The organism is Haloechinothrix sp. LS1_15 (assembly GCF_033042135.1).
Taxonomy (GTDB): Bacteria; Actinomycetota; Actinomycetes; order Mycobacteriales; family Pseudonocardiaceae; genus Haloechinothrix.
The window spans coordinates 60330-118000 of the sequence record NZ_WBXM01000012.1 but is presented as its reverse complement, the minus strand read 5'-3'; the positions used below and the strand labels follow the sequence as shown (position 1 = coordinate 118000).

At 68.8% G+C, this 57671-nt stretch carries 51 protein-coding genes (2 of these 51 cut by a window edge); 29 read left to right on the top strand and 22 right to left on the bottom strand.

Features of this window, described 5'->3' with window-relative positions; translation table 11 throughout:
• Positions 1-385: the 5' portion of a Rieske 2Fe-2S domain-containing protein gene (locus F8178_RS17145; RefSeq protein ID WP_317495846.1), read on the bottom strand. Its footprint begins 761 nt before the window's first position; only the first 385 of its 1146 coding nucleotides appear in the window; it begins with the start codon at positions 383-385; its stop codon lies off the left edge, out of view.
• Entirely contained in the window at positions 382-2100 is a 1719-nt protein-coding gene (kstD, locus tag F8178_RS17140; RefSeq protein WP_317495845.1) for a 3-oxosteroid 1-dehydrogenase, read from the bottom strand. The genes F8178_RS17145 and kstD overlap by 4 nt, the downstream gene beginning before the upstream one ends.
• A gap of 294 nt (positions 2101-2394) precedes the next feature.
• Between kstD and hsaA the strand changes: the two genes are divergently transcribed.
• The 7 genes from hsaA (at position 2395) to F8178_RS17105 (ending at position 9509) form a co-directional block, all read left to right on the top strand.
• Positions 2395-3573, top strand: a complete 1179-nt coding sequence (hsaA, locus tag F8178_RS17135; protein WP_317495844.1) for a 3-hydroxy-9,10-secoandrosta-1,3,5(10)-triene-9,17-dione monooxygenase oxygenase subunit — start codon at positions 2395-2397, stop codon at positions 3571-3573.
• Positions 3574-3610: 37 nt separating this feature from the next.
• Positions 3611-4459 carry a 4,5:9,10-diseco-3-hydroxy-5,9,17-trioxoandrosta-1(10),2-diene-4-oate hydrolase gene (hsaD, locus tag F8178_RS17130; protein WP_317495843.1) on the top strand — a complete coding sequence of 283 codons (849 nt, stop codon included), beginning with the start codon at positions 3611-3613 and terminating at the stop codon, positions 4457-4459.
• A gap of 39 nt (positions 4460-4498) precedes the next feature.
• Complete coding sequence (gene hsaC / locus F8178_RS17125; protein WP_317495842.1) at positions 4499-5404, top strand: iron-dependent extradiol dioxygenase HsaC; 906 nt, start codon at positions 4499-4501, stop codon at positions 5402-5404.
• 33 nt (positions 5405-5437) lie between these two features.
• The gene (hsaB, locus tag F8178_RS17120; RefSeq protein ID WP_317495841.1) at positions 5438-6019 is read left to right on the top strand and encodes a 3-hydroxy-9,10-secoandrosta-1,3,5(10)-triene-9,17-dione monooxygenase reductase subunit; all 582 of its coding nucleotides are present in this window, start codon (positions 5438-5440) and stop codon (positions 6017-6019) included.
• 391 nt (positions 6020-6410) lie between these two features.
• The gene (locus F8178_RS17115; RefSeq protein WP_317495840.1) at positions 6411-7706 is read left to right on the top strand and encodes a glycosyltransferase family 4 protein; all 1296 of its coding nucleotides are present in this window, start codon (positions 6411-6413) and stop codon (positions 7704-7706) included.
• On the top strand, positions 7700-8431 hold the full coding sequence (locus F8178_RS17110; protein ID WP_317495839.1) for a methyltransferase domain-containing protein: 732 nt from the start codon (positions 7700-7702) through the stop codon (positions 8429-8431). The genes F8178_RS17115 and F8178_RS17110 overlap by 7 nt, the downstream gene beginning before the upstream one ends.
• Before the next feature lie 37 nt (positions 8432-8468).
• The gene (locus F8178_RS17105; protein WP_317495838.1) at positions 8469-9509 is read left to right on the top strand and encodes a prenyltransferase; all 1041 of its coding nucleotides are present in this window, start codon (positions 8469-8471) and stop codon (positions 9507-9509) included.
• Here the strand turns inward: F8178_RS17105 and F8178_RS17100 are convergent.
• Positions 9485-10135 (bottom strand): class I SAM-dependent methyltransferase, encoded by a 651-nt coding sequence (locus F8178_RS17100; protein WP_317495837.1) that lies wholly within the window; start codon positions 10133-10135, stop codon positions 9485-9487. The genes F8178_RS17105 and F8178_RS17100 overlap by 25 nt on opposite strands.
• Positions 10136-10379: 244 nt before the next feature.
• Here F8178_RS17100 and F8178_RS17095 point away from each other — a divergent pair, with 244 nt between their 5' ends.
• Positions 10380-11108, top strand: coding sequence for a trypsin-like serine protease (locus tag F8178_RS17095; protein WP_317495836.1), 729 nt, complete (start codon positions 10380-10382; stop codon positions 11106-11108).
• A 27-nt stretch (positions 11109-11135) separates the two neighbouring features.
• Here the strand turns inward: F8178_RS17095 and F8178_RS17090 are convergent, their stop codons facing one another.
• Genes F8178_RS17090 through F8178_RS17070 form a run of 5 tightly spaced genes read right to left on the bottom strand, consistent with a single transcriptional unit; the run spans position 11136 to position 16990 of the window.
• Positions 11136-12266 (bottom strand): acyl-CoA dehydrogenase family protein, encoded by a 1131-nt coding sequence (locus F8178_RS17090; RefSeq protein ID WP_317495835.1) that lies wholly within the window; start codon positions 12264-12266, stop codon positions 11136-11138.
• A 2-nt stretch (positions 12267-12268) separates the two neighbouring features.
• Positions 12269-13276, bottom strand: coding sequence for an acyl-CoA dehydrogenase family protein (locus tag F8178_RS17085; protein ID WP_317495834.1), 1008 nt, complete (start codon positions 13274-13276; stop codon positions 12269-12271).
• Positions 13273-14457, bottom strand: coding sequence for an acyl-CoA dehydrogenase family protein (locus F8178_RS17080; protein WP_317495833.1), 1185 nt, complete (start codon positions 14455-14457; stop codon positions 13273-13275). Before F8178_RS17080 ends, F8178_RS17085 begins: the two co-directional genes overlap by 4 nt.
• A gap of 11 nt (positions 14458-14468) precedes the next feature.
• A complete protein-coding gene (locus F8178_RS17075) occupies positions 14469-15323 on the bottom strand; it encodes an enoyl-CoA hydratase (RefSeq protein ID WP_317495832.1) in 855 nt (284 codons plus the stop codon).
• Complete coding sequence (locus F8178_RS17070; RefSeq protein WP_317495831.1) at positions 15320-16990, bottom strand: FadD3 family acyl-CoA ligase; 1671 nt, start codon at positions 16988-16990, stop codon at positions 15320-15322. The genes F8178_RS17075 and F8178_RS17070 overlap by 4 nt, the downstream gene beginning before the upstream one ends.
• A gap of 137 nt (positions 16991-17127) precedes the next feature.
• On the opposite strand from F8178_RS17070, the gene F8178_RS17065 reads away from it, so the two are divergent.
• From F8178_RS17065 to F8178_RS17050, 4 genes are read left to right on the top strand one after another with little or no spacing between them, the layout of a single operon-like run.
• Positions 17128-18330: an acyl-CoA dehydrogenase family protein gene (locus F8178_RS17065; RefSeq protein ID WP_317495830.1), complete on the top strand. Its 1203-nt coding sequence runs from the start codon at positions 17128-17130 to the stop codon at positions 18328-18330.
• A complete protein-coding gene (locus F8178_RS17060; RefSeq protein WP_317495829.1) occupies positions 18327-19109 on the top strand; it encodes an SDR family oxidoreductase in 783 nt (260 codons plus the stop codon). Before F8178_RS17065 ends, F8178_RS17060 begins: the two co-directional genes overlap by 4 nt.
• Positions 19110-19126: 17 nt before the next feature.
• A complete protein-coding gene (locus tag F8178_RS17055; RefSeq protein ID WP_317495828.1) occupies positions 19127-19783 on the top strand; it encodes a TetR/AcrR family transcriptional regulator in 657 nt (218 codons plus the stop codon).
• A gap of 13 nt (positions 19784-19796) precedes the next feature.
• Positions 19797-20948, top strand: coding sequence for an acetyl-CoA C-acetyltransferase (locus tag F8178_RS17050; protein ID WP_317495827.1), 1152 nt, complete (start codon positions 19797-19799; stop codon positions 20946-20948).
• 173 nt (positions 20949-21121) lie between these two features.
• Here F8178_RS17050 and F8178_RS17045 read toward each other — a convergent pair whose 3' ends face one another.
• From F8178_RS17045 to F8178_RS17030, 4 genes are read right to left on the bottom strand one after another with little or no spacing between them, the layout of a single operon-like run.
• Positions 21122-22189 carry an NAD(P)H-dependent flavin oxidoreductase gene (locus tag F8178_RS17045; protein WP_396345701.1) on the bottom strand — a complete coding sequence of 356 codons (1068 nt, stop codon included), beginning with the start codon at positions 22187-22189 and terminating at the stop codon, positions 21122-21124.
• Entirely contained in the window at positions 22186-22929 is a 744-nt protein-coding gene (locus tag F8178_RS17040) for a CoA-transferase (protein ID WP_317495826.1), read from the bottom strand. Before F8178_RS17040 ends, F8178_RS17045 begins: the two co-directional genes overlap by 4 nt.
• Positions 22926-23795, bottom strand: coding sequence for a CoA-transferase (locus F8178_RS17035; RefSeq protein WP_317495825.1), 870 nt, complete (start codon positions 23793-23795; stop codon positions 22926-22928). The genes F8178_RS17040 and F8178_RS17035 overlap by 4 nt, the downstream gene beginning before the upstream one ends.
• Complete coding sequence (locus F8178_RS17030) at positions 23792-24559, bottom strand: enoyl-CoA hydratase family protein (protein WP_317495869.1); 768 nt, start codon at positions 24557-24559, stop codon at positions 23792-23794. The genes F8178_RS17035 and F8178_RS17030 overlap by 4 nt, the downstream gene beginning before the upstream one ends.
• Positions 24560-24676: 117 nt before the next feature.
• On the opposite strand from F8178_RS17030, the gene F8178_RS17025 reads away from it, so the two are divergent.
• Together F8178_RS17025 and F8178_RS17020 are read left to right on the top strand one after the other, a co-directional pair.
• On the top strand, positions 24677-25474 hold the full coding sequence (locus F8178_RS17025; protein WP_317495824.1) for an SDR family oxidoreductase: 798 nt from the start codon (positions 24677-24679) through the stop codon (positions 25472-25474).
• Positions 25475-25476: 2 nt separating this feature from the next.
• Positions 25477-26382, top strand: a complete 906-nt coding sequence (locus tag F8178_RS17020; protein WP_317495823.1) for an SDR family oxidoreductase — start codon at positions 25477-25479, stop codon at positions 26380-26382.
• Positions 26383-26477: 95 nt separating this feature from the next.
• Here F8178_RS17020 and F8178_RS17015 read toward each other — a convergent pair whose 3' ends face one another.
• Positions 26478-27638 carry a steroid 3-ketoacyl-CoA thiolase gene (locus F8178_RS17015; RefSeq protein WP_317495822.1) on the bottom strand — a complete coding sequence of 387 codons (1161 nt, stop codon included), beginning with the start codon at positions 27636-27638 and terminating at the stop codon, positions 26478-26480.
• 265 nt (positions 27639-27903) lie between these two features.
• On the opposite strand from F8178_RS17015, the gene F8178_RS17010 reads away from it, so the two are divergent.
• Positions 27904-29130 (top strand): cytochrome P450, encoded by a 1227-nt coding sequence (locus F8178_RS17010; protein WP_317495821.1) that lies wholly within the window; start codon positions 27904-27906, stop codon positions 29128-29130.
• 115 nt (positions 29131-29245) lie between these two features.
• Here the strand turns inward: F8178_RS17010 and F8178_RS17005 are convergent, their stop codons facing one another.
• Genes F8178_RS17005 through F8178_RS16995 form a run of 3 tightly spaced genes read right to left on the bottom strand, consistent with a single transcriptional unit; the run spans position 29246 to position 32470 of the window.
• Positions 29246-30406, bottom strand: coding sequence for a thiolase domain-containing protein (locus tag F8178_RS17005; RefSeq protein WP_317495820.1), 1161 nt, complete (start codon positions 30404-30406; stop codon positions 29246-29248).
• Positions 30406-31458: a thiolase domain-containing protein gene (locus tag F8178_RS17000; RefSeq protein WP_317495819.1), complete on the bottom strand. Its 1053-nt coding sequence runs from the start codon at positions 31456-31458 to the stop codon at positions 30406-30408. Before F8178_RS17000 ends, F8178_RS17005 begins: the two co-directional genes overlap by 1 nt.
• A 19-nt stretch (positions 31459-31477) precedes the next feature.
• Positions 31478-32470, bottom strand: coding sequence for an OB-fold domain-containing protein (locus tag F8178_RS16995; RefSeq protein ID WP_317495818.1), 993 nt, complete (start codon positions 32468-32470; stop codon positions 31478-31480).
• A gap of 176 nt (positions 32471-32646) precedes the next feature.
• On the opposite strand from F8178_RS16995, the gene F8178_RS16990 reads away from it, so the two are divergent.
• Positions 32647-34221, top strand: coding sequence for an acyl-CoA synthetase (locus F8178_RS16990; RefSeq protein WP_317495817.1), 1575 nt, complete (start codon positions 32647-32649; stop codon positions 34219-34221).
• 75 nt (positions 34222-34296) lie between these two features.
• On the opposite strand, the gene F8178_RS16985 is transcribed toward F8178_RS16990, so the two are convergent.
• A complete protein-coding gene (locus tag F8178_RS16985) occupies positions 34297-35115 on the bottom strand; it encodes a crotonase/enoyl-CoA hydratase family protein (RefSeq protein ID WP_317495816.1) in 819 nt (272 codons plus the stop codon).
• A gap of 93 nt (positions 35116-35208) precedes the next feature.
• Here F8178_RS16985 and F8178_RS16980 point away from each other — a divergent pair, with 93 nt between their 5' ends.
• Both F8178_RS16980 and F8178_RS16975 read left to right on the top strand, forming a co-directional pair.
• A complete protein-coding gene (locus F8178_RS16980) occupies positions 35209-36822 on the top strand; it encodes an acyl-CoA synthetase (protein ID WP_317495815.1) in 1614 nt (537 codons plus the stop codon).
• Entirely contained in the window at positions 36803-37906 is a 1104-nt protein-coding gene (locus F8178_RS16975) for a nitronate monooxygenase family protein (RefSeq protein WP_317495814.1), read from the top strand. Before F8178_RS16980 ends, F8178_RS16975 begins: the two co-directional genes overlap by 20 nt.
• A gap of 81 nt (positions 37907-37987) precedes the next feature.
• On the opposite strand, the gene F8178_RS16970 is transcribed toward F8178_RS16975, so the two are convergent.
• Entirely contained in the window at positions 37988-40471 is a 2484-nt protein-coding gene (locus F8178_RS16970) for an alkaline phosphatase family protein (protein WP_317495813.1), read from the bottom strand.
• Between the two features lie 236 nt (positions 40472-40707).
• Between F8178_RS16970 and F8178_RS16965 the strand changes: the two genes are divergently transcribed.
• Genes F8178_RS16965 through F8178_RS16955 form a run of 3 tightly spaced genes read left to right on the top strand, consistent with a single transcriptional unit; the run spans position 40708 to position 44370 of the window.
• Positions 40708-41802, top strand: coding sequence for a hypothetical protein (locus F8178_RS16965; protein ID WP_317495812.1), 1095 nt, complete (start codon positions 40708-40710; stop codon positions 41800-41802).
• Positions 41799-43259 (top strand): aldehyde dehydrogenase, encoded by a 1461-nt coding sequence (locus F8178_RS16960; protein ID WP_317495811.1) that lies wholly within the window; start codon positions 41799-41801, stop codon positions 43257-43259. Before F8178_RS16965 ends, F8178_RS16960 begins: the two co-directional genes overlap by 4 nt.
• Positions 43260-43269: 10 nt before the next feature.
• Positions 43270-44370: a phosphotransferase family protein gene (locus tag F8178_RS16955; RefSeq protein ID WP_317495810.1), complete on the top strand. Its 1101-nt coding sequence runs from the start codon at positions 43270-43272 to the stop codon at positions 44368-44370.
• Positions 44371-44446: 76 nt separating this feature from the next.
• Here F8178_RS16955 and F8178_RS16950 read toward each other — a convergent pair whose 3' ends face one another.
• The 4 genes from F8178_RS16950 to F8178_RS16935 all read right to left on the bottom strand — a co-directional run bounded on the left by F8178_RS16950 (position 44447) and on the right by F8178_RS16935 (position 49147).
• On the bottom strand, positions 44447-45127 hold the full coding sequence (locus F8178_RS16950) for a TetR/AcrR family transcriptional regulator (protein ID WP_317495809.1): 681 nt from the start codon (positions 45125-45127) through the stop codon (positions 44447-44449).
• A gap of 85 nt (positions 45128-45212) precedes the next feature.
• The gene (locus F8178_RS16945) at positions 45213-46805 is read right to left on the bottom strand and encodes a long-chain-fatty-acid--CoA ligase (RefSeq protein WP_317495808.1); all 1593 of its coding nucleotides are present in this window, start codon (positions 46803-46805) and stop codon (positions 45213-45215) included.
• The gene (locus tag F8178_RS16940; RefSeq protein WP_317495807.1) at positions 46802-47905 is read right to left on the bottom strand and encodes an acyl-CoA dehydrogenase family protein; all 1104 of its coding nucleotides are present in this window, start codon (positions 47903-47905) and stop codon (positions 46802-46804) included. Before F8178_RS16940 ends, F8178_RS16945 begins: the two co-directional genes overlap by 4 nt.
• 48 nt (positions 47906-47953) lie before the next feature.
• Positions 47954-49147: an acyl-CoA dehydrogenase family protein gene (locus tag F8178_RS16935; protein ID WP_317495806.1), complete on the bottom strand. Its 1194-nt coding sequence runs from the start codon at positions 49145-49147 to the stop codon at positions 47954-47956.
• A gap of 115 nt (positions 49148-49262) precedes the next feature.
• Between F8178_RS16935 and F8178_RS16930 the strand changes: the two genes are divergently transcribed.
• The 8 genes from F8178_RS16930 to F8178_RS16895 form a co-directional block, all read left to right on the top strand.
• Positions 49263-50498 (top strand): NADH:flavin oxidoreductase, encoded by a 1236-nt coding sequence (locus F8178_RS16930; RefSeq protein WP_317495805.1) that lies wholly within the window; start codon positions 49263-49265, stop codon positions 50496-50498.
• 102 nt (positions 50499-50600) lie between these two features.
• A complete protein-coding gene (locus F8178_RS16925; protein ID WP_317495804.1) occupies positions 50601-51689 on the top strand; it encodes a Zn-dependent alcohol dehydrogenase in 1089 nt (362 codons plus the stop codon).
• Positions 51686-52606 carry a 3-oxoacyl-ACP reductase gene (locus tag F8178_RS16920; protein ID WP_317495803.1) on the top strand — a complete coding sequence of 307 codons (921 nt, stop codon included), beginning with the start codon at positions 51686-51688 and terminating at the stop codon, positions 52604-52606. Before F8178_RS16925 ends, F8178_RS16920 begins: the two co-directional genes overlap by 4 nt.
• A gap of 106 nt (positions 52607-52712) precedes the next feature.
• On the top strand, positions 52713-54224 hold the full coding sequence (locus F8178_RS16915) for an aldehyde dehydrogenase family protein (protein ID WP_317495802.1): 1512 nt from the start codon (positions 52713-52715) through the stop codon (positions 54222-54224).
• Between the two features lie 78 nt (positions 54225-54302).
• A complete protein-coding gene (locus F8178_RS16910) occupies positions 54303-55064 on the top strand; it encodes a glucose 1-dehydrogenase (RefSeq protein WP_317495801.1) in 762 nt (253 codons plus the stop codon).
• 63 nt (positions 55065-55127) lie between these two features.
• The gene (locus F8178_RS16905) at positions 55128-55922 is read left to right on the top strand and encodes an ABC transporter permease (RefSeq protein ID WP_317495800.1); all 795 of its coding nucleotides are present in this window, start codon (positions 55128-55130) and stop codon (positions 55920-55922) included.
• A 4-nt stretch (positions 55923-55926) separates the two neighbouring features.
• Positions 55927-56841 (top strand): ABC transporter permease, encoded by a 915-nt coding sequence (locus F8178_RS16900; RefSeq protein ID WP_317495799.1) that lies wholly within the window; start codon positions 55927-55929, stop codon positions 56839-56841.
• Positions 56842-56869: 28 nt separating this feature from the next.
• A protein-coding gene (locus F8178_RS16895; RefSeq protein WP_317495798.1) for an MCE family protein crosses the window boundary here: on the top strand, positions 56870-57671 show its 5' portion. It continues 554 nt past the right edge of the window; the window shows 802 of its 1356 coding nt (coding positions 1-802); its start codon is at positions 56870-56872; the stop codon falls past the right edge of the window.

The window sequence follows — 57671 nt, the reverse complement described above, 5'->3', positions numbered from 1 at the left end:
TCCAGACGAACAGCTGCTTGTTCCGCTCCATGGTCAGCCACGAGCGAGTACGGGCACGCAGCGGCACGCGGCGGGCATACGGGATCGACTTGCACTTGCCGTCGCCGCCCCAGCGCCAGTCGTGGAACGGGCATGCGATTTCGTTGCCCTTGACCTCACCCTGGGTGAGGTCACCACCCAGGTGGCGGCAGTAACCGTCGAGCACGTTCAGCTGGCCGTCCTGCCCCTGGAACACCACGAGCTTGGTGCCAAAGGCGTGGATCGCGTGCGGCTTGCCGTCCTTGAAGTCGTCGGCCAGCCCCAAGCAGTGCCAGCCCCTGGCGAACCGCTTCGGAAGCTCGCCGGCATCGATGGTGCGCACAGGCGTTTCGACAGCCGAACTCATGACATCCCTCCGTCGTGATGCTGTGCGAGCGCGGTGTCATCCGCACCCGCGATGTCGTGTGCCGCAAGGTAGCCGAAGACCATGGCGGGGCCGATCGTGGCACCGGGGCCAGCGTAGGTGTGCCCCATGACCGGCGCGCTGGCGTTACCGGCCGCGTACAGGCCGGGTATCGCGGTGCCATCCTCGGCCAGCACCCTGCCGTGCGCGTCGGTGCGCAGCCCTCCCTTGGTGCCGAGGTCGCCCGGCACCATCCGCGCCGCGTAGAACGGCGGCTCCGCCAGCGAGGCCAGGCTCGGGTTGGGCCGGTTGCGGGGATCGCCGTAGTAGTGGTCGTAGGCGCTGGTGCCGCGCCCGAAATCGTGGTCGGTGCCCTCAGCGGCGAAGCCGTTGAACCGCTCCACCGTGGCCCGCAACGCGTCGGCGGGCACCTCGATACTCTCGGCCAGCTCCTCGATGCTGCCCGCGCGCTGCACCACGCCCGCCTTGTACCAGCGGCCAGGTAGTTTCTGCCGCGGGGGGATCCCGGCGAAAACGTACCGGTTGCGGTAGCGCTGGTCGAAGATGATCCAGGTGGGGATGTTCTCGGCGGGGCCATCGCCCTGCCCGCGAGGCCCGCCGTACATGGCGTGCACCGCATCGACGTACGGGGCCGATTCGTTGACGAACCGCTCCCCTCGATCGTTGATCATGATGCTGCCTGGCAGCGACCGCTCCGCGAGGCAGAACCACGGGCCGCCGGTCAGCGGGATCGACGGACCCCACCACGCATCGGACATGAACTCCACCGCGGCACCGAGTTCCTGGCCAGCACGGATACCGTCGCCGGTGTTGGCCTTGGCCCCGACGGTCCAGTCGGTGGCGATGGGCTCACGCTGGTACTGCTTGCGCATGGCCTCGTTGTGTTCGAACCCGCCCGAGGTGAGCACCACACCCCGGCGCGCGGTCAGCGTCACCTCACCGGCCTCGGCCCCGTCGCCATCCGGGCGCTGCACCACGACCCCGGTGACACGGCCGTCGTCGGTGCGCAGCTCCACCAGCGGCGTGTTCAACCAGACCGGTACGCCCGCCTGCTGTAGCCCGGCGCGTAGCGCGGCCGCGAGTGCCTGGCCCCTGCCGAGCAGGTGCTTGCGGGTCAGCTGGGCGGCGATGCGGCGCGCTCCCACCCGCAGCGCACGCAGCGGGCCGCGCGGGTGGCGGGCGATGAGGTTGAGCCACCGAAAGTCCGCCTGGGTGACGACCATGTTCAGCGGCGCCTTGCCGTAGTCCGGTTCCAGGTTGGCCAGTTCCTCGCCGAGCCGCTTGCCGTTGAAGGGGCGCGGCTCGACCGAGCGGCCGTGCGCCCGGCCACCGGGCGCTTCCGGGTAGTAGTCCGAGTAGTGCGGCACCCAGCGCATCCGCAGCGGGCTGTGCCGTTGCAGGAACGACAGCACCTCGGGGCCGCGCTCCAGGTAGGTGTGGATGCGCTCGGCGTCGACGTCACCGCCGATGATGTGCTCCAGGTAGCTACGGGCCGCGTCCACGCTGTCGTCGATGCCCGCCTTGCGGAGGACCTCGTTGTTCGGGATCCACACTCCGCCACCGGATCGGGCCGTCGACCCCCCGAACGTGGCCGCCTTCTCCACCACGACCACCGACAGCCCCTGGTGGGCCGCGGCGAGCGCCGCTGTCATGCCGGCGGCGCCGCTGCCCACCACGATGACGTCGAACTCCTGCATGCCGCTCCTTCGCCCGTGCCGTGCGCCCACCGCGCTTTCTGAAACAGGTTACAGGAATGGGCCCGGCGGGATCCATCCCTCGCAGCCCGGCGGGGGTTGGTGTACCGATCTCGCTGTACGAGAACGTGTTTCAGTTTAAGGGATAGTCCTGCTGGCCGGGAGGGTGACGCATCGCACCATTGTCGCGGGTGGGTCCGCCCTGGGTGCCCCTTCTTGTTCCCCGCTATCGACAGAAACGAGAACATGTTCTAGTGTGGGAGCGAAGGCTGCAACGGTTGAGGAACAGGGGCATTCATGGCTGACAACACTGCCGGCGAGGTGCTCGCCAGCATCGAGGACCTGCTCCCGGTCCTCCGGGAAAGAGCGCAGGACACAGAGGATGCCCGGCGGGTCCCGGACGAGTCGATCAAGGCGCTGCAGGAGACCGGCTTCTTCAAGCTGCTCCAGCCCGCGCGCTGCGGTGGCTACGAGGCCGACCCGGTGACCTTCTTCACCGCGGTAAAACGTGTTGCAAGCGCGTGCGGCTCGACGGGATGGGTCGCGTCGATCCTCGGCGTGCACCCCTGGCACGTGGGTCTGTTCGACGCCAGGGCGCAGGACGAGGTGTGGGGTGGTGACGTCGACACCCGGATCTCCTCCTCCTACGCCCCGATGGGCAAGGCGCAGGTCGTCGACGGCGGGTACCGGCTGTCGGGTAGGTGGAACTTCTCCTCCGGCTGCGACCACTGCAGCTGGGTGCTGCTTGGCGGTCCCGCCTACGACAGCGACGGCAACGCGGTGGATTTCTGCACCTACCTGGTGCCGGACTCCGACTACAGCATCATCGACGTGTGGGACACCGTCGGGCTGCGCGGCACCGGGAGCAACGACATCGTCGTGGAGGACGTCTTCGTCCCGCAACACCGCGCGCTGAGCTTCATACCGATGTCCAAGTGCGTGGTTCCTGGGCAAGACGTCAACCCCGGGCCGCTGTACCAGCTGCCGTTCGGGTCGGTGCACCCCAGCACCATCACCGCGCCGATCATCGGCATGGCTCAAGGCGCCTACGACGCCCACGTCGAGCACCAGCGCAGCCGCGTGCGGGCCGCCTACGCGGGCGAGGAATCCAAGGACGACCCGTTCGCCAAGGTGCGCATCGCCGAGGCAGCCAGCGAGATCGACGCCGCATGGCTGCAACTGACCAGCAATATCGACGAGCTCTACCGCTACGCCTGCGCAGGGGAGAAGATCCCGTTCGCCTCGCGGGTGCGGGTGCGGCGCGATCAGGTGCGGGGCACCGAGCGCGCGATCGCGGCGATCGACCGGCTCTTCGAGAACTCCGGGGGACGGGCGCTGCAGAGCGGCACCCCGATCCAGCGGTTCTGGCGGGACGCCCACGCAGGCCGGGTCCACGCGGCCAACGATCCCGAGCGGGCCTACACGATGTTCGGCACCGCCGAGTTCGGCCAGCGCGTCAAGGACTCGATGGTCTGACCGAGGCCGAGGCGACACGCGAGAAGGGGACCGGGAGATGACCGAAGGCACCTACGCGACCACGGCGGACGGGCTGCGGCTGCACTACCACGAAGCGGGCACCGAGCACGAGGAGACGGTGGTGCTGCTGCACGGCGGCGGGCCGGGAGCTTCGGCCTGGAGCAACTTCGGCCGTAATATCGGCGTGCTGGCCAAGAAGTTCCACGTGCTGGCGGTCGACCAGCCGGGTTTCGGCCGCTCCGACAAGCCGACCGAGCACCCCCAGTACTTCACCCACAGCGCGAGCGCGCTGCTCGGACTGCTGGACGCGCTCGGTGTGCAGCGGGCCCATCTGATCGGCAACTCGCTCGGCGGCGGCACCGCCGTGCGATTCGCGCTGGACAACCCGGACCGGGCGGGCAGGCTGGTGCTGATGGGGCCAGGGGGATTGAGCGTCAACGTGTTCACCCCCGACCCGACCGAAGGTGTGCAGCGGTTGGCCTCCTTCGCAGCGCCGCCGGGGCCGAGCAAGGAGAAGCTGGAGCAGTTCCTCCGGGTGATGGTCTACGACCAGTCGCTGATCACGCCGGAACTGGTGGAGGAGCGCTACGCCACCGCCAGCACCCCCGAGTCGCTGGCCGCGATGAAGGCGATGGGCGAGTCGTTCATGCGGCCGGAGGAAGCCGAGCGCGGCATGCTGTGGCGGGAGGCCTACCGCCTGCGGCAGCGGGTGCTGCTGATCTGGGGACGCGAGGACCGGGTGAACCCGCTGGACGGGGCGCTGGTCGCGCTCAAGACCATCCCGCGCGCCCAGCTGCACGTGTTCGGCCGCTGCGGCCACTGGGCCCAGGTGGAGAAGTTCGACGAGTTCAACCGACTCGCGCTGGACTTCCTCACCGATTCCTGACCGTCCCCGTCTTCACCCGACTCGAAGGAGTGGTGCGCAATGGGTATCCGTTCACTCGGCTACCTGCGAATCGAAGCCACCGATATGGACGCGTGGCGCGTGTACGGGCTTGAGGTGCTCGGCATGGTCGAGGGCTCCGGCACCGACCCGGACGCGCTGTACCTGCGAATGGACGAGTTCCCCGCGCGGCTGGTGATCGTGCCGGGGGAGACCGACCGGCTCGCGCAGGCGGGCTGGGAGGTGGCCAACGCGGGCGAGCTGCAGGAGATCCGGGAGCGCCTGGAAGCCAGCGGCATCGGCTACAAGGAGGGCACCGCCGAGGTGCTCGCCGAACGACGGGTCGACGAGCTGATCAGCTTCAACGACCCGAGCGGGACTACGCTCGAGGTCTTCCACGGCATCGCGCTGAAGCACGACCGGGTGGTCAGCCCGTATGGGCACCGGTTCGTCACCGGCGAGCAGGGCCTCGGTCACGTGGTGCTGTCCACCCACGATGACGAGTCGGCCCTGCACTTCTACCGGGACGTACTCGGCTTCCGGCTGCGGGATTCGATGCGGCTACCCCCGCAGGCCGTCGGTAGGCAGGAGGGCGATCCGCCCGCCTGGCTGCGCTTCTTCGGCTGCAACCCGCGCCACCACAGCCTCGCGTTCCTGCCGATGCCGACGCCAAGCGGCATCGTGCACATCATGGTCGAGGTGGAAAACACCGACGACGTCGGGCTGTGCCTCGACAGGGCCGAGAAGCACAAGGTGCCGATGTCGGCCACGCTGGGCAGGCACGTCAATGACCTGATGCTGTCGTTCTACATGAAGACCCCCGGCGGCTTCGACGTGGAGTTCGGCTGTGAGGGGCGGCAGGTCGCCGACGAAACATGGATCGCACGGGAGAGCACGGCGGTCAGCCTCTGGGGTCACGACTTCAGCGTCGGCTGGCGCAACCAGTAGGGCCCGGTAGGTACGAAGCAGCGAGGAGAGGCGATGACGGCACAGGTGGCACCGGCGGGCAACGGGGTCGTGGACGCATCCCGGTTCCGCACCGTGCTGGGACACTTCTGCACCGGCGTGACGGTGATCACCGGATACGGGCCGGACGGGCCCGTCGGGTTCGCCTGCCAGTCGTTCGCCGCGCTGTCGCTGGACCCGCCGCTGGTGCTGTTTTGTCCAGGCAAGTCGTCGCGGGCGTGGCCGGTGATCGAATCGGCCGGATCGTTCGCGGTGAACGTGCTCGGCGAGTCGCAGCGCGAGGTCAGCACGGTGTTCGGCTCGCCGCGCGCCGACCGGTTCGCCCACGTCGACTGGCACCGGGCCGGCTCCGGCGCCCCGTTGCTCGACGGTTCGCTGACCTGGATCGACTGCGCGGTGGAGACCGTGCACGACGCCGGTGACCACTACATCGTGGTCGGCCGCGTGATCGAGCTCGGCGAGATCTCCGACGACCGCCCGCTGCTGTTCTACCGGGGGCGTTACGCCGCGATCGGCCTGGAGCGCGGTGAGGCGGCGCCCGCTCCGGAACACCTCACGGCGTTTCTCACCTGGCCCGGCCCGGACGACTGGGTGTAGGGCACGGTTAGCCCGCTAAACGTGCCGGGCGGACGACGGTTAGCCCGCTAAACGTGTCCGGGGGTCCACGGTTAGCCCGCTAAACGTGCCCAACGACGCCGAGGGGTGCGCGTCACTGGACGCCGCGCGGCCGGTGTAGTCATGATCACAGATACCTATCGGTATAGAGAACATGTTCTAAACCCGTCGGTAGGTTAGAGTGACCGGTGGTGTACCCGCCGCGCGCGGGTGTGTTCGTGTCGATGACGACAACGATGAGGAGATGCCCGTGACAGCGGCGGTACTCGTGTGGCCGGTCGCACCGGAGATGCCCGCGCTCACCTGCCGCGTGCCGGGCACCGTGCGCGGGGGCAAGGCAGCGTGGCCTGCTGGCAGGCGTGTGAGGTGAATCGTGCGTGTTGCACTGCTGTCCTACCGGAGCAAGCCGCACTGCGGTGGCCAGGGCGTCTACGTCCGCTACCTGAGCCGGGGGCTCGCTGAACTCGGCCACGAGGTCGAGGTGTTCTCCGGTCAGCCGTATCCCGAACTCGACGAGGGCGTACGGCTCACCCCGGTGCCCAGCCTCGACCTGTACCGGGAGTCCGATCCGTTCCGCACCCCGCAGCCGAGCGAGATCCGTGACGGGATCGACCTGCTGGAACTTGGCGCCATGTGGACAGCGGGCTTCCCCGAGCCGTTGACATTCAGCCTGCGCATCGCGCGGCTACTACGCGAGCGTGCGGGCGAGTTCGACGTGGTGCACGATAACCAATCCCTCGGCTACGGTCTGCTGTCGCTACGGCGGCAGGGCATCCCGTTGCTGGCCACCGTGCACCACCCGATCACCCAGGACCGCACCGCCGACCTGGCCGCCGCCTCGCTGCGCAGGCAGCTGACGCTACGCCGCTGGTACGGCTTCGTACGGATGCAGGCCAGGGTGGCGCGCCGGATCGGTGACGTGATCACCGTCTCGCGCAGCGCCGCCACGGACATCGCGAACGACTTCGGGGTCGAACCGCAGCGCATCCACACCGTTCCCCTCGGCGTGGACACGGAGGTCTTCCAGCCACGGCAGCGCCCCCGCGCTCCCGGCAGGATCGTCGCTGTGGCCAGTGCGGACGTCCCCTTGAAGGGGGTGCGGCACCTGCTGGAGGCGGTGGCCAAGCTGCGGACCGAACGCCCCGTGGAGCTGACCCTGGTCTCGCAGCTGATCAAGGGCGGGCCGACCGAGCGGCTGATCGAGGAGCTGGCCATCGGTGACGTGGTCCGCACCGTCAGCGGCATCGACGACACCGAGCTGGCCGAGCTGCTGGCCTCCGCGGAGGTGGCGTGCGTGCCCTCGCTGTACGAGGGCTTCTCCCTGCCCGCGGTGGAGGCCATGGCGTGCGCCACACCGCTGGTGGTCAGCGAGGCTGGATCGCTGCCCGAGGTCGTCGGCGGCAACGGCGAATGCGCCCTCCTCGCGCCACCGGGCGACACCGAGGCACTCGCGCAGCGGTTGTCCTCAGTGTTGGATAATCCCACCCGTGCGCGGCAGCTCGGCGAGGCTGGCAGGCAACGCGCCCTCCGGCGGTACAGCTGGACCTCGGTGGCCGCGGCGACCGTGGAGCGCTACGCCGCCGTGATCGAGCGTACGGAGCGGGCCGGGCAGCAGCGCGCGGACCGGACCCGCCGCGGCGGACGACGAAGGGGAACGACAACGTGCTGACAGTGGATTTCGACCGCGTCCACGCCGGGCCGGGCGACAAGGTCCTCGACCTCGGATGCGGGGCGGGCAGGCACGCCTTCGAGGCCTACCGGCGCGGCGCGGAGGTCGTGGCGTTCGATCAGGACACCGCCGAGCTCGACGGCGTCGAGGAGATGTTCCGTGCGATGGCCGAGGCAGGCGAGGTGCCCGAGGGTGCCTCGGCGAGGACGGTGACAGGCAACGCCCTCGAGCTACCGTTCGACGATGCCACGTTCGACTGCGTGATCGCTTCCGAAATCCTCGAGCACATACCCGAAGACGACAAGGCCATCTGGGAGCTGGCCAGGGTCACCCGGCCCGGCGGGACGGTGGCCGTCACCGTCCCGAAGTGGCTCCCGGAACGGGTCTGCTGGTCGCTTTCGGAGGCCTATCACCAGGTCGAAGGCGGCCACGTGCGGATCTATCGTGCCGACGAGCTGGTCGGCAAGCTGCGCGAGGCCGGCTTGCGGCCCGTGCACCGGCACCACGCCCACGCGCTGCACGCGCCGTACTGGTGGCTCAAGTGCGCCGTCGGGGTCGATCGCGAGAACCACCCGCTGGTGGCGGCCTACCACCGCCTGCTGGTGTGGGACATGATGGACCGTCCGCTGCTGACCCGCGCGGCCGAACGGCTACTCGATCCGGTCATCGGTAAGAGCGTGGCCCTCTACTTCGTCCGGCAGGAGGTCGCGGTTGGCCCCCGCTGAGCTGCCGAGCGTACCGGGGGTCCTCACAGGTTCCGATGTGGCGCGCACCGCGCGCTCCATCGCCGACGCTCAGGAGCACTCTGGGGCCATCCCGTGGTTTCCCGGCGGGCACGTCGACCCGTGGGACCACGTCGAGTCCGCGATGGCGCTGAGCGCGGGCGGGCTGCTCGGTGAGGCCGAGGCCGCCTACGAGTGGTTGCGTCGTACCCAGCGGCAGGACGGCTCCTGGCCGATGCAGGTCCGCGAGGGGGTCGTGGAGGATTCGGGATCGGACAGCAACTTCTGCGCCTACATCGCCGTCGGTGTCTGGCACCACCTGCTGGTCACCGGCGACGAGGCGTTCGCAGACCGGATGTGGCCCGCGGTGCGTGACGCCGTCGATTTCGTGATCGGACTGCAGGGCGAGCGCGGCGAGATCTTCTGGGCCAGCGACGAGCTCGGGGTGCCGTTCCCCGAGGCCCTGCTGTCCGGTAACTCCAGCGTGCACCACAGCCTGCGGTGCGCGCTGGCACTGGCTGGGTACCTGGACCAACCGCAACCCGAGTGGGAGGTCGCCCTCGGCAGGCTGGCGCACGCGTTGCGCGAGCACCCCGAGGCCTTCACCGACAAACACCGCTACTCGATGGACTGGTACTACCCGGTGCTCGGCGGGGTGTTGCGTGGCGGGCAGGGTGAGCAGCGGCTGTGGCAGCGGTGGCGGCACTTCGTCGTCGACGGGCTCGGCGCCCGCTGCGTCGACGACCACCCCTGGGTCACCGGCGCGGAGACCTGCGAGCTGGTGCTCAGCCTCGACGCGCTTGGCTGGACGGACACCGCGCGCGAGCTGCTCGCCGCGATGCAGCACCTGCGCGAGACCGACGGCTCCTACTGGACAGGTCTGGTCTACGCCGACGACAAGCGATGGCCGGAGGAGCGCACCACCTGGACGGCCGCGTCCGTGGTGCTGGCCGCGGACGCGCTGTCGCGGACCACCCCGGGCAACGGGATCTTCCGCGCCGAGACGCTACCGACCGGGCTGGCCATCGACGGCGCCCGTTGCGGTTGCCGCAGCCTCTACGCCACCGGCGCGCCCAGCTGACCGCCGTCGCGGCGGAGCACCCGCAGCGAGCCGGTCGCGGCGACTTCGTGGAACTGGCCACCGTCGATCGCGCGGCGGTAGATGTGGTACGGCGGGCGCCCGCCGTCGGCCGGGTCGGGGAAGACGTCGTGGATGGCCAGGATCCCGCCGGGCACTACCCACGGCGCCCAGCCCGAGTAGTCGGCCTGGGCCGCCTCCTCCGTGTGGCCGCCGTCGATGAACAGCAGCGCGATCGGGCTGCGCCAGAACCCCGCCACGGTGACCGAGCTGCCAACCACGCCCACGACGTGGTCCTCCACCCCGGCGTCGGTGATGGTGCGGCGGAACGTCGCCAGCGTGTCCAGCTTGCCGGAACGCGGGTCCACCAGGTCGGGGTCGTGGTACTCCCAGCCCGGCTGGTGCTCCTCGGAACCCCGGTGGTGGTCGATGGTGACCACGGTGCCGCCGGTCCGGCGTGCCGCCGCCGCCAGGAAGACCGTGGACTTGCCGCAGTAGCTGCCGATCTCCACGGCCAGCCCTGCGCCGAGGTGTTCGGCGGCCACCTCGTACAGCGCCAGCCCTTCTTCGGTGGGCATGAAGCCCGGTGCGCGTACGGCATGGTCGAGCAGGTTGTCGGGTAACGGCACCGGATCTCCGCCTTTCGGTGCGTACATGATGATCGGCCGGTCGCACGTCATGGTAGTGCCACGTGGAAACCGGCCAGGACACGGAGTGCATCTCCGCTTGGGTCGAGCCAGCGAGAATGGTTACCACTTTCGTTCCCTACGGGCCCGACGAATGTCGGTAGTGTTCCTTCACTCTAGCGAGTGACGCTAGGACGGTACGTGTCCACCGATCGTGGCGTACCGCCACAAGAGCGAGGGATAGACGATGAGAAGGCTATGGCTGATGCTCGTTGCCACCGCGATGAGCCTCGCCCTGCTGGGAGTCGCCCCGGCCACCGCCGCGGCGACGGAACCCGAGGACGACACCCCCGACTCGGTGCCGTTGATCATCGACGGCAACTATGCCGACGAAACGCGCGGAGCAGCGCGGATGTTCGTCGACGGCAACGAGCGGTGCAGCGCGAGCATCATCGCTCCGGAATGGATCCTGACCGCCGACCATTGCGTCGGTCAAGGCCAGCACACCTTCCGCATCGGCAGCACCAACCAGCACTCAGGCGGGACGATCGCCACCGGGGTGAACATCCACAGTCACGGGTGGGCCGACATCGCGCTGGTCGAGCTGGATCGGCCCGTGCAAACCGAGTACGCCCAGCTCGCCGACTCGCCTGCCGACGTCAACGTCGGGGACACCGTGCAGACGTACGGTTGGGGAGCGACCTGCACCGACCGTCCCGAGGCGCAGTGCCAGTCCCAACACCTGAAGTACGCCAACGTGAACGTGACCTCCACGTCGTGCCGTGACGCCTACTGGGGCACGGCCATCTGCGCCCAGCGCGGGGACGGGATCCCCGCGGGCGGGGACTCCGGTGGCCCCATGTTCAACGACGATGTCCAGGTGGGCGTGGCATCCACCAGCGACCGCAGCACCAGGACCGCCTACACCAGCGTGATCGCCTATCACGACTGGATCAGCTCGGTCGCCGGTATCTGAGCAGTCGCACTGCCAGTGCCGTGGTGGCTACCGCTGGTGCGGTGGCCACCACGCACGCAGGCGCCGGTCCAGGTGCGTGTGTGGCTGGCCGAACAACTGCGTCGAAGAATGTGCCCGCTTGAAGTACAGGTGCGCGTCGTGTTCGGCGGTGATGGCGATGCCACCGTGCATCTGGATCATCTCACCGGCTACACGGGACAATGTGTCCGAGCAGTACACCCTGGCAGCGAGCGTGGTGTCCTCGGCCTCGGGTACGCCGGCATCGATGTCCGCCCCTGCTGCCGCGCTGATGGAGCGCGCGCTTTCCACGAGCACGTGCATATCGGCCATCCGGTGCTTCAGCGCCTGGAAGCTCCCGATCGGCCTGCCGAACTGGACGCGCTCGGAGGTGTAGGACACCGTGGCCTCCAGCGCGCGGGCGGCCGCTCCGACCTGCTCGGCGGCGAGGACCGCGCAGGCGGCGTCGCGTACCCCGCGCAGCGCTTGCCCGAAATCACCGTTGCCGAGCCGCGTCGCGGCGGCACGGTCGAGCGCTACCGTGGCGAGCCTGCGGCCGGGATCCATGCCGGGGGTGTGCTCCCGCCGCACCCCGCTGTCCAAGCCTCCTGGGTGCTCCACTTCGAACAACCCGATACCGTCGTCGCAGATGGCGATTGCGAGTAGCGTGCCCGCGGTGTCGCCGTCGAGCACGTAGTGCGCGGTACCTGTCACCCGGTGGTGCCGCCCGTCGGGCGCTGCTACCAGCGCCGGTTCCGCCGGATCCCACCGGCCGTCCTCGCCGGTCCAGGCCAGCGTCGCCAGCGCACCGCCGCTTGCCAGCGGGGGGAGCAGCCGCTCGCAGGCCTCGTCGTCGCCCGAAGCCAGCAGCGCCAGAGTGGCCAGCGTGGCCGAACCAAGCAGCGGACCGGGCGCCAGCTGCCTGCCCAGCTCCTCCGCGACGACCTGCAACTCCCGCACCCCGGCGCCGAATCCGTCGAATCGCTCGGGCACCGCCAGCGCAGCCACGCCGACCTGCTCGCACAACACCGACCACAGCTTCTCGTCGTAGCCGCGCGGCCCGGCCATGGCCTCGCGCACTCGCTCCGGGGACGACTCGCGCTCCAGTACACTGCGGACGGTTCGGCCCAGCTCAGTCTGTTCCTCGGTGGTTCCCGGCATAGTCACCTCCCCGTCCCGGCCAGTTCCCCGAGCACGCGGGCGCGGTGCCACGCCTGGGTACCCCACGCCCCGTGCAGCGCGCGCACCCTGGTCAACCACAGGCCGGTCGCGTGCTCGGCGGTGTAACCGATCGCACCGTGCACCTGGAGCGCGGTTCTGGCGGCGCGGTAGGCAGCATCGGCCGCGCTGACCTTGGCGGCGGAGACGTCCCGCCGCACGGTGTCCGTGCCGGAGTCGACCGCGACCGCGGCGCCGTGCAGCAGTGGCCTTGCCAGCTCCAGCTCGGTGGCGACGTCGGCGAGCATGTGCTTGACGGCCTGGTACTGGCCGATCGGCTTGCCGTACTGCACCCGGTTCTTGGCGTAGTCCACGCTGGAATCCAGGAGCCACTGACCGGCACCGACCAGCTGCGCGGCGCAAGCCAGGGTGCCGAGGAGCAGCGCACGTTCGGTGGCCGCGGCCGCGGTAGCCAGCCGGGTGGTGTTGCCCCCCGGAACGTCGAACAGCCTGCGGGCCGGGTCTATCGAGGTCAGCGGCGCGCCGTCTGGCCTGGGGAACTCGAGTACCGCATCGCCGTCCAGGCACAGCCGGAGCTCGGCGATGTCGGCATCCAGCGCGTGCGGCACGGCGGGCGGCGTCTTGAGGGTGGCGATGCTCGTCCCGGAAGCCAACGCCGGGAGCCTGCTGGCCGCTAGGTCCGTCTCGCCCAGCTCGGCGAGCAGTGCGGGCACCGCGGCGAGCGATTCCGCGATCGGCCCGGGAACCGCGTGGTAGCCGATTTGCTCGAGCGCCACCACGAGATCCACCGTGCCTGCGCCGATCCCGTCGTAGCGCTCCGGGACGGCCAGCGCGGTCACGCCGAGCTCGGCCAGCTGCCGCCACAGCGCGAGACCTGGTTCGTGCTTGCCGCCCGCCCACGCCCGGATCGCGGCCGGGGTGTCGGAGTCGGCGAGCATGGCGGCGATGCTGCTGGAGAAGTCACGTTGCTCGCGGGAAAGGGCGAATCTCATGAGCCACTCCGGTTCCTGTTCGCGCTGCTCTCTCTGGGGAGCCCGAGCAGGCGTTCGGCGACGATGTTGCGCTGGATCTGGTCGGTCCCGCCGTAGATCGGCCCGGCGAGCGCGAACAGGTAGCCCGCGCTCCAGTGGCCCCCGTCCGATGCGGCCTCGCCGGTCAGCTCGGCCGCTGGGCCGAGAAGGTCGAGTGCGGTCTCGTGCAGTTCCACGTCCAGATGGGACCAGTACAGCTTGTTCACGCTTGACTCGGGACCGAGATCGCCACCCTCGGACAGCCGGGTCACGGTGTTGCAGGTGTACAGCTGGTACGCCCGCGCGCGGATCCAGGCGTCGGCGACCCGTTCGGCGAGTGCGGTATCGGACGTATCGCCCTGCCGGTGCCACAGGCCAACCAGCTTGTCCGCGGACGCGAGGAACCGGCCGGGGCTGCGCAGCGACAGGCCGCGCTCGTTGTTCGCCGTCGTCATGGCAACACGCCACCCGTCGCCCGGCTCGCCGATGACATCGGCGTCGGGCACGAATACACCGTCCAGGAATATCTCCGCGAACCCGTACTCCCCGTCGAGCTGGGCGATCGGCCGCACCTGCACGCCCTCTGCCCGCAGGTCGAACATCACGTAGATCAGGCCGCGGTGTCGCTCACTGCCGGGCTCGCTGCGGAACAGCCCGAAGGCCGCGTCGGCGAAGGCCGCACGGGAGCTCCACGTCTTCTGGCCGGATAGCAACCACCCGCCTTCGGTGCGGGTCGCGGTGCTTCGCAGCGACGCGATGTCGCTGCCAGCGTCCGGTTCCGACCACGCCTGCGCCCACACCACGTCCGACCGTGCCATCGCGGGCAGCACGCGTTCCCGCTGCTCCGGGGTGCCGTGGGAGAACAGCGTCGGCGCGAGCATGAAGATACCGTTCTGGTTCACCCGGCCCGGCGCTCCCGCGGCGTAGTACTCCTCCTCGAACACCAGCCACTCCAGCATCGAGGCCTCGCGCCCGCCGTACTCGGCAGGCCAGGCCACGGCCGCGTACCCGGCGTCGGCGAGCTTTGCCTCCCATGCGCGATGCTGCTCGAAGCCCTTGGCTGTGTTGAACGACTCCAGCGGCCGCTCCGGGACGTTCGCGGCGAGCCACTGCCGCACCTCGCTGCGGAACTCCAGCGTCCGCTCGTCGAGATCGAGATCCACGGTCCTTCCTTTCACCCCTGCTTGCGCGAGGCCATCGACTTGGCGTCCTGCCCGCCGAGCGAATCGCCGCCGTGCACCTCCGCGTTGTGGGCATGCGCGAAGTGGTGCAGCCCGAAAACCGAATCCATTCCGCTTCGCATCCCCATTAGGTCCTCAGCCTGGTTGACGGCCTTCTTGGCCAGTGCGAGCCCGAAGCCCGGCATCTCGGCCACCTGCTCTGCGAGCTCCAATGTGGAGGATTCTAGTTCCTCGCGGGGCACGACCCGGTTGACCATGCCCCATTCCTTGGCCTGCGCGGCGCTGAACCGTTCCCCGGTGAACAGGACCTCCTTGGCGGCCCTCGGCCCGAGTACCCAGGGATGGGCGAAGTACTCCACGCCGGGAATGCCCATCCGCACGACCGGGTCGGAGAAGAAGGCGTCTTCGGAAGCCACGATCATGTCGCAGGACCACGCCAGCATCAATGCCCCCGCGATGCAGGCTCCCTGCACGCTGGCGATCGTGGGCTTCGGGATTTCCCGCCAGCGCCTACACATGCCCAGGTACACTTCCGCTTCGCGGGCGAACCGCTTGTCGCCACCTTCCCGTCCCACGTGGTCCCACCACAGCACCGCCTTGCGGTCGAACGAGATGTCCACGTCCCTGCCCGGCGTGCCGATGTCGTGCCCCGCGGAGAAGTGCTTGCCCTCCCCAGCGAGCACGATGACGCCCACCTCGTCGTCGTCCACCGCGGCGCGGAACGCGTCGTCGAGCGCGTAGGTCATCGCGGAGTTCTGAGCGTTGCGGTACTCCGGGCGGTTCATGGTGACCAGCGCTACCCTGCCGCGCCGCTCGTAGCGGACCACCTCGTCGGCTGCTGCGTTCATGCGCGCTCCTTCGTGCTCGTCGTGCCGTCCCGCAGGACTCGCTTGAGGACCTTCCCGGTCGCGTTGCGGGGGAACTCGCTGACGAACTCGACCTGGCGGGGCACCTTGTAGTTGGCCAGCCGTTCCTTGCAGTGATCGATGACGTCGGTTTCGGACAGATCCGCTCCCGGTGTGGGCAGGATGTAGGCCTTGCCGACCTCGCCGAGACGATCGTCGGCGACGCCGACGACGGCCGCCTCGGACACGCCGTCCAGCCGCGCCAGGGTCTGCTCCACCTCGGCCGGGTAGACGTTGAACCCACCGGAGACGTACATGTCCTTGATCCGGTCGGTGATCGTCAGGTAACCGTGCTTGTCGAGCACCCCCACGTCCCCGGTGTGCAACCAGCCCTCGCTGTCGATCGCGCGGGCCGTTTCCTCCGGGTCGTCGAGGTAACCGAGCATCACGTTCGGCCCCCGCAGCAGGATCTCGCCCGGCTCGCCGGGCGGGGTGCGGGCACCGGAACCGTCCGTGGCCACGGTGATGACCTCGAAACCCGCCGCCGCCTTGCCGCAGGTGGTCGCCACGGTCCTCGGCCGGTCGGTGGGCCGGCACATGGTGGCCACGGCCGCCTCGGTCAGCCCGTAGGCGGTGAGCACGCAGTCGAAGCCGAGCTGTTCGCGCATCCGCTCCACGAGCACGACCGGCACGGTGGCCGCGCCGGTCACGGCCAGGCGCAGGCTCGAGATGTCGAACTCCTCGCGCCGGGGGTGGTCGAGCATCACCTGGTAGATCGTCGGGGCGCCGGGAAGCACCGTCACCCGCTCCGATTCGATGGTGGCGAACGCGGCCTCTGCGTCGAACGTCACCTGCGGGATGATCGTGGCCCCGCGCAGGATCGCGGCGAGGATACCCGCCTTGTAGCCGAAGCTGTGGAAGAAGGGGTTGATCACCAGGTAGCGGTCCCGCTCGGTGAGCCCGCCGAGCTCGGCCCACGCTTCGGCGACGCCGAGCGACTGCGTGTGCGCGCTCATCGCGCCCTTGCTGCGCCCCGTGGTCCCCGAGGTGAACAGGATATCGCTCGGCTCATGCGGGTCGGCATGGGCCAGCCGGGTATCGAGTTCGCCGCTGCCGATGCCCCTGGCGCGCTCGGGGATGTCGGTCCAGTCCAGTACCGCCTCGCCCGGCTCGGTGGCCGACGGCTCGGACTCCACCGGGACGCGAAGCACGGTACGCAGCGTGGGGATACCGGGTACCGGCTCGCCGTCGCGCCCGTGGCCCTGGTCACCGGAGCGCGCGGCGGCCTCGCGTAGCGAGGCCAGCCGGTCGGTGCCGAGGAACTCCCCGGCGATCACCAGTGCGGTCGCGGCGCTGCGCCGCACGATGTCGAGGATCTCCTCACCGGTGTACCGGGTGTTGATCGGCACCAGCGTCGCCCCGGCGTACAGCGCGCCGAGCGCGGCCTCCACCCAGTGATGCGTGTTGGGCGAGCAGATGGCCACCCTGTCGCCCTCGCGGATGCCTTCGGCGATGAACAACCGGGCGCAGTCGCGTACTCGCTGGTGCAGGTCGTTGTAGCTCAACCGCACCGAGCCGTCGACGACGGCCTCGCGGTCGCCGAATCGTTGCGCGGCCGCGACCAGTGCCTGCGGGATCGTGTCGGGTCTCGTGCCGCCGGGGGAACCCACCTCTTCACCTCCCTAGCAAGTGCTTGGTAGCCTAGCGTACGTAGTCACAGCCAGTTTGGCCAGGCCTGGACGGCTGAGCCAGCCGCAGCGACCCGGATGTGGTCGTCGCGGGCTCGCAGCACCGAGGAGGACGCACCGTGGCCGAGCAGGGAGCCGAGCACGGGACGGAGTCGAACGAGCGGTTCCGCTCCCGGGTGCGCGACTGGCTGGAGAGCAATCTGACCGGGGAATTCGCCGGGCTGCGTGGCCTCGGCGGGCCGGGGAGGGAGCACGAGGCGTTCGACGAGCGGCTGGCATGGGAGCGGCATATGGCCGAGGCGGGTTGGACCTGCCTCGGTTGGCCTGCCGAGCACGGCGGCGCGGGCCTGCCGCTGGACAAGCAAGTGATCTTCCACGAGGAGTACGCACGAGCCGAGGCACCCGCCACGGTGAGCCACCTCGGGCAGGAATTGCTGGGACCGACGCTGATCGCGTTCGGTAGTAGGGAGCAGCAGGAGCGCTTCCTGCCGCCGATCCGCGCGGTGGAGGAGTTGTGGTGCCAGGGTTACTCGGAGCCGAACGCGGGGTCCGATCTGGCGGCGGTGTCCACCTCGGCCGTCCGAGAAGGCGACGAGTGGGTGATCACCGGCCAGAAGGTGTGGACCTCGTTGGCGCATGTGGCGGACTGGTGTTTCGTGCTGGCCAGGACGGAGCCGCGATCGCCGGGATCACGCAAGCACGCCGGGTTGAGCTACCTGCTGGTGCCGATGGACCAGCCCGGCGTCGAGGTTCGCCCCATCAACCAGCTCACCGGGACGTCGGAGTTCAACGAGGTCTTCTTCGACGGTGCCCGCACCGCAGCCGACATGGTGGTCGGCGAGCCGGGGGACGGGTGGCGGGTGGCCATGGGCACGCTCGCCTTCGAGCGCGGGGTCGCCACCCTCGGGCAGCAGATCGGCTTCCGGCGTGAACTGGAGGACCTGACGCGGCTCGCGCGGGAGAACGGCGCGCTGGACGATCCGACCATCCGATCCGAACTGGCGCGGGCCTGGGTGGAGCTGGACGTGATGCGGGCGCACGCACTGCGCACCTTGGGCAGCACCGAGCGGGGCGCCGCCGAGGTCGCCAAGCTGCTGTGGGCGAACTGGCATCGCGACCTCGGCGAGTTGGCCATGCGGGTGCGTGGCGCGGCGTCGCTGGTCACCGGCGGCGGAGCCGAGGACTTCGACCAGTGGCAGCGGTTGTTCCTGTTCACCAGGGCCGACACCATCTACGGCGGATCGAACGAGATCCAACGGAACGTGATCGCGGAACGCGTGCTGGGGTTACCCAGGGAGCGGAGAGGGGAGGTACGCCAGTGACGACGATACCGCCGTACCCGCAGGGCAAGGACTTGCTGGCGGGCAAGATCGTGGTGGTGACGGCCGCTGCGGGAACCGGGATCGGTTCCGCTGTCGCAGCCCGGTGCCTCGAGGAGGGTGCCAGCGTCGTGATTAGCGACTGGCACGAGCGAAGGCTGGGGGAGAAGCTCGACGAGCTGGCGACCGAGCACGGCGACCGGGTGCATGCCATCCCGTGCGACGTCACCGAGGAGAGCCAGATCGCCGAGCTGATCTCGGGCGCGGTCGGGCAGTTCGGCAGGATCGACGTGATGATCAACAATGCCGGTCTCGGCGGTTCGGCGTCCATCGTGGACATGGACGATGCGGAGTGGAACCGTGTGCTGGACATCACCCTCAACGGTACGTTCCGTGCCACCCGCGCCGCGCTGCGGCAGTTCATCGCCCAGGGTGGTGGTGGCGCCGTGGTCAACAACGCCTCGGTGGTCGGCTGGCGCGCCCAGGCCGAGCAGGCGCATTACGCCGCGGCCAAGGCCGGGGTGATGGCGCTGACCCGGTGCGCGGCAGTGGACGTTGCCGACCACGGCATCCGGGTGAACGCGGTGGCGCCCAGCCTCGCGATGCACCCGTTTCTGGCGAAAGTCACCAGCGAGGAGCTGCTGAGCGAGCTGGAGCAGCGTGAGGTGTTCGGCAGGGCCGCGCAGCCGTGGGAGGTGGCGAATGTGATGGTATTCCTTGCTAGCGAGTACGCCTCCTACCTCACCGGTGAGGTGCTGTCCGTCAGCAGTCAGCACCCCTGACCAGCAGCGAGGATCAGATGAGCACGACCAATCAACCAGGTGACACCGTCCAGGCGGGCTCGAGCCGCAGGGCGGAGCTGCTTGCCCTTGCCGGCCGGTTGTTCGCCGAGCGCGGGTTCAAGTCGACCACGGTTCGCGACATCGCCGACGCGGCGGGCATCCTTTCCGGGAGCCTCTACCACCATTTCGACTCCAAGGAGCAGATGGTCGACGAGATCCTGACGGCCTTCCTGGACGACCTGTTCGGTACCTACCGGGAAATCGTCGCGCAGGATCTGGGGCCGAGGAAGACGTTGGAGGCCGCGGTGGCCGCGTCGTTCGACGCGATCCACAAACACCACGACGAGGTGGCTATCTTCCAGCACGAGGCCAAGTACCTGGTGCAGTTCCCCCGCTTCGCCTACCTGGCCGATCGTAATGCCGAGTTCTACCAGCTGTGGACGTCGATCCTCACCGAAGGGGTACGGACGGGGGCGTTCCGCGCGGATCTGGATGTCGAGCTGACCTACCGGTTCATCAGGGACACCGTCTGGGTGGCGGTGCACTGGTACAAGCCGGGCGGTTCGCTGACCGCGGAGGACGTCGCCGACGAGTACCTGGGCATCCTGCTCGACGGGATCGCCACGCGCCGCGGCAAGAAGCCCGGCGGGAAGGGCAGCGGCAGTTCCGGATGAAGGAGTGGTTGCGGTGACAGAGGCGGTGGTCGTCGACGCGGTACGCACCCCGGTCGGCAAGCGCGGCGGTGGGCTGGCCGAGGTGCACTCGGCTGATCTGGGGGCACACGTGCTGGCCTCGGTGATCGAGCGGTCGGGCGTACCCGCCGAGCTGGTCGACGACGTGGTGATGGGCTGCGTCGACACGCTGGGCTCGCAGGCGGGCAATATCGCGCGTACCGCCTGGCTGGCTGCCGGGCTGCCGGAGCACGTCCCCGGCGTGACGGTGGATCGGCAGTGCGGTTCGAGCCAGCAGGCGGTGCATTTCGCGGCCCAGGCGGTGCTGGCGGGCACGGCGGATGCGGTGATCGCCTCCGGTGTGCAGAACATGAGCCAGATCCCGATCAGTGCGGCCATGCTCGCGGGCCAGCAGTATGGCTTCGAGGACCCGTTCTCAGGTTCGGCGGGATGGCGTGCCCGTTACGGCGACGCGGAGGTGTCGCAGTTCCGTAGCGCGGACATGATCGCCGAGAAGTGGGACCTCACGCGGGACGCGATGGAGCGGTTCGCGCTGACCAGTCACGAGCGCGCGATCGCGGCGATCGACGGGGGCAGGTTCGACGCCGAGCTGGCGCCGTACGGCGAGGTCACCGTCGACGAGTGTCCCCGGCGCGGTACCTCGATGGAGAAGATGGCCGCTCTGGAACCGCTCGCGGCCGATTCCCGCATCACCGCCGCCATGGCCAGCCAGATCTGTGACGGCGCGAGCGCCGCGCTGATCACCTCCGAGCGGTTCGCGGTCGAGCACGGGTTGCCGGTACGGGCGCGGATCCATCACATCTCGGTGTCGGCTGCGGATCCGGTGTGGATGCTGACCGGTCCGATTCCCGCGACGCAGCGTGCGTTGCAGCGTTGTGGCTTGGACATCTCCGATATCGACCTGTTCGAGGTGAATGAGGCTTTCGCCAGCGTGGTGCTCGCGTGGCTGGCCGAGACCGGTGCGGATCCGGAGCGGGTCAACGTCAACGGTGGGGGGATCGCGCTGGGGCATCCCATCGGTGCCACCGGCACGAAGCTGTTCGCGACCCTGCTGCACGAGCTGGAGCGGCGGGGCGGTCGCTTCGGCTTGCAGACGATGTGCGAGGGCGGCGGCACCGCCAACGTCACAGTGATCGAACGGGTGTGACCCCGTGCCCGGCACCTAGACCCCCCCGTGTCGGGCGTACAGGACGCTGGTGTTGGGCGTGCGAGCACCCCGTGGAGGGCGATCGAGTCCCAGGGGACCGGCCAGGCAGCCCAACTCAGTGTGTCGGCACGCCAGACACGGGGTGTCCCAGGGCCGGAGACGGCGAGGATCTGTCAGTGCAGTGTGTCGAGGTGATCGATGCGCTCGACGGCTTCGTCCACGATCTGCTCGATCAGCTCGGCCACGCTCGGCAGGTCGTCGAGCATGCCTGCCACCTGGCCGGAGGCGAGCACGCCCGCGCCGAGGTTGCCCTCCACGAGCCCGGCACGCAGCAGCATGGGCGTGTTCGCCGCCATCATCAACTGTGACCAGGTGCGGTCGCCGCCACGGCGCAACGCCAATCCCTCGCGCGCGAGCGCCCGCCAGGACACGCCGGTGAGCTTGCGGAACCGCAGCGTGTTGCGGGCGGCATGGGCGAAGGCGCGCAGGCCGCCCGCGTGTTCGAGCCGCGTGACCAGGTCGGTGCGCAGCACGCGGTGCGGCATGCCGTCGACCTTCCTGGTAACCACCGTGTCGCCGAGGCCGCTGGCCAAGTAGGCCTGCTTGACCTCGTCCGGCACCGTGCTCTCCTTGGTGAGCAAAAAGCGCGTTCCCATCCCGACGCCTGCCGCGCCGTAGGCCAGGGCGGCAGCCAGGCCTCGACCGTCGTAGAAACCGCCTGCCGCGATCACGGGGATGTCGACGGCGTCCAGCACTGAGGGAAGCAGCAGCGTGGTAGCGACCTCACCGGTGTGCCCGCCACCCTCGCCGCCCTGCACGATGACCGCATCCGCGCCCCACGAGGCGACCTTCGCGGCATGCCGTGCCGCCCCGACCGAGGGGATCACCACGATCCCGGCCTCGGAGAGTTGAGCGATCATCTCCTTGCGTGGTGCCAGTGCGAAGGACGCAACCCGCACGCCCTCGTTGATCAACAGCTCTACCCGCTGCTGGGCGTCGTCCGCGTCGGCTCGCAGGTTCACCCCGAACGGCGCATCAGTGCGCTGCTTCACCTCGGCGATTGCCGAGGCGAGCTCGCTGTAGCTCATGGTGGCCGATGCCAGGATCCCGAGGCCGCCCGCTTGTGCCGTGGCCGAGACGAGCCGGGGACCTGCCACCCATCCCATACCGGTCTGCACCACCGGATGCTCGATGCCGACCAGCTCGGTGAGCGGCGTGCGCAAGCGCGCTGTCCCGGTCATGTCCGCACTTCCTTGTCTCGTGTGGACTTCGGGTCGAGCACGTCGCGGATGAGACGTAGTTCCTCGGTGGTGGGCATCCTGGTTTCGGTGGTCGCCGAGGTGTCCGGCTCGAAACCGGTGTTGGCGAGCACCTCGTCCACGCTGACCCCGGGATGCACCGACAGCAGCCGCATGCCGCCGTCGTTCGCGCCGAAGTCGAACACGGCGAGGTCGGTGACCACGCGATGCAGGTCGTGATACCGGGACGCGGCGGGCCCCGCGGCCGTGGCCCGGTCGGTTCCCACCCCGGAGACCACGTCGACGCGCTCGGTGAACACCCGGGTGCCGTGCTTCGGCACCCAGTAGCTGGTGCGGTGATTGACGGTGTTGCCTGGAGCGCCGCGCACCCCGAGCAGCTGGCGGGTCGGGTGGTCGTGCGCGCCGATCGCTGAGATGTTCTGGTTGCCGAACCGGTCGAGCTGGCTGGCGCCCATCACGACATGCCGGTTACCGTGTGGGACCACGGTGTCGAGCATCTTCTTGAACGGCTGCCAGCCCTCGACCGTCTCCCGGCCAGGTTCACCGGTCATCAGGTACGCCTCACCGTCGGTGAGAAGCAAGCCAGGGGCGAACGTCAGTCGGGCCAGCTTCGCGCCGATCGCAGGCACGATCCCCATCGGACTGACCACCGTCTCGCCGTCGCCGCGGAAAAGCTCGGCGCAAGCCACGGCGGCGATCTCTGCACGGGTCGCCTCGCTCATGCGGCTGCCTCCTCCTCAGTGAACCTGGTGACCTCGGCCTGGTAGCTCGCCTCGTCACCGGAGAGGAACCGGTCGACGAAGCGTTCCCAGCCGGTCGGGTCCTTGGCGGCCTCGGCGTAGTGGCGCTGGAACCGTTCATCCCTGCCGTAGTCGGGTACCGCGGAGGTGAAGTGGGCACCGCGTGGTGCCTCGACCACTCCGGTGACAGCGGAACGGCTCAGCAGCAGGGACTGCACCGGTGCCGTCGCGGTCAGCTCCTCGGTGTCGACGACCCGTTCGGCGCTGACGTAGCAGCGGTCGGCGGCCAGCGCGAAGTCGTCGTCGAAGTAGGGATCGGGCCCGAGGTACTGCGCGTTGCCGCTCGCGTCGGCCCGGTTGAGGTGAACCAGCGCCGCGTCGAGCCGCAGTGGCGGTACCGCGAGCAGCTCCTCACCGTCGTCGTAGGGTGACCGAACCGTGCGCAGTTCCGGGTTCACGGTGACCACATCGGATCCTAATCCGGCCCTGATCGGCTGAAAGGGCAGGCGCTTAACGGCGGCGGCGAGCCCGGCGTGAAACATGCCCTCGTCGTACTCGGTGACGCTGATGGCGCCAGCTTGGCGCGTCGCGGCGAAGTGCGGGTCGATCGGGATTGAGTCCAACGTGACGAACCCGAAGACGAGCTTGCGGATCTTTCCTGCCGCTGCCAGCAGGCCGACGTCGGGGCCGCCGTAGGAGACCACGGTCAGGTCGGTGAGCCCGGAGCGTAGGATGGCCCGTACCAGGGCCATGGGTTTGCGGCGCGAGCCCCAGCCGCCGATGCCGATGGTCATGCCGTCGCGGAGTTCGGCGACCACCTCGTCGGCTGTCATGCGTTTGTCGATCATCCTTGCTCCCTGGAGTGGGACGTGCCGAGGAAGTCCTGGCGGGCGGAGTCGGACACGCCCGCCAGGTTGAGCTCGAACGTGAAGCCTTGCTCGAAGCGGTAGCTGCGGTGCACCGGCTGGGGGTCGATACCGTTGATCGCCTCCTTGGCCTTGCGGATGACGCGGGTGTCCTTCGCGGCGATCTCCCGCGCCACCTCCAGTGCGGCGGAGTCCAGCTCCTCGCGCGGTACCACGCGGAACACCGAGCCGAAGTGGTGCAGCTGTTGCGCGGTGACCGTGCTCGCCGTGTAGTACAGCGCGCGCATCAGGTGCTGCGGCACCAGCCGCGCGAGGTGGGTGGCCGCGCCGAGCGCGCCCCTGTCGACCTCGGGAAGACCGAAGGTGGCTTCCTCGGCGGCGACCACGAGGTCGGCGTTGCCAACGAGGCCGATTCCGCCGCCGAGGCAGTGGCCGTGCACCGCCGCGATCACGGGCACGGCGCACTCGTATACGGCGGAGAACGCCGCCGCGCAGCCGTGATTGGCCCCGATCAGTGCCCCGTAACCGTCGTCGGCCTGGATCTCCTTGATGTCCACACCGGCGTTGAAGCCGCGCCCCTTCGCGCGAAGGATCACGACATGGCAGTCAGGGTCCCTACCTGCCGCGGTGACGCTGTCGGCGAGATCGAACCAGCCCTGCACGGTCAGCGCGTTCACCGGTGGCGCATCCACCGTGACGATCCTGACGTGCGGTTCGGGCTCCTCGACGCTGACGGGTGACGACATACCGGCCTCCGAGTTATCCACACCTACCAAACCTAACACTTGCTTGGTACGTTAGCAGGGTAATGCCGATCGAGGTAGGAGTCCGCGGCGGGCGATGACAAGTGAGGAGGTCGGCGCATGGCGCTCTCTCTTGGTCTTGACGGAGCGGTGGCGCTGGTGACCGGCGGTGTGCGAGGGGTGGGCGCCGGGATCGTGCGCTCCTTCCTCCATGCGGGAGCCAGCGTGGTGACCTGCGCGCGGAACGCACCGGAATCGCCGATCGAGGCGGGCGGCTCGACCGCCGAGTTCGTCGCCTGTGACATCCGTGACACAGAGCAGGTCGATCAGCTGTTCCGGCACATCGAGCAACGCCACGGCCGGGTGGACATCCTGGTCAACAACGCGGGTGGCGCCCCGTTCGCCGAGGCGGCCACCGCCTCACCCCGGTTCCACGACAAGGTCATCGGGCTCAACTTGCTGGCGCCGCTACAGGTGGCACAGCGCGCGCACGCGGTCATGTCCACCCAGGATTCCGGCGGGGCGATCGTCAACATCAGCAGCGTCAGCGGTACCCGCCCTTCGCCGGGTACCGCGGCGTACGGCGCGGCGAAGGCGGGGCTGGACAACCTCACGGCGAGCCTTGCCGTCGAGTGGGCACCAGCGATCCGGGTCAACGCCGTGGACGTCGGGATGGTGCGTACCGAGCTGGCCGAAATGCACTACGGCGATTCCGAGGGAGTGGCCGCGGTCGGCTCCACTGTCCCGCTCGGACGACTGGCCGAGGCCGAGGAAGTAGGCAACTGCGCGGTCTTTCTCGCCTCGCCCTTAGCTTCTTACGTCAGCGGAGCGACACTGAAAGTCCACGGTGGAGGGGAGCGGCCCGCGTTTCTCGACGCGGCAACGACACAGCGACAATCACAGCAGGGCAAGGAGTGAGGATGAGCGGAATCAACGACGGTAGGGTCGTGATCGTCACCGGAGCCGGGCGCGGCATCGGCCGGGCGCACGCCTTGGCGTTCGCAGCCGAGGGCGCATCGGTGGTCGTCAACGATGTCGGCGTGAGCCTCGACGGTGCGGGACAGTCGGTCGGGCCTGCGCAGCAGGTCGTCGACGAGATCGAGGCACGGGGCGGTAAGGCGGTGGCCAGTACCCACGATGTCGCCGACTGGGAGGGTGCGCGCGACCTGATCAGCACCGCGCTGGAGACCTACGGGCGCCTGGACGTGCTGGTGAACAATGCGGGGTTCCTGCGGGACCGGATGCTGGTCAACCTGGAAGAGAAGGACTGGGACGACGTGATCCGGGTGCACCTCAAGGGGCACTTCGCGACGATGCGACACGCCGCTGCGCACTGGCGCGCGGAGAGCAAGGCAGGCAGGCAGCCGGACGCGCGGATCATCAACACCAGTTCCGGCGCGGGCCTGCTCGGCAGCATCGGCCAGGGAAACTACTCGGCGGCCAAGGCGGGTATCGCGGGATTGACGATCGTGGCCGCGGCCGAGTTCGCCCGGTACGGTGTGACGGTCAACGCCATCGCCCCCGCTGCCCGCACCAGGATGACCGAGCAGGCGTTCGCCGAGGATATGGCCGCCCCGGAGGGCGGTTTCGACGCGATGGCCCCGGAGAACGTGTCCCCGCTGGTCGTCTGGCTGGCAAGCGTAGAGGCAGCCGATGTGACCGGCCGCGTGTTCGAGGTGGAAGGCGGCACGGTGTCGCTGGCGCAGGGCTGGCGGCACGGCCCGGCCCACGATAAGGGCGCCCGCTGGGAACCAGCCGAACTCGGGCCTGTGGTGCGCGAGCTGATCGCCGACAGTCCTGCGCCGGAGCCGGTATACGGAACCTGACAGCCGGGCGTGTCGGGCGTGTCAGCACTCTGTGTTGGGCAGGAAAGCGTACGCATCACCCAACAAGGGTGCCTTTGCGCCCGACACGCCCGTCGTTATATCCGCTCGATGATGCTCGCCGTGGACATGGCGCCACCCGCGCACATGGAGATCAGCGCGGTGGCGGCGTCGATGCGTTCCAGTTCGTGCAGCGCCGTGGTGATCAGGCGCGCGCCGGTGCTGCCGACGGGGTGTCCGAGGGCGATGGCGCCTCCGTTGACGTTCACCTTGCCCGGATCGGGCTGGAGCACCTGTTGCCAGGACAGCACGACGGAGGCGAATGCCTCGTTCACCTCGAACAGGTCCGGTTCCTCGATGGTCATCCCGGCCCGGTCCAGCACCCGCTGCGAGGCTGTGATCGGGCCGTCCAGGTGGTAGTACGGTTCGGCGCCGATCAGGGCCTGGGACCGGATTCGCGCTCGGGGCGTCAAACCGAGTGCGCGGGCTTTGTCCTCGTCCATCAGTAGTACCGCCGCCGCGCCGTCGGAGACCTGCGAGGAGGTTCCCGCGGTGTGCAGACCACCGTCGAGTACCGGCTTGAGCTGTGCCAGCGCCTCCGGCGTCGTCTCCCGCAGCCCCTGGTCACGGGTGACGAGCTGGGTTTCGCCGGTCGGGCGGCCCTGCTCGAGCACGGGAGCCTTGACAGGCACGATCTCGGAGCCGAACCGTCCCTGCGCGGCGGCGAAGTTGGCCTTGCGCTGCGATTTCGCTCCGAAGGTGTCGATGTCCTCCCTGGTGAGGCCCCGACGTGCGGCGATGCGTTCGGCGGCCTCGAACTGGTTGGGCATGTCGATCGCCCACGAGTCGGGGCGCGGCGAGCCGACATCCACCCCGCGGTTGGCGCCGAGCGGTACCCGGCTCATGGACTCGACACCGCAGGCGATGCCCACATCGATAGCGCCGCCTGCGATGAGCCCCGCGACCAGGTGGGTGGCGTGCTGCGCCGAGCCGCACTGCGCGTCGATGGTCGTGGCGCCGCAGCCCTCCGGCAGCCCTGCGTGCAGCCACGCGGTCCGTGTGACGTTGCCAGCCTGCTCGCCTGCCTGGGTGACCGTGCCGCCGATGACCTGCTCGACCTCCGCCGGGTCGATGCCCGTCCGCTCGATCAGGGCTCGCTGGGCAGCGCCGAGGATCTCGGCGGGATGGAGCCCGGCAAGCCACCCACCGCGCTTGCCGATCGGCGTGCGCGCGGCCGTCACGATCACTGGACTACCCACTGGATGCCTCCTGCTCGTTCGACTACACCTACGAAACTAGAACATGTTCTCTGTGCAGGCAATGCGGGGGTGCTGTGAGGTTGCGCGAGCCGGGCGAGTTCGCCGCGGCATGATGTGACACTATAGGCGATCTTGGTCGAGTTAACGGGTTTCACTCGCGCTCTTTGCTTCTCCGGGTTCGTGTGCTTCAATCGGAGTAGAACACGTTATATTCAGGCCTGGTGTGGGCTGCGCAGGGCGCAGTGCGACCACGTAGGAGGTAGCCGTGGCAACACCGTCGATCCCAGCTGGTTTCGATTTCACCGATCCCGATCTGAACGCCGAGCGGATGCCGCTGGAGGAGTTCGCCGAACTGCGCCGCACGGCGCCGGTGTGGTGGAACCCGCAGCCTGCCGGGGTGAGTGGCTTCGACGACGGCGGCTACTGGGTCGTGACCCGGATGGAAGACATCAAGGAGATCTCCAAGAACCCGCAGCTGTTCTCCTCCTGGGAGAACACCGCGGTCATCCGGTTCAACGGCGACATCACCCGCGAAGAGATCGAGATGCAGCGCGCCATGATCGTCAACATGGACCCGCCGCAGCACACCAAGGCACGCCGGATCGTGTCGAAGGGGTTCACCCCCCGCGCCGTGGAGAGCCTGCGCGAGGCACTGGCCAAGCGCGCGGCAGGCATCGTGCGCGAGGCCAAGCAACGAGGCAGCGGTGACTTCGTCGAAGAGGTGGCCTCCGAACTGCCGCTGCAGGCCATCGCTGAGCTGCTCGGCGTGCCGCAGGAGGACCGGCACAAGATCTTCGAGTGGTCGAACGAGATGATCAGCTACGACGACCCCGAGTACAGCGTCGACCCGGTGAACGCCTCCACCGAGATCCTGGGATACGCGGCAGCGATGGCCGAGGAGCGGCAGAAGTGCCCCGTCGACGACATCGTCACCAAGCTGGTCAACGCCGATATCGACGGGGAGTCGCTCAGCAACGACGAGTTCGGCTTCTTCGTCATCCTGCTCGCTGTCGCCGGTAACGAGACCACCCGCAACGCGATCACACACGGCATGAAGGCGTTCCTTGACAACCCCGAGCAGTGGGAGCTGTACAAGGCGGAGCGGCCGAGGACCGCACCCGACGAGATCGTGCGGTGGGCGACACCGATCACGGTGTTCCAGCGAACAGCCACCGCCGACACCGAGCTGGGTGGCCAACACATCAAGGCTGGTCAACGAGTCGGTATGTTCTACAGCTCGGCCAACTTCGACGAGGAAGCCTTCGACAACCCGATGACCTTCGACATCATGCGGGACCCCAACCCGCACGTCGGCTTCGGTGGTACCGGAACGCACTACTGCCTCGGCGCCAACCTGGCCCGCCTGGAGATCGACCTGATGTTCAACGCGATCGCCGATGAGATGCCCAATATCCGGCAGGTCGGCGAGCTCTCCCGGCTCCGCTCCGGGTGGGTCAACGGCATCAAGCACTTCCCGGTGGCGTATTCCTGATAACACCTCTCGTAGCCAGAACTCGGGCACCCCGCCCTCGGCGGGGTGCCCGACTGCTTGGCTCAGGGTGACCAGGGCCCGGACACGGGGTGCCGGGGCGCTGGACACGGGTGGGTCAGGGCTTGTCGGCGCCTACCAGCCACATCGCGAAGTACTGGGAGCCACCGCCGTAGGCGTGGCCGACGGCCTTGCGCGCGCCGTCGACCTGGTAATCGCCTGCGCGTCCCATCACCTGTTTGGCCGCTTCGGCGCAGCGCAGCATGCCCGAGGCGCCGATCGGGTTGGTGCACATCACCCCGCCGGAGGGGTTGATGGGTAGCCTGCCGCCGAGCTCGGTGGTGCCGGACTCGGTGAGCTTCCAGCCGGTGCCCTCCTCGGCGAAGCCCATGTTCTCCAGCCACATCGGCTCGAACCAGGAGAACGGGACGTACAGCTCGGCCACGTCGATCTCGGCGAACGGGTCGGTGATGCCGCCATCGCGCCACAGCGCGGCAGCGGCGTCCTTGCCCGACTGCGGGTTGACCTGGTCGCGTCCGGCGAAGGTGGTCGGCTCGGTGCGCATCGCGGTGGCGTGGATCCAGGCGGCTCCGCCGGGCACGGCGTCGCCCGCCGCCTCGTCGCCAAGCACCATGGCGCACGCCCCGTCGGAGGAGGGGCAGGTCTCGTCGTAGCGGATCGGATCCCACAGCACTTGTGAGGCCTGCACCGACTCGAAGGTGATCTCGGGCTGTCGCAGGTGGGCGTAGGGGTTGAGCGCCCCGTTGCGCCGGTCCTTCACCGCGACGAGCGCGCCGATGTGCTCGGGGGCCTCTGCGCGGCGGATGTAGGCACGCACGTGCGGGGCGAAGTAACCACCGGCTCCCGCGCCGACCGGCATGGAGAACGGCGGGGCGATCGACAGCGCCCACATGGCGTTGGACTCGGACTGCTTCTCGAAGGCCACGGTCAGCACCCGCCGGTGCACTCCGGAGGTCACCAGGCTCGCGGCGACGAGCGAGGTGGATCCTCCCACCGAACCGGCGGTGTGCACCCGCAGCAGTGGCTTGCCGCTGGCGCCGAGCGCGTCGGCGAGGAACAGCTCCGGCATCATCACGCCCTCGAACAGGTCGGGCGCCTTGCCGAGCACGACGGCGTCGATGTCGGGCCAGTCCACCTGCGCGTCGGCCATCGCGCGGTCGACGGCCTCACGGATCAGACCCGGCATCGAGACATCGGTGCGCTTGGCCTTGTGGTGCGTCTGCCCGGTGCCGAGCACAGCGGCTCGCTGCTTGCTCATTACTCGCCCTCCATTACCGCGACAAGGTTCTGCTGCAGCGCGGGACCGCTCGTGGCGTGCGCGAGAACCTTGCCTGCCGTGCCGTCGATGATGCGCATGGCCGCCTCGCCGATCCGGGTCAGCCCGCCGGAGAACAGCGCGTTCGCCGCGAGCGCGCCGCCGGACGGGTTGATGCGAACCCCGTCTGCCAGCCCGAGCTCGCCTGCCAGGATCAGCTCCTGGTGGCTGAACGGGGCGTGCAGTTCGGCCAGCTCCACACCGTCACCGCCTGCGGCCCTGCCTGCGGCGCGCGTGGACTCCGAGCGGGTAAGGTCACGCCCGCCGAGCGACGGGGAGTCCACCCGGTGCTCGAAGCCGGTGATCACGGCGGGCCGCTCGACGATCTCGCGGGCGCGTTCGGTTCGCGCCAGGATGACCACGGAGGCGCCGTCGGTGATCGGTGCGATGTCGTGCGCACGCAGCGGGTCGGCCACCACCGGGCGGTCGAGCAGCTCGGCCGCGGTGACGGCCTCGCGGCGCTGCGCGCTCGGGTTGGCCGCGGCGTCGGTGAGGCTGCGCGCGGCGACCTCGGCCATGGCCTGCTCGCTCCAGCGGCCGGACTCCATGCCCATCCGTGCCTGGATCCCGGCGATGCTGATCGAGTCGGGCCACAGTGGCGCGACGACGTACGGGTCCAGTTGCAGCGACAGCACGCGGCGCAGCGTCCCGGCTGAGGACTTGCCGAACCCGTAGACCAGCGCGGTATCGACCTCCCCGGTGAGGATCTTCACCCACGCCTCGTACAGCGCCCACGCGGCGTCCATTTCCACATGCGACTCGTTGATCGGCGGGAACGCGCCGATGGCGTCGATCGCCGAGATGAACGTGAAGGCGCGCCCAGCCAGGTAGTCGGACGATCCGGAACACCAGAACCCGATGTCCGATGGGGACAGGCCGGTCTGCTGAAAAGCTTCGGCGAGGGTGGGGACGAGCATCTCGACCCCGTTGGTCGTTCCTTGCGTTTCGCGGACGTTGGGTGCCTGCGTGAATCCCACGACGGCGACACTGGTCATTGCTTGCTCCCGTGGCGCGCTAGAGGTGATGGGCGTACGAGTCGTACGGGGCGTCCGGCTCGCCGGTCGGTTCGAAGTGATCGACGTTCTGTAGCGAGGTTTCCCACTCCTCGCGCGGCTTCCACACCGCTCGTACGCGCATGCCCATCCGGACCTCGTCGGCCTCGCAGCCGAGCACCAGGTGCAGGAACGGGATATCGGCGCCGTCCAGCAGGATGTAGGCCGCCACGTAGGGCGGGGTGATGCGCTGACCGAGGAACGGGACGTTGACGATGCAGAAGGTCGTCACGATCCCGGTGTCCGGCAGCTCGACCTCGGTGGTCGTCGGGACCCCGCAGGTCGGGCAGGCGCCGCGCGGTGGGATGTAGACCTTCTCGCAGGCTGGGCAGCGTTGCGCCAGCATCCTGCCTTCGGCCAGCGCGCGCAAGTACCGGCTCTCCTCGGGCGACACGGAGTGGGTGTAGGACAGGTGGATCGGGGTGATCACGGTGTCCACCGCGCCGCCTGCGTCCTCGCGGGCTGCGGGTGGCCGCGCAGGCGTTGGGGCGTCACCGACCCGCTCGGCGTCATCGACGGGGTCGAAGTAGGCGATGTCGGTGATGTGCCCGATCGGTTCGTCGGCCCAGCGGGCGCGTACCCGCATGCCGGTGCGCATCGCCTCAGGTGAGGTGACGTTCACGGCGTGCAGCATGGCGGTGTCGGCGCCGTCGAGCGTGATCAACGCCCACGCGAAGGGGCGCTGGATGGGTTGTCGCTCGACCGGCTGCGCGCACCAGGACCAGGCACGCACCGTACCCACGTCGGCGACCTCGACGAACTCCGACAGCGCTTCGGCCGTGTTCGGGTCGTACTCCACCGGTGGGACGTGCACCGTGCCGTCCGAGCCGCGGACCCCGGTGATGCGGCGGTTGGCCAGTTCGGTCATGAAGTGGCTGAAGACACCGCCGAGGGAGCGGGTGTAGTCGAACCCGATATCCAGCGGTGCCGACAGCGGAGTTTCCTCGGCGATCACACCAAGAGTGAAACATGTTCTTAAAATGGAAGCAAGAGCCGGAGGCTGATCGCGGCGGTTCCTTGTCTGTTTGATGGCACACACCTTGTCCTAATATAGAACACGTTCTACGTTGAAGGGAACTGTGTGTCCTACCGCTGAGCCCCAACCGTGCCTACGACAGGAAGAGTGCAACGATGACAGCCGAAACAGCGACGCAGAATGCCAGCCCCGGGCTGTGGCGTATCGCCGAGCAGCAGCCCGAGCGCATCGCCGTCGTCGACCCGGAACGCGGCGAGATCAGCTATGGCGAGCTGGTGGCCAAGGCCAACCGGTACGCGCGCGGCCTGCGCGAGCTGGGCCTGCGCACCGGGGACGTGATCGTGCTGTTGCAACCCAACGGAGTGGAGCTGCTGGCCGGGTACTTCGCCGCGATGCAGTCCGGCCTGTACGTGGTGGTGGTCAACTGGCACCTGGTCGGCAGCGAGATCGCCTACCTGCTCTCCGACTCCGAGGCCAAGGCGTTCCTCGCCCACGAGCGCTTCGCCGAGGCGGCCGTCGCCGCCGCCGACGAGGCCGGAATGCCGCCCGAGGCTCGGTTCGCGGTCGGCGACGTCCCCGGCTTCCGGCCCGTCGCCGAGCTGGCCGATGGCCAGTCCGAGGAACCGCCACCGGAGCGCACCGCGGGCTCGCCCATGCTGTACACCTCGGGAACCACCGGCAAGCCCAAGGGCGTGCGCAGGCCGCTGACCGGCGACGATCCGCACGAGGCTCCGGTGGCGGCCCGGTGGTTCTTCGGGATCTTCGGGCTGGAGCCGTTCGACGACCACGTGCACCTGTGCGGTTCGCCGCTGTACCACACGGCGGTGCTGAACTTCGTGTCGATTTCCATCCATCTCGGGCACACCGCGGTGCTCATGGACAAGTGGGAGCCCGAGGAGATGCTGCGACTGATCGAGCGGTACCGGGTGACGCATAGTCACGTGGTACCCACGCAGTTCAACCGGCTGCTCGCGCTACCGGAGGAGGTGCGCAGCCGATACGACGTGTCCTCGCTGCGCAACGTCATCCACGGGGCGGCGCCTTGCCCGAACGAGGTGAAGCGGCAGATGCTCGACTGGTGGGGCCCGGTGGTCACCGAGTATTACGCGGCTACCGAGGGCGGTGGCACCGCGATCAGCGGGGAGGAATGGCTCCGCAAACCGGGTTCGGTGGGCAGGCCGTGGCCGGGGTCGACGGTGAAGATCCTCGACGATGACGGCAACGAGCTGCCCGCAGGCGACGTGGGTACGGTCTACATGCGCATGGGCTCGTCGTCCTTCGAGTACCACAAGGACCGGCAGAAGACCGAGAAGTCCAAGGTCGGCGACATGTTCACGCTCGGCGATGTCGGCTACCTCGACGAGGACGGCTACCTCTACCTGTGCGACCGCAAGAGCGACATGATCATTTCCGGCGGGGTGAACATCTACCCGGCCGAGATCGAGGGCGAGCTCGTGGTGCACCCGAAGGTCGCCGACGTCGCGGTGTTCGGGGTACCCAACGACGACTGGGGTGAGGAGATCAAGGCCGTGGTGCAGCCCGCCCCTGGGGTGTCGCCCAGCGAGGAGCTGACCGGGGAGCTGCTGGAGCACGCGCGCGGCAGGCTGGCCAAGTTCAAGTTGCCCCGCAGTATCGACTACCTCGACGAGCTGCCCCGCGACCCCAACGGCAAGCTCTACAAGCGCAAGCTCCGCGACCCCTACTGGCAGGAGCGCGAGCGCGCGATCTGACCAGGGAGTGCGAGCCGAAGGACTCCTCGGGTACCGGATATGTACCGAAGGGTCCCTTCGGCTCGCACCCCGGCGTCACTCGCCTCGGAACTCGGGGGTGCGCTTCTCGGCGAAGGCGCGGGGACCTTCCTTGGCGTCGGCGCTGGTGAACACGTCGAGGCCGAGCTTGGCGTCGATGGCGAAGGCCTCTTCCTCGTGCATGCCCTCGGTGTCGCGCATGGTCCGGAGGATCGCCTGCACGGCCAGCGGGCCGTTCGCCGCGATCCGGTCGGCCAGCTCGAGCGCCTTGTCCAGCGCGCCGCCGTCGGGCACCACATGCCCGATCAAGCCGATGTCCTTGGCCTCACCCGCCGTGATGTGCCTGCCGGTAAGCAGGATGTCGGCGGCCACCGTGTACGGGATCTGGCGGGGTAGTCGGACGGCCGAGCCGCCCATAGGGAACAGTCCCCACCGGGCCTCGCTCACCCCGAACTTCGCGCTCTCACCCGCCACCCGGATATCGGTGGCCTGCAGGATCTCGGTGCCGCCCGCGATCGCGGGGCCCTCGACGGCGGCGATGAGGGGTTTCGTCAGCCTGCGACCTTTCAGTAGTCCCTCGATCCGGGAAGGGTCCCAGCTGCCGCTGGACATCGCCTTACCCGGATGGCTCTTGGTCATGGCCTTGAGGTCGGCGCCCGCGCAGAACGAGCCACCTGCCCCGGTCAGGATGCAGCAGCGGATCGAAGGATCGTTGTCCACGGTGTTCCACGCGTCGACCATGATCTCGATCATCTCGGCGCTCAGCGCGTTGCGCGCCTCCGGCCGGTTCATCGTCACGATCAGCGTGTGCCCGCGCTGCTCCACGAGCGCGTGTGCGTCACCGCCGGCTCCGGCGTTCGAGGGTGTTGTGCTCATAGTTTCGGCTGCTCTCTTCCGCGACGTCGTGGCCGAACGTCGGCCAGATGTTGACCATTGCCTCAGACGATAACATGTTCTAGTTTGTGGTGTATGGCACTGAACATCGCAGACCTCCTGGAGCACGCCGTCGACGTCGTGCCGGAGCGCACAGCCGTCGTCTGTGGCGACCGCCAGCTCACCTTCCGCGAGCTGGACGAGCGCGCCAACAAACTTGCCCATCACCTCGCAGCCCAGGGTGTCGGCAAGGACGATCACATTGGGATCTACTCGCGGAACTCCGTCGAGTCCATGGAGGCGATGTTCGCGGCGTACAAGCTCAGGGCGCGCGCCGTGAACGTCAACTTCCGGTACGTGGCCGAGGAGTTGCGGTACCTTTTCGACAACGCCGACCTGGTAGCGCTGGTGCATGAGCGGCAGTTCGTCGACCGCGTCGCCGATGTCCTTCCCTCCGCGCCGAAACTGAAACACGTTCTCGTTGTCGAGGACGGTTCGGACGCCGACTACACGCGCTATAACGGCGTGCCCTACGAAGGTGCACTTGCCGAGCAGTCGGCCGAGCGGGACTTCGGCGAGCGCAGCCCCGATGATCTCTACATCCTCTACACCGGAGGTACCACCGGCTACCCGAAGGGCGTCATGTGGCGGCAGGAGGACGTGTGGCGCGTCCTCGGTGGCGGCATCGACTTCATGACCGGCGAGTACGTCCCTGACGAGTGGACACTGGCCAATCAGGGCGCCGACGGGCCGGGGCTGATCCGGATGCCTGTTTCGCCGCTGATCCACGGCGCCGCGCAGTGGGCGGCATTCGGCGGGTTGTTCACCGGGAGCCCGGTGGTGCTCGTCCCGCAGTTCGATCCGCACGAGGTGTGGCGCCAGGTCCAAGAACACAAGGTCAATGTGCTCACCATGGTCGGTGACGCCATGGGCAAGCCGCTGCTCGACGCCTACCGCGAGGGCGACTACGACGCCTCCTCGCTGGTGGCGATCACCAGCCACGCCGCGCTGTTCTCGCAGTCGCTCAAGCAGCAGTACCTCGAGGAATTCCCCAACGCGGTACTGACCGACGCGGTCGGAGCCTCCGAGAGCGGATTCACCGGGATCAGCATGATCAGTAAGGACAGCGACCACTCGGCGGGTCCCAGGGTGAACTTCAGCAAGCAGGCCGTGCTCGTCGACGACGACAACAACCTCATCGAGCCCAAGCCAGGCGCGGTCGGCAGGATGGCCAGGGGCGGGCACGTGCCGATCGGGTACTACAAGGACCCCGAGAAGACCAAGAGCATCTTCGTCGAGGTCGACGGTAAGCGCTACGTCGTTCCCGGGGATTACGCGCGCTACGAGGAAGACGGCTCGGTCACGCTGCTCGGCCGCGGCTCGCAATCGATCAACACCGGTGGCGAGAAGGTCTACCCGGAGGAGGTCGAGGGCGCGCTCAAGTCGTATCCCGGCGTCTTCGACGTCCTCGTCGTCGGGGTACCCGACGAGCGGTGGGGCCAACGGGTCGGCGCGGTGATCCAACCGGACGACGGCGCCTCGATCGACGTGCCCGCGCTGATCGAGCACGCGCGCACCAAGATCGCCGGGTACAAGGTCCCGCGCAGCGTATGGTTCGTCGATCAGGTGCAGCGCCAGCCGAGCGGTAAGCCGGATTACGCATGGGCGAAGAGCTATGTAGAGGAGCACGATGCGGACAGCACTCTGTGACACGCTGAGGATCGACTACCCGATCGTCGGCTTCACACCCTCCGAGCACGTCGCGGCAGCGATCTCCCGAGCAGGCGGTCTGGGTGTGCTTGGCTGTGTCCGGTTCAACGATGCCGAGGAGCTGGACCGGGTGCTCGACTGGATGGATGCCAATACCGGCGGCAAACCCTACGGGGTGGACATCGTCATGCCGTCCAAGGTGCCCACCGAAGGCAGTATGGCTGACCTGGAGAAGCACATCCCTGACGAGCATCGCGCGTTCGTAGAGCGCACGCTACAGCAGCTCGGCGTGCCGGACCTGCCGTCCCGTACGGACGACGCCGGGGTGCTCGGCTGGTTGCATTCGGTCGCCCGTGCTCATGTCGACGTGGCGCTGAAACACCCGATCAGCCTGATCGCGAACGCGCTCGGGTCCCCGCCGGTGGACATCATCACCGAAGCGCACGAGGCAGGGGTGAAGGTGGCGGCGCTCGCGGGCAAGGCCGAGCACGCCGCCAGCCACGTCGCCAGCGGTGTGGACATCGTGGTCGCCCAGGGTTACGAGGCGGGCGGCCACACCGGGGAGATCGCGTCCATGGTGCTGCTTCCCGAGGTGGCCGAGCAGGTCGGCGAGCAGGTGCCGGTGCTCGCGGCAGGCGGTATCGGCTCCGGCAAGCAGATCGCTGCCGCGCTGGCCCTCGGTGCCAGCGGGGTGTGGATGGGCTCGTACTGGCTGACCACGAGCGAGTACCTCGAGACGATGAGCAGCTCGCACGCCATGCAGCAGGCCATGCTGGGCGCCACCTCCGCCGATACGGTGCGTTCCCGGATCTTCAGCGGCAAGCCCGCCCGGCTGCTGAAGACGCGTTGGACCGAGGCGTGGAGCGCGTCGGACGCCCCCGACCCGCTGCCGATGCCGCTGCAGAACCTGCTGGTCAGCGAGGCGCACCAGCGCATAGCCGCGGCGAAGGACCCGTCCGTGGTCGCGATGCCGGTCGGCCAGATCGTGGGCAGGATGAACCAGGTGCGCCCAGTCGCCGACATCATGTCGGACCTCATCCGCGAGTTCGACGAGGCGCTGTCCCGGTTGGACAAGACCCGCTAGCCGTCGTGGTGGTGGAGCCGAACGTCACGTGTGGCACCTTCCAGGGGCTAACGTGACGTTCGGCCCGCCTGCATGGTGCGCTCAGCCTGAGCGGGTGCGGCGCTGGTGGAGGAGCTCGATCACGGCGTCGGCGAGCGAGCCGGGAAAGGTGTCCTCACCGCCCGCGATGCGCAGGTGCACGAACTCGTCGGACCGTTCGGTGAGGAAGCGGCGGGCGGGTGAGCGCTGTGACAGCTCACCGGGTGGTATCAGCAGGAGGGTGCCGCCCCGGTACCCCGCGGCAGCGGCAGCCGCCAGGCTCGGCAGCGTTGCCCGTTCGGCCGCCAGCCACAGCTCGTCGGTGTAGGCACCCTCGCGCACACCGCGCTCGGCCCAGCGGCGCCCGGTCTCGCCGGGCCCGCGTGCGCCGATCCGCTCCACCAGCATGCCCTCGCCGCGCAGCGATTCCTCGAGCGCCGCTGGCACACGGTGTGTACCGCCTGCCACCAGCACCCGATCGATGTCTAGCTCGGTCAACGCCGCGCGGGTGGTTTCCGGCAGGCTGGTGTCACCGCTGAGTAGCACCGGCCGCCTGCCGCGTGGCAGCTCCCCGGTAGCGGCCGACTGGTCGAGCACCCGTGGCCGGTCGTCATTGGCGAAGTCCGCCGGGTAGCGGGCACCGCCTACGGGCCCGGCGGCGATCGCGTCGGCGAGTCCGCGCCCGCCCGCTGTGCTGTCGCCCGCACCGTCGACGAGGATCGCCTGACGATTCGCCTCCGCCACACCGAGTTCGACGGCCACCTCGGCCGCGGTAGCGGCTGCGTCATCCCCCGCGAGGCGACGAACCTCGCTCACCCCTGCCGAGGTCAGTTCGCGTTCGACGCGGCCGCCGAGCACCTCCTTGCCGCCGAGGATGTAGGCGCGCTCCGGTCCGAGCCTGCGAACCTCGGCGAGTATCGATCGGGGAACGCCACTCGCCCGGGCAGGCAGGATCGGCCCGCCGCGACGGATGGCCAGCGGCACGGCACCCGCTGCGTGCCATGGCGCCTCGGCAGGCACGACGACGACGGCATCCGCACCGTCCGGGAAGGCGTGACTGGACACCGCGACGGCGTCGCCGAAGTCGTCCCCTCCAGCCAGTCGCTCCACAGTGGGCATGCTGGCGACGTTGCTGACGGCGACCCTGGACGGTGGCCGCATCCGGAACGCCTCGTGCAGTACACGGCCGTCGAAGCCACCGGGCGGCGGGTACAGGCCAAGCAGCCACGCCGCCGTCGGCGCGAGGTCGATGTTGCGGGCCTGCGAGGGGTCCTCATCGGCCACGCCCGGCTGCCCATCCGGCTCGACCACCTGCTGCCGTAGGCCCTCCCAGCCGCCGGAGACCACGATGGGAATCGGCAGCGTCACGGGGTGGCCGTGGTTACCGGGGATCGGGTTGGCCAGCCACAGGGGCGCGCTCTCGTGGTGCCCGATGCGGAATCCGGGTTTGACGGTAACCAGCAGTTCGCCGCTGAAGTCCCCGCCGAGGCCCCAGTGCGGGTGGTGCCTTCCCACCCAGTGCTGCTTACCACCGTCGTCCGGATTCGGATGCAGGTACAGTGCCTCCTCCACGGCCTCGACTGACAGCGCGATCTCGCGCATCCGGCGCAGCCGTTCACCGGCCTTCGGCTCGTCCGGGCTGCGCAACCCGTACAGGCAGGCGCCGCCGTTGACCGCCGCGAAGACCTCGTCGGCCAGCAGCGAATCCTCGGCGAACGCAGGCGCCAGGTTTACGAGGGCATCGCGGAACGACCAGTCCATGGAGTGATCCGCGGTCACGATGAACACCGTTCGCTCCCAGCGTCCGCTGGAGCGCAACTCGGTCACCAGGTGCCGCAACTGTTGATCGGCGGTGAGCAGCGTGGCGCGGCGCAGCGCGGGTAGCTCGCCACCGGTGAGCCCACCCGTCTCGTCGAAGTGCCCGTAGCGATCCACGTCTCCGAGATTGAGGAACAGGAAATCGGGGTCGTGCTCGCGGGAGACCAGCAGGGCCTCGGTGCCGGTCTCCTCATCGCGTGCCGAGTCGAAGGTCGCCGGGTTCGACGTGATCGGGTCGTTGCTGTAGGTCGTGTCCTGCTCCCCGTCGCCGGTACGGTCGTGCTTGGCCGACTCGGCGACGTAGTCCTTCGCCCCGATCGTGGCCGAGCGTAGATCCGGTGCTTGCCTGCGCATGAGCGTGAGGATCGAGTCCGCCTTCAGGTAGCGCGGGTCGTCGCTGACCCGGATGGGCAAGCCAGGTACCGCGTTTCCCGGCATGCCGTGCCGGTCGGCCCGCATCCCGGTGAGCATGCTGATGTGGTTGGGGGTGGTCTCGGCCGACATCTGGGCCCGTGCTTCCGGGTAGTACGTTCCGGTTCCTGCGAGCTCGGACAGTTGCGGCATGAGCGGGACCTCGTCGATGCGCAGTCCGTCCACAATGATCAGGTAGACCCGGACGGGATCACCAGCGGAAGGCGCGGTGCGAGCCCAGGCACCACGCGGCCCGGCAACGGTGATGAGCCCGCCTGCCAGTGCGCCAGCGATGACGGTGCGGCGGTTGGGGGACATGCTGGCTCCCTAGCGTAGAACGTGTTTCAGAGGAGCGTGCGGCGTACCGCTCGGTAGGTCAACAGGATTCGGCTGTGTATCGATTAACCCGTACCGACGAGACGGTCGTCGCCGGGGTTGCGCCCTATAGAACACGATCTAGATCCGAAGTGGTAGGGCCTGTTGACTTATTTTCTGAATGCAGTAAAAATGTCGGCAACCAGTTACCGGACACGATTGGCGAGGCGGTGACGCCGGTGCTCTCCCCGCTCGACGACTACCCCATCCACCAGGTGATCGAACCGGTCCGCCGGGTCGGCACCAGCGACCGCAACTTCTACGACCGCTACTACTTCAACTGCCACCCGCATTCGGGAGAGCTGTTCCTGGTCACCGGGATGGGCCAGTACCCGAACCTCGGGGTGGCCGACGCGTTCGCCGTGGTGCACCGCGACGGCACCCAACTCGCCGTACGCGCCTCCCGTGAGCTGGGCATCGACCGGATGGACACCACGGTCGGACCGTTCCGGGTCGAGGTCCTCGAAGGCCTGTACCGGCTCCGCGTGGTGCTCGAGCCCAATGACCACGGGTTGGAGTTCGACCTGACGTACACCGGCTCCGTGCCTGCCATCCTGGAACCGCGCCACGAGTTGCGGCAACACGGTCGAACCATTGTGGACTCCAACCGGCTGGCCCAGACCGGCCAGTGGAGCGGCACGCTCACCATAGACGGGGAAACCTACGAGGTCACACCGGGCAGCTGGTGGGGAACGCGGGACCGGTCGTGGGGCATCCGCCCGGTCGGTGAGCCGGAACCAGCCGGGATCGGCGCGGCGAAGGAACCCGGATCCTTCTACTGGGTGTACGCGCCGCTGCAATTCGAGGAGTTCAGCGTCATCACCATCGTTCAGGAGGACGCGCGTGGCACCCGGTCACTGGAGGAGGCCGTGCGGGTGTGGCCGGAATCGGCTGGCGGCGAGGTCGAGCATCTCGGCAGGCCGGAGATCGGTATCGAGTTCGCCTCCGGCACACGGGAGGTGGCGGCGGCGACGCTGTTGTTCAGCCATGGCCCCGAGATCACACTCGAACCGCGGGTCCCACTGGCGCTCGGGGCGGGTGGCGGTTACGGCGTCGACGACTGGCGGCACGGCATGTACCTCGGCGAACTGGTGGTGCAGGGCCGCAGCTACGACGTCGCCGACGCCGCTAAGCGGGCGGCCTACTGGAGCGTCACCGACAATCTGGTGCGCGCCCGCTGTGGAGGCGAGTCCGGCTGGGGCATGTTCGAGTTCGCCTGTTTCGGTCCACACGAACCATCGGGATTCGCCAGTTGGGAGGACGTCGCGCCATGAACGGAACACCGAAGCTGCACTACGGTCGGCTCTACATCGGAGGGAAGTGGCAGTCACCCGCGACCGCAGGCACCATCGACGTGGTCTCACCGCACAGCGAGCAGGTGGTGGGAAGTGTCCCCGAGGCTTCCCGAAGCGATGTGGATGCCGCGGTCGGTGCGGCTAGGCGGGCATTCGACGAGGGGGAGTGGCCGCGTACGGACCCGGGTGAGCGGCGGCGGGTCGTGTCCCGGTTGGCCAAGGCGTACGAGTCCAGGATGGGTGAGATGGCCGAGTTGATCACCACAGAGATGGGTTCGCCGATCTGGTTCTCGCACCTCGGTCAGACCCAGGCCACCGCGACGTCGCTGGATGCCTTCCTGACGGCGGCGGAGCGGTTCGCCTGGGAGGATCGTCGGGACGGCGCGTTCGGTGAACAGGTCGTCGTCCGCCGTGAACCGGCAGGCGTGGTCGCCGTGGTCATCCCGTGGAACGTGCCGCAGTACGTGCTCATGGCCAAGCTCGCGCCCGCCCTGCTCGCCGGTTGCACCGTGGTGATCAAACCGGCACCGGAGGCTCCGCTGGACTCGTTGCTGCTCGCCGAGATCCTCGACGAGGTCGGGCTGCCGCAAGGCGTGGTCAGCGTGCTGCCCGCCTGCCGCGAGACCGGGGAGTACCTGGTCACCCATCCCGGTGTGGACAAGGTGTCGTTCACCGGATCGACCGCCGCGGGCCGTCGTATCGCCTCACTGTGCGGCTCGGACCTCAAGCGGCTCACGCTCGAACTCGGCGGGAAGTCGGCCGCGATCGTGCTCGACGACTGCGACGTCGATGCGACTGTGGATGGCCTGAAGCTGGCCTCGCTGCTCAACAGCGGGCAGGCGTGCGTGGCGCAGAGCCGGATCCTGGCCCCGCGCAGCCGCTACGACGAGGTGGTCGACGCGCTGGCCGGGATGGTCGCTGCCCTGCCGGTCGGCGACCCGCACGACGAGGCCAACTACATCGGACCGATGGTCGCGCGGCGCCAGCAGGAGCGGGTCGCGAGCTACATCGAGCTCGGTGTCCAGGAGGGCGCGCGGATCGTCACCGGCGGTACCGGCATGCCCCACGGCGTCGACAGTGGCTGGTACGTGCGGCCGACGGTGTTCGCCGACGCCGACAACGACATGCGCATCGCGCGGGAGGAGATCTTCGGGCCGGTGCTGACGGTGATCCCGTACACCGGCGAGCGGGAGGCGGTACGCATCGCCAACGACTCGGACTATGGCCTGGCAGGCTCGGTGTGGACCGCCGATGTCGAGCGTGGGCTCGAGCTGGCGCGGCATGTCCGCACCGGGACGTTCGGCGTGAACCAGTACCTGATCGACGCCAACGCGCCGTTCGGCGGCTACAAGGCCAGCGGTATCGGCAGGGAGTTCGGCCCGGAGGGCATCGAGCCCTACACCGAGCTCAAGTCCGTGACACTCCCGCTGGGTTAGGCGGGATGTCGTGGCAGAGCGCATCGACCGCCCGCAGACCTCCACGCGGGACTACGCGCTGCTCCGGCAGCGGCTGGCGTCCTGGCTGGCCACGCGGCTTCCGGCGGGTGCCGAGCCGGTGGTGGGCGAGCTGGCCGTCCCGCCGGGCAACGGGATGTCCAGCGAGACCGTCACGTTCGACCTGACCGCGACCGAGGGCGGGCGGCGCACCATGTTGCCGTGCGTGGCGCGGCTGGCTCCGCAGGCCGATGCCATGCCGGTGTTTCCCACCTACGACCTGCACCGGCAGTTCCGGGTCATGCGCCTGGTCGGCAGCAGAACGCGGGTGCCGGTGCCGAGGGCATTGTGGTTCGAGGCCGATCCGGCGCCGGTGGGCGCGCCACTGTTCGTGATGGAGCGCGTCGAGGGCTCGGTGCCTCCCGACGTGATGCCCTACAACTTCGAGGGCTGGTTGCTGGAAGCGGGCGCCACCGAACGACGGCGGCTACAGGAGGCCACGGTGGCGGTGCTCGCCGGGATACACAGCCTCACCCCAACCACCGAAGATCTCGGGTTCCTCGAATACGGCCGGGACGGACCGACGGCGCTGCACCGCCACGTGGCCGAGCAACAGGACTACTACCGGTGGGTGTCGCGACAGTGCAGACACCCGCTGATCGAGCGGGGCTTCGCGTGGCTCGAGGACAACTGGCCCGATCATGTTCCCGAACCGGTGCTGGTGTGGGGCGACGCCCGCATCGGCAATATCCTCTACCGCGATTTCCAGCCGGCGGGCGTGCTGGACTGGGAAATGGCGGCGGTGGGGCCGCCGGAGCTGGACCTCGCCTGGTTGATCTACCACCACTGGTTCTTCGAGGAGCTCGCCGCGAGCGCGGGGCTCGACGGCATGCCGGACTTCCTGCGCGCCACCGATGTCGTGGCCAGCTACCAGCGCCTCACCGGCCGCACCGTCCGCGACCTGGGCTTCTACATCGTCTATGCGGCGCTGCGCAACGCGATCGTGATGGCCAGGGTCGCCCACCGCCAGGCGTACTTCGGCGAACGCGAGTTCCCCGCCGATCCCGACGACGTGTTCTACAACCGTTCCGGGCTGGAGGCCCTGCTGGCCTGACAGGGTGGAGCTGGGAGCTGAACGTGACGTTCAGCGCCTTAGACGGCTCGAACGTCACGTTCAGCTCCACACCCCGTCACGGGCGGTCGAGGCGGGTTGCCAAGCCCTCCAGCAGGCAGTCGAGCATGAACTCGAACTGGGCGTCCGGGTCGGGACCGGGGCGGTGCTCGGCCATGCGTCGCAGGTGCGGCAGGTCGTCACCGGGACGGGCGGCGAGCGCACGGTGGAACTCGGTGAACTGGCGCTGCTGGCTGCCCTCCGGTTCGACGGCGTCGCGAACCTCCGCCTCGATCATCAGGTGCACGTGCTGGATGGTGTGGCTGGCGGTGGTGTAACCGAACCCCGCGTCGACCAGCACGCCCACTAGCCGCTCGATGTGGTCCAGCCGGTGCGTGGTTGCTGCGGTGGTGAGCCGGATGTATTGGAACAGCGCGGCGTTGTCCAGCATCGCCCTGCGCAGCGCGTGCGCGTAGGCGCGGATCCAACCCCGCCAGCCCGTGCCGTTGTCCGGCGTCCAGTCGTCGTAGTTGGTCTCCTCCAGCACCTGCCACGCCACGAGCTCGACCAGCTCATCCCTGCTGCGCACGTGGTGGTACAGCGCGGCGGGCCTGACGTTGAGCGCCTCGGCGACGCTGGACATGCGCAGCCGGTCGAGGCCGACATCGCGCGCCGCGCGCACGATCTGCTCCCTGGTGATCACCGGCGGTCGCCCCCGGCCACGCCCACCGGCGCGGCCGGTTCCCTCGCCCTCGCTCACCGCGGGGACACCCAATGGCCGATCACGATATTATTGAACATAGTTCAAATATCATACCGCGTGCGCGCACCTGGCACCCGGCCCGCTACCGGGCGGCGTAGCGGGGCGGGTCGTCGGAGGCACGTTCGTAGACCGGATCCGCGCAGTCCAGCCCTTGCGCCGCCAGCTCGCGCTTGACGACCTTGTGGGTGGCGGTGCGCGGCAGCTGGTGCATCAATCGCAAGTACCGCGGGTACTGCACCGGCCCGAGGTCGCCTTGCGCGGCGAGGAACGCCGCGAAGCCCATCGGGTCGAACGGCGCGCCGCACGGCACGATGGCAGCCGTGACGGCGTCGCCGACATGCCCGTCCGGTACCCCGTATACCGCGACGTCGCTGATGCCCGGGTAGCGCGACAGGGCGCGCTCGATGGGTGCGGTGCCGAGGTTCTCGCCGCCCACCCGGAGCCAGTCGCCGGTGCGCCCTGCGAAGTAGCAGAACCCTGCCGCGTCCCGGTACGCGAGGTCACCGGTGAAGTACATCCCGCCGCGCACCCGCTCGGCCTCGGCGTCCTCGGCGTTGTAGTACCCGGCGAACATGCCGGTACCCGCGGTGTTGACGAGCTCGCCGATCGCCTGGCTGGGGTTGGCGAGCCCGCCACCGGCACCGAACCGGGCAGGTGGGCAGGGTGAACCGGTATCGGGGTGCAGGATGTCCACCCCATCCGGGAGCCTGCCGAGCGCCCCTGCCGGGGTGTCCGGGGTGCGGGAGATCGCCACCCCGCCTTCGGTGGAACCGTAGCCGTCGATGACCGAGCAACCGAACCGGTCGGCGAAGGCTGCCAGGTCGGCCGGGGCTCCTTCGTTACCGTAGACGACACGTAGCGGGTTGTCGGCGTCATCGGCGCGTTCCGGCACCGCGAGGATGTAGGACAGCGGGGTGCCGACGTAGTTGGCGTAGGTCGCCCCGTAGGTGCGCACGTCGTCCAGGAAGCGAGAGGCCGAGAACTTCCTGCGCAGTGCGATTGTGGCGCCGCTTGCCAGCGCCACCGACCAGCCAGCCATGATCGCGTTCGAATGGAACAGCGGCATGGCCACGTACACTGTATCTGTTGTGGACAGATTAAACCGTTCGGCCAGCATCGCGCCGGGCTGGGCGATCTTGCCGTGGGTACAGCGCACCGGTTTGGGGTCCCCGCCGGTGCCGGAGGTGAAGATCAGCATCAGCAGGTCGTCCTCCCGCGCCGGTACCGGGTCCACCGGGGCGGCGCGGTGCGCCGCCAACATGGCAGCCCACTTCGCACTGTCCACGTCGAATACCCTGCCCGTCGCGGCCCCGAGATCCAGCCCGGTGAGCAGCTCCCGGTGAGCGCGTTCGGTGATCACCAGCTGGCAGTCGGCGGCACGCACGTCGCGGGCGAGCGCGGCACCCCTCCTCGTGGGGTTGAGGCCGACCAGTACGGCACCGGCCAGCGCGGCGGCGCCGAGCAGGAAGGAGAACGCCGGGATGTTGTCGGCCAGCACACCCACGTGGAACGGGCGCCTGCCGTCACGGAGCTCGCGCAGTAGCGCGGCGTGCATGGCACATTCCCGCACCTGCTCGTGCCAGGTCCAGCACGCCTCGCCGAACCGCAGCCCGTGGTGCCCCTCGCCCACCCTGGCGAGCAGCCGCTCGGTGACGGTGCCTGCCGTCACGGTCATGCCGGTGCCTCGGCGAGATGGGTGCCGAGCGCGCGGAGCTGGGCTGTCGCGCCGCCGAGCGCGAACTCGGTTCGTTTGGCTGCCACGAAGTAGCGGTGCAGCGGGTAGTCCATGTCGATCCCGACGCCGCCGTGGATGTGTACCGCGGTGTGCGCCACCCGGTGGCCCGCCTGTGCCGCCCAGAACTTCGCGGTGGCGACCTCCTCGTCGGCTGGTAGGCCCTCGCTCAGCCGCCAGGCCGCCTGCCACAGCGTCAGCCGTACCGCCTCCACGTCGAGGTAGGCCTCGGCCAGCCGCTGGCGCACCGCCTGGAACGAGCCGATGACCTCGCCGAATTGTTCACGCTTGCGCGCGTACTCGCCGGTCATCTCCAGCGCCCTCGACACGATGCCCAGTTGGAGCGCGCACAGCCCCACGGTGGCGCGCAGCCGTAGCCAGCGGGCTGCCCCGCTGCCCGGTTCGCCGAGTAGCGCGTCGTCGGTCGCCTCGGCCTCGTCCAGCTCGACAAGCGCCGCCCCGGTGCCGTCGACGGCGTGCTGGCCGGTCACCCGCAGCCCGCTGTGCCCGCGGTCGACGAGCATCAGGGCGTCGCCCTCGTCGGTGGCGACCTCGCAGGCGAAGGCGTCGGCGTGCGCGCCGTGCAGCACTGCGGTCTGCGTCCCGCTGACGCGCCAGCTGCCGCCCGCGCGCCGCGCGGTGAATCCAGGGTCGTCGCCCTCGTCGGCCAGCGCGATCGCCATGGTGCGCTGCCCGCGGGTCACCGGGAGCGCCCACCGCTCGGCGTGCAGGCCGGTGCCGAACTCGGCGATGGCCGAGGCGGCGCCGGTGATGCTTGGCAGGTACGGCACAGGGGCCGCGACCCTGCCGAGCTCGATCAGTACGCTGCACTGCTCCAGTAGGCCGAACCCGCCGCCGCCGACGGATTCGGGCAGCGCGGCGTCCAGCAGGCCCGCCTGAGCCAGCTGCTCCCACAGGGTGGCGTCGAAGGGATCGTCGAACGGTTCGGTGCGCTGGTCGCCGTCGCGTTCCGCCCAGTCGCCGAGGATACGGCCAGCGAGGCCCGCGAGGTCCCGTTGCGCTTCGGTGAGCGAGAAGTCCATGGTGCTCCCTTGATTCGAGTCGGTGGCCGGGAAGTGTCGGGCACGGTTTCAGCGGGACACGGGAAGGCCGAGGGCGGTCGCGGCGATGATGTCGCGCTGCACCTCGTTGGTTCCGCCGCCGAAGGTGAGGATGAGCGAGGACCGGTGCAGCCGTTCGATCTTGCCGCGCAGCAGCGCGCCTGCCGAGCCCTCGCGCACCACCGCTCCCGCGCCGAGTACCTCCATCAACAGCCGGTAGCCCTCGGTGGCGAACTCGGTACCGAAAACCTTGGTCGCCGAGGCATCTTCGGGGCCGAGCTCGGCGTTGCTCGCCGACCACGCCGTCTTCCAGTTGCGAAGCTTGAGATACTCGGCGTGCGCGTGTACCCGCGCCAGGTGCAACCGGACCCATTCGGCGTCGATCACCCGCTTGCCGTCGCTGCCGGTGGTCTGCTGTGCCCACTGGCGTACCTCGGAGAGCGCGGTCTGGAGCGGGGCGGCCGAGGTCAGTGCCACGCGCTCGTGGTTGAGCTGGCTGGTGATCAACCGCCAGCCTTTGTGCTCCTCGCCGACCAGCGCGTCGGCGGGTACGCGTACGTCGGAGTAGTAGGTCGCGCTGGTGCCCGGTCCAGCCACGGTGTGCACCTTGGTCCACGAGAAACCCGGTGCCGAAGTGGGCACGATGAGGATGCTGAGCCCTTTGTGCCGGTGGGCGTCCGGGTCGGTGCGTGCGGCGAGCCAGACGTAGTCGGCGTACTCGATCAGGCTCGTCCACATCTTCTGCCCGTTGATGACGTACTCGGCGTCGTCGCCGTCGCCGTGCCGGATCGCGCGGGTGCGCAGCGAGGCGAGATCGGTACCCGCGTCGGGTTCCGAGTAGCCGATGGAGAAGTGCAGCTCGCCTGCGGCGATCCGGGGGAGGTAGTATTCGCGCTGCTCTTCGGTGCCGTACCGCATGATGGCAGGGCCGATCGTGTTGATCGTCAGGAACGGCACCGGGACCCCGGCTACGGCGGCTTCGTCGGTGAAGATGAGCTGGTCGAGCATGGGGCGCGCGTGCCCGCCGTACTCGGTAGGCCAGCCGAGTGCCAGCCAGCCGTCGCGGCCCAGTTCGCGGACGATTTCCTTGTAGGCGGTGCCGTCTCCGTATTCCCCGCCCTGGCCTGCGAGCTCTTCCCGGCGTCGCGGCGTCATCACGTCCGCGAAGTACTGCCGCAGCTGCTGCCGCAGCTTGGCCTGCTCGTCGGTGTAACCGATGCGCATGGTTCCCTCCGGTGTCCTCGGCGCGGGGCTCGCCCTCACAGGCTGCCTCCTGGCTCAACTTTAGAACAAGTTCTAGAATGACGGCGAGTTGGATCCGAGTGAAGGGGTGCGATCGATGTCCAGTGGAGGCGAGCGGTCAGCCGTTCCCGACGTTCTCGCGCCCGCGATGCTCGGCCCGGTGCGGTTGCGCAACCGGGTTATCAAAGCGGCGACCTACGAGGGGCGTAGCCGTGACGGTCTGGTGACCGACGAGCTGATCGAGTTCCACCGTGCCCCTGCGGCAGGTGGGGTCGGTATGACCACCGTGGCGTTCTGCGCCGTGTCCGCCGAGGGCAGGACGGACCGGCACCAGCTCTACTGGCGGCGCGAAGCGCTGCCTGGTCTGCGCAGGCTCACCGACGCGGTGCACGCCGAGGGTGCGGCGGTCTCGGCCCAGCTCGGCCACGCCGGGCCGGTGGCCAATCCCGGCGGTACCGGGGTGCGGGCGCTGGCACCCGGCCGGTTCCCTCACCCGATGACGATGCGGCTGACCAGGGCGGCGACCGCCGAGGACCTGCGCCGCGTGGTGCGCGCCCATGCGGAAGCCGCGGTCATGGCGGCCGAATCGGGGTTCGACGCCGTCGAGATCCACTGTGGTCACAACTATCTGGTGAGTTCGTTCCTAAGTCCGCGTCTCAACCGGCGCGACGACCGCTATGGCGGCTCGCTGGCAGGCAGGGCGCGGCTGCTGCGTGAGGTCGCGAACGCGGTCCGTGACGCCGTGGGCGACCGCATCGCGATCCTGCTGAAGTTGAACATGGACGACGGGGTCCGGGGTGGCTTCTGGCTCGACGAGGCGATCCCGGTGGCGCGGTGGCTGGAGCAGGACGGTTCGGTCGACGCGATCGAACTCACCGAGGGCAGCTCGCTGCTCAACCCGATGTACCTGTTCCGTGGCCCCGCTCCGATCGACGAGTTCGCCGGGGCCATGTCGGGTGCGGTCCGGTGGGGTGTGCGGCTGTTCGGTCGTTACCTGCTGCGCAGTTACCCGTACGAGGATGCCTACCTGCTCGCCGATGCCAGGCAGGTACGCCAGCAGGTGGACCTGCCGTTGGTGCTGCTCGGCGGGGTGACGGGCAAGCCCGTGATGGATCTGGCCATGCGGGAGGGCTTCGCCTTCGTCGCCGCGGCGCGTGCCCTGCTGCGGGAGCCGGATCTGGTCAACACGATCGCGGAGGGCGGTCGGGAGACCTCGCTGTGCATTCACTGCAACAAGTGCATGCCGACCATCTACTCGGCCACCCGCTGCGTGCTGGCCACGCCACCTGCCGGTTACTCCTCGGACACGGAACAGTCGCCGAGGCTTGTGTGACACGAGAACACGTTCTAGTGTGTGTGAGAACAAGTTCTAGATGCCTGTGCGTGCTGTGGCGATCCGGTGCGACCGCAGTGACTTCGACGAGAAGGAGTTGACGTGAAAGCTGCCGTGCTGACCGAGATCGGTACCGAGGAGCTCGAGCTGCGCGATGACATAACAACGGTGCCGCCAGGCCCGCACGAGGTCAAGATCAGAGTGCGGGCGTCGGGCATCTGTCACAGCGACCTGTCCGCCATGGACGGCACGCTGCCTGCGCTGGCGCCCGGTGTAGTAGGTCATGAGGGAGCGGGTGAGGTGGTTGAGATCGGTCCCGGGGTGGAGCACCTCGCGGTAGGCGATCACGTCACCGTCTCCTTCGTCCCGCCGTGCGGCGCCTGCGCCGATTGCCTCAGGGGGCAACCGAACCTGTGCGCCGTGCACGCCGTCGCCGCGTTCACCTCGCCCCGCTTCCGACACGGCAAGGACGAGCTGTTCGGCTACGCCGGGCTGGGCACCTTCGCCGAGGAGGTCGTTGTTCCCGCCGCTGGTGCGATCAGGGTGGACGACGACGTCCCCTTCGAGATCGCTGCGCTCGTCGCTTGCGGCGTGCTGACCGGGGTAGGCGCGGTGCTGAACACCGCCAAGGTCGAGCCAGGCTCCAGCGTGGCGATCATCGGTTGTGGCGGCGTGGGCATCTCGGTCATCCAGGGCGCGAGGATCGCAGGCGCGAGCAGGATCGTGGCCGTCGATCCGGTGGCGGCCAAGCGCGACCTCGCGCTACGTTTCGGCGCCACTCACACCGCTACCCCCGAGGAGCTCGACGAGCTCAAGCAGGAGCTCACGCAGGGCGCCGGGTTCGACTACGCCATCGACGTCGTGGGACTGTCCACCACGATCCGGTCGGCCTGGGACCAGACCCGCCGCGGCGGCACGGTTGTCATCGTCGGTGCCGGCAAGGCCGACGAGATGGTCAGCTTCAGCGCGCAGGAACTCTTCCTGCACGACAAGAAGATCCTGGGATCGTTCTACGGGTCGTGCCACGTCCACCGGGACACCGCCAAGATGATCGAATTCTGGCGCGCGGGCATGCTCGACCTGGACGGCATGATCAGCAAGCGGCTGACCTTCGACGACGTCAACAAGGGGCTCGACGTGTTGCGCGCGGGCAACCACGATCTGATCCGGCAGGTGGTGACCATCGCGTGAGTAGCGGCCGCAACAGTCTCGACGGCACCGTCGCGATCGTGACGGGCGGGGCAGCCGGCCTCGGCAGGGCCGAAGCCCTGCAGCTGGCCCGCGACGGCGCCACCGTCGTGGTCGGCGATGTCGACGAGTCTGGAACCAGCGTGGTGGACGAGATCGAGGCCCTTGGCGGCAAGGCGGCCTTCGTTCCCGGCGACGTCGGCGAGCGCGCCACCGCGGACGCCCTGGTGAGCACGGCGGTGGAGCGCTTCGGCGGGCTGCACGTGCTGGTGAACAACGCGGGCATCACCAGGGACAGGATGCTGTTCAACGCGACGGATTCCGAGTGGGACGAGGTCATCCGGGTCCACCTACGAGGGCATTTCCTGCTGTCGCGAAACGCGGCGGCGTACTGGCGCGGGAAGTCCAAGGCGGAGGGCAAGCTCGTTTACGGTAGTGTGATCAACACTGCCTCTGAGGCATTCCTGCTCGGTGCGGAAGGGCAGCCGAACTACGCCGCGGCTAAGGGCGGGATCGCGGCGCTGACCGTGGCCACGGCGCGCGGCATGGCCCGCTACGGCGTGCGTGCCAACGCGATCTGTCCCCGCGCAAGGACCGCGATGACCGACCAGGTTTTCGGCCCACCGCCCGAAACGTCGGACGGGTCCGCGGGTTCAGGCGGTGTCGACCCGCTGTCCGTCGACCACGTTGCACCGGTGGTGAGCTACTTGGCCTCCCCGGAAGCCGCGTCCATCAGCGGCCAGGTGTTCGTCGTGCACGGCGGGATGGTGGCGCTGATGGCGCCTCCGACGGTGGAGGCGCGGTTCGATACCTCGGGTGCGACGTGGACGGCCGGGGAGCTCGCCGACAAGGTGGGGGGCTACTTCGCTGGCCGCGACGAGCCGAGGATGTTCGCTGCCACCGAGGTGATGTCCCTGTGACAATGCTGTGCTGCCGCCGCGATTCCGCTGCCGTGACCGGGTGCCGGACCGTGACGGCGACCGCAGTGGGCTGGGCGAGGTCGTTCGAGAAGAGGAGAGACAAGTCATGACACTGAGCGTGCTGGCACACCGCGACGAGCTCGGCCTGCGCACCGGCAGGCTGTACATCGACGGGCAGTGGGACGCGGCAGGCGGCGGTGCTACCTGGGAGCACCGGCACCCGGCGACCGCGGAGGTGATCGGGGAGTTCCCGAGGGCGACCGCAGCCGATGTGGATGCGGCGGTCGCGGCCGCGCGCCGCGCCTTCGAAGCGGGCACCTGGTCGCGGGCGCGCGCCGGTGAGCGGATCCGCCTGCTGCATCGCTACGCCCAGCTGCTGCGCGATCACGCCGAGGAGCTGCACCGGATACAGGCCCTTGACAACAGCGTGCCGCTGTCCTTCGGGGGCATCTACGCGACCTCGGTCGGTGCTGCTGCCGATGTGTTCGACCACCACGCGGGCTGGGTCGACAAGGTCGGCGGTCAGACCTTGCCGCCCTATCAGGGCGGTGACCACCTGGCGATGACCTTCCGCGAACCCCTCGGGGTGGTAGCGGCGATCCTGCCGTGGAACGCACCATTCCTGCTGTACGCGCAGAAGGTCGCCCCCGCGTTGGCCGCGGGGTGCAGCGTGGTGCTCAAGCCGTCCGAGTTCGCCACCTTTTCAGTGCTGCGCATGGTCGAGCTGCTCGAGGAGGCGGGCCTGCCGCCCGGCGTGCTCAACGTGGTCACAGGTACCGGAGAAGAGTGCGGTGAAGCCCTGATCACCCATGGTGATGTGGACAAGGTGAGCTTCACCGGGAGCCGCGGGGTCGGCAGGCGGATCGTCGAGGCATCCGCGGGCACGCTCAAGCGGGTCTCGCTCGAGCTGGGCGGCAAGAGCCCCGCGCTGGTCTTCCCTGACGCCCCTGACGTGACGCTCGCTGCCTCCACCGTGGTCGGCGCGGTCACCATGGGCCTGTCCGGGCAGGCCTGCGTGGCCAACACCCGGGCGCTGGTGCACCGCGACGTCTACGACGAGTTCCTCACCGCGGCGGAGGCGATGGCCTCGGCGATTACCTTCGGGGATCCCTTCGACCCCGGCGTGCTCGCCAGCCCGCTGATCAACGAACGGCAGCTCGAGCGGGTACTCGGCTATATCGACAAGGGCAAGAGCGAGGGCGCTCGGTTGGTGACCGGCGGCGAGCGGCTGGATGGCGAGCTGGCGGCCGGGAACTTCGTCTCGCCGACCATCTTCGCCGACGTGGACAACTCGGCGACGATCGCCCAGGAGGAGATCTTCGGCCCTGTGCTGGCCGTCGTCCCGTTCGATGACGAGGACGAGGCGGTGCGGCTGGCCAACGACACCGAGTACGGCCTGGGAGCCGGGGTGTTCAGCGCCGACGCGCAGCGTGCGTTCCGGGTCTCGCGCGCGCTGCGCGTCGGTACCGTCGGCATCAACGGTTTCCAGATCGAGCCGCACGCGCCCTTCGGCGGGTTCAAGCAGTCCGGTTTGGGACGCGAGGGCGGTCAGTCGGCCTTCGAAGCGTATACCGAGCTCAAGACGGTGATGATGCCGTTGAGCGACGAGATGATGTGAGCAGCGGGTAATCGGGCGAGCGTGCGCGGTGTCGGTGCCCTTGGACGGCACCCCGGTTTCAGAGCGTAGGGAGCGAGCATGGGTCGGTTGACCGGAAAGGTAGGGCTGATCACCGGTGCGGCGCGCGGGCAGGGCGCAGCGGCCGCGCGGAAGTTCGTCGCCGAAGGCGCGAAGGTGATGCTGTCCGATGTCAACGACGACGACGGCAAACAGCTCGCCGCCGAGCTGGGCGACGCCGCGGCGTACTGCCACCTCGACGTCACCGACGAGCAGGCGTGGCAGGAGGCCGTCGAGCGGACGGTCGTCGCGTTCGGCACGCTGAACGTGCTTGTCAACAACGCGGGGCTGCTGCACTTCGCCGAGCTGACCGGCACCACGCTCGCCGACTTCGAACGCGTGATCCGTGTTAATCAAATCGGTACGTTCCTCGGAATGCGCTCGGTCGTTGAACCCATGCGAAGCGCGGGTGGCGGGTCGATCATCAACCTGTCCTCGATAGAAGGGCTGGCAGCGGCGCCGTTGCTGACCGCGTACACGGCGAGCAAGTTCGCCATCCGGGGTATGAGCAAGGTCGCCGCGCTGGAACTCGGTAAGGATGGCATCCGCGTCAACTCGCTCCACCCCGGCATGATCGACACTCAGATGGTGCAGGATGCGATGGGCGGCATCGAGCTCGACAAGAAGTGGATCGGCAAGCGGATCGCGCTGGGACGCCTCGGAGAAGCGGACGAGATCGCCGACCTGGTGGTCTTTCTCGCCAGCGACGAGAGCTCTTACTGCACGGGCTCGGAGTTCGTCGCGGACGGGGGCGTCACAGCGACGCATTCGCTGAAGATCTAGCGGCACGAACGGTAACGCCCGCCGGTCCCGACGGCGTGGCGTGTGAGGAGCGTGGAGGAAGCCATGGTCACCAAGGGTACCGGCGTGTCGGTGCCCGGTGCGGCTGCGCTCAGCCAGGTCGGCAGGTTGACCACGCTCGCGTGGGACGTGCTGCGTGGCACCTTCCGCCGCCCGTTCCAGTTCCGCGAGTTCATCCAGCAGTGCTGGTTCTTCGCCAGCGTCACGATCCTGCCGACAGCGCTGGTGGCGATCCCGTTCGGCGCGGTGATCGCGCTGCAACTCGGCTCGCTGACCGAGCAGATCGGCGCTCAGTCGTTCACCGGAGCCGCCAGCGCCATCGGCATCGTGCAGCAGGCAGCCCCGCTGATCACGGCGCTGGTCGTGGCCGGGGCCGGGGGCTCGGCGGTTTGTGCCGACATCGGCGCCCGCAAGATCCGGGAAGAGATCGACGCCATGGAAGTGCTCGGTGTCAACCCGGTGCAGCGGCTCATCGTGCCGAGGGTGCTGGCGGCGACGGTGGTCGCCATGCTGCTCAATGGGCTGGTGAGCGTGGTCGGGGTGCTCGGCGGCTACTTCTTCAACGTCATCATGCAGGGCGGCACTCCTGGTGCTTACCTGGCCAGCTTCAACGCGTTGGCACAGCTGCCCGACCTGTGGATCAGCCAGTTCAAGGCACTGTTGTTCGGCTTCGTAGCAGGCGTGGTGGCCGCCTACCGCGGGCTGAACCCCGCCGGCGGCCCGAAAGGTGTCGGTGACGCGGTCAACCAGGCCGTGGTGATCACCTTCCTGCTGCTGTTTTTGATCAACGTGGTGATCACCGCGGTCTACCTGCAAGTCGTTCCGCCGAAGGCGTTGTGATGCTATGACCATCCAGGACGAGCGGCACGGCGAGCAGGACGGGGCCGGACGGCCCGTCGCGGCGGGACGCAAGAACGAGCGGGAGGAGCTGACCGACCGCACCCTGGAGATCATCGCGCGCCCCGGCGCCTCGCTGGAAGGGCTCGGTCAGCAGCTGTCCTTCTACCTCCGCGCGATCGCCTGGGCTCCCAGGACGCTGCGCCGCTACCCGAAGGAACTGATCCGCCTGCTGACCGAGGTGTGCTTCGGTACGGGGGGATTGGCGATCATCGGCGGCACGCTCGGCGTGATGATCGGCATGACCCTGTTCACCGGCATGGTAGTGGGCTTGCAGGGCTACTCCTCGCTGGACCAGCTCGGTACCGCGGCGCTGACCGGCTTCATCTCGGCCTACTTCAATACCCGCGAAGTCGCGCCGATCTCGGCGGGGCTGGCGCTGTCGGCCACCGTGGGTTGCGGCTTCACCGCGCAGCTCGGCGCGATGCGCATCTCCGAGGAGATCGACGCCCTCGAGGTGATGGGCGTGCCGAGCGTGCCCTACCTGGTCACTACCCGCGTGTTGGCAGGCGTGGCCGCGGTGATCCCGCTGTATGCGGTGGGCCTGCTGTCGGCCTACGTGGCGTCACGGCAGATCACGATCTGGGTGTACGGCCAGTCGGCGGGCACCTACGACCACTACTTCACCCTGTTCCTTCCCCCGGAGGACGTGATGTGGTCGTTCCTGAAGGTCCTGATCTTCAGTGTCGCGGTGATCCTGACCCACTGCTACTACGGCTACACCGCGCGCGGCGGACCAGCGGGCGTCGGAGTAGCTGTCGGCCGGGCGGTGCGAACGTCGATCGTGTTGATCGTGGTCATCGACTTCTTCCTCAGCCTGGCCATCTGGGGATCGACGACGACGGTGAGGATCGCGGGATGAGGCAAGCGATGAGGGAGGCGACCGGTCGATGAGACGCCAGGTGGTGCTGCGGCGGCTCCGTCACCAGGTGATGGGCCTGGCGATGCTGGTCGTCGTCGCGCTGTTCATCGGGGTGACCGTCGGTGCCTACAACAAGGTCTTCACCACGGTGGCGACCGTGACGCTGGAAGCCGGACACGCGGGCAACCAGCTCCGACCGGGAGCGGACGTGAAGCTGCGGGGGGTCATGGTCGGCGAGGTGCGAGACATTTCCTCCACAGGGGACGGCGCGAGTCTGGAGCTGGCACTGGCACCTGACCAGCTGGAGCGGATCCCCTCGGACGTGGAAGCGCGGTTGCTGCCCAAGACGCTGTTCGGGGAGCGCTACGTGGAGCTGCGGTCACCCGAAGGGGCCGATGTGGAGATGGCCGCGACCGATCATCTCGCCGACGGCGCGGTGATCGGGCACGATCGCAGCGAGCGAGCCATCGAGCTAGAGCAGGTTCTGGACAACACGCTGCCATTGCTGCAGGCGGTGGAACCGCAGAAGCTGGCGAGCGCGTTGAACTCCGTGGCGACTGCGTTGGACGGCAGGGGTGCGCAGCTCGGTGACACGCTGGTGTTGCTCTCGGAGTACCTGGCGGAGGTCAATCCGTCGCTGCCCGACCTTGAGGAGAACCTGGCTGGGCTGGCCGATGTGTCCGAAACGTATACCGAGGCGGCACCCGACTTCCTGGAGGCGCTGTCCACGGCGACCACGACGACCCGGACGATCGTGGAGAAGCAGGACGACCTCATGGGCCTGTACCGCGCGGTCATCGGCGCTTCCCACGATCTCGGTAGTTTCCTCG

What these genes read in the sequence shown, in the direction of transcription:
- kstD (WP_317495845.1), bottom strand. Translation starts at nt 2,100, where the DNA reads ATGCAGGAGTTCGACGTCATCGTGGTGGGCAGCGGCGCCGCCGGCATG.
- hsaA (WP_317495844.1), top strand. Translation starts at nt 2,395, where the DNA reads ATGGCTGACAACACTGCCGGCGAGGTGCTCGCCAGCATCGAGGACCTG.
- hsaD (WP_317495843.1), top strand. Translation starts at nt 3,611, where the DNA reads ATGACCGAAGGCACCTACGCGACCACGGCGGACGGGCTGCGGCTGCAC.
- hsaC (WP_317495842.1), top strand. Translation starts at nt 4,499, where the DNA reads ATGGGTATCCGTTCACTCGGCTACCTGCGAATCGAAGCCACCGATATG.
- hsaB (WP_317495841.1), top strand. Translation starts at nt 5,438, where the DNA reads ATGACGGCACAGGTGGCACCGGCGGGCAACGGGGTCGTGGACGCATCC.
- F8178_RS17095 (WP_317495836.1), top strand. Translation starts at nt 10,380, where the DNA reads ATGAGAAGGCTATGGCTGATGCTCGTTGCCACCGCGATGAGCCTCGCC.
- F8178_RS17090 (WP_317495835.1), bottom strand. Translation starts at nt 12,266, where the DNA reads ATGCCGGGAACCACCGAGGAACAGACTGAGCTGGGCCGAACCGTCCGC.
- F8178_RS17085 (WP_317495834.1), bottom strand. Translation starts at nt 13,276, where the DNA reads ATGAGATTCGCCCTTTCCCGCGAGCAACGTGACTTCTCCAGCAGCATC.
- F8178_RS17075 (WP_317495832.1), bottom strand. Translation starts at nt 15,323, where the DNA reads ATGAACGCAGCAGCCGACGAGGTGGTCCGCTACGAGCGGCGCGGCAGG.
- F8178_RS17055 (WP_317495828.1), top strand. Translation starts at nt 19,127, where the DNA reads ATGAGCACGACCAATCAACCAGGTGACACCGTCCAGGCGGGCTCGAGC.
- F8178_RS17045 (WP_396345701.1), bottom strand. Translation starts at nt 22,189, where the DNA reads ATGACCGGGACAGCGCGCTTGCGCACGCCGCTCACCGAGCTGGTCGGC.
- F8178_RS17040 (WP_317495826.1), bottom strand. Translation starts at nt 22,929, where the DNA reads ATGAGCGAGGCGACCCGTGCAGAGATCGCCGCCGTGGCTTGCGCCGAG.
- F8178_RS17035 (WP_317495825.1), bottom strand. Translation starts at nt 23,795, where the DNA reads ATGATCGACAAACGCATGACAGCCGACGAGGTGGTCGCCGAACTCCGC.
- F8178_RS17030 (WP_317495869.1), bottom strand. Translation starts at nt 24,559, where the DNA reads ATGTCGTCACCCGTCAGCGTCGAGGAGCCCGAACCGCACGTCAGGATC.
- F8178_RS17025 (WP_317495824.1), top strand. Translation starts at nt 24,677, where the DNA reads ATGGCGCTCTCTCTTGGTCTTGACGGAGCGGTGGCGCTGGTGACCGGC.
- F8178_RS17020 (WP_317495823.1), top strand. Translation starts at nt 25,477, where the DNA reads ATGAGCGGAATCAACGACGGTAGGGTCGTGATCGTCACCGGAGCCGGG.
- F8178_RS17005 (WP_317495820.1), bottom strand. Translation starts at nt 30,406, where the DNA reads ATGAGCAAGCAGCGAGCCGCTGTGCTCGGCACCGGGCAGACGCACCAC.
- F8178_RS17000 (WP_317495819.1), bottom strand. Translation starts at nt 31,458, where the DNA reads ATGACCAGTGTCGCCGTCGTGGGATTCACGCAGGCACCCAACGTCCGC.
- F8178_RS16990 (WP_317495817.1), top strand. Translation starts at nt 32,647, where the DNA reads ATGACAGCCGAAACAGCGACGCAGAATGCCAGCCCCGGGCTGTGGCGT.
- F8178_RS16985 (WP_317495816.1), bottom strand. Translation starts at nt 35,115, where the DNA reads ATGAGCACAACACCCTCGAACGCCGGAGCCGGCGGTGACGCACACGCG.
- F8178_RS16980 (WP_317495815.1), top strand. Translation starts at nt 35,209, where the DNA reads ATGGCACTGAACATCGCAGACCTCCTGGAGCACGCCGTCGACGTCGTG.
- F8178_RS16975 (WP_317495814.1), top strand. Translation starts at nt 36,803, where the DNA reads ATGCGGACAGCACTCTGTGACACGCTGAGGATCGACTACCCGATCGTC.
- F8178_RS16970 (WP_317495813.1), bottom strand. Translation starts at nt 40,471, where the DNA reads ATGTCCCCCAACCGCCGCACCGTCATCGCTGGCGCACTGGCAGGCGGG.
- F8178_RS16960 (WP_317495811.1), top strand. Translation starts at nt 41,799, where the DNA reads ATGAACGGAACACCGAAGCTGCACTACGGTCGGCTCTACATCGGAGGG.
- F8178_RS16945 (WP_317495808.1), bottom strand. Translation starts at nt 46,805, where the DNA reads ATGACCGTGACGGCAGGCACCGTCACCGAGCGGCTGCTCGCCAGGGTG.
- F8178_RS16940 (WP_317495807.1), bottom strand. Translation starts at nt 47,905, where the DNA reads ATGGACTTCTCGCTCACCGAAGCGCAACGGGACCTCGCGGGCCTCGCT.
- F8178_RS16935 (WP_317495806.1), bottom strand. Translation starts at nt 49,147, where the DNA reads ATGCGCATCGGTTACACCGACGAGCAGGCCAAGCTGCGGCAGCAGCTG.
- F8178_RS16930 (WP_317495805.1), top strand. Translation starts at nt 49,263, where the DNA reads ATGTCCAGTGGAGGCGAGCGGTCAGCCGTTCCCGACGTTCTCGCGCCC.
- F8178_RS16915 (WP_317495802.1), top strand. Translation starts at nt 52,713, where the DNA reads ATGACACTGAGCGTGCTGGCACACCGCGACGAGCTCGGCCTGCGCACC.
- F8178_RS16910 (WP_317495801.1), top strand. Translation starts at nt 54,303, where the DNA reads ATGGGTCGGTTGACCGGAAAGGTAGGGCTGATCACCGGTGCGGCGCGC.
- F8178_RS16905 (WP_317495800.1), top strand. Translation starts at nt 55,128, where the DNA reads ATGGTCACCAAGGGTACCGGCGTGTCGGTGCCCGGTGCGGCTGCGCTC.
- F8178_RS16900 (WP_317495799.1), top strand. Translation starts at nt 55,927, where the DNA reads ATGACCATCCAGGACGAGCGGCACGGCGAGCAGGACGGGGCCGGACGG.